At 63.7% G+C, this 57,671-nt stretch carries 50 protein-coding genes and 1 other RNA gene (1 of these 51 running past the window's edge); 18 read left to right on the top strand and 33 right to left on the bottom strand.

Features of this window, described 5'->3' with window-relative positions; all coding sequences use genetic code 11:
* From U0O11_RS00255 to xseB, 5 genes are all read right to left on the bottom strand, one after another.
* On the bottom strand, positions 1-324 hold the 5' portion of the coding sequence (locus U0O11_RS00255; protein WP_324691006.1) for a DUF4172 domain-containing protein. The gene continues 978 nt to the left of window position 1, outside the view; only the first 324 of its 1,302 coding nucleotides appear in the window; it begins with the start codon at positions 322-324; the stop codon falls past the left edge of the window.
* Between the two features lie 690 nt (positions 325-1,014).
* On the bottom strand, positions 1,015-1,644 hold the full coding sequence (locus U0O11_RS00250; protein ID WP_324691004.1) for a glutathione S-transferase family protein: 630 nt from the start codon (positions 1,642-1,644) through the stop codon (positions 1,015-1,017).
* Between the two features lie 239 nt (positions 1,645-1,883).
* Positions 1,884-3,806 (bottom strand): 1-deoxy-D-xylulose-5-phosphate synthase, encoded by a 1,923-nt coding sequence (dxs, locus tag U0O11_RS00245; protein ID WP_324691002.1) that lies wholly within the window; start codon positions 3,804-3,806, stop codon positions 1,884-1,886.
* A 12-nt stretch (positions 3,807-3,818) separates the two neighbouring features.
* Positions 3,819-4,751, bottom strand: coding sequence for a polyprenyl synthetase family protein (locus U0O11_RS00240; protein WP_054556401.1), 933 nt, complete (start codon positions 4,749-4,751; stop codon positions 3,819-3,821).
* Positions 4,751-5,035, bottom strand: coding sequence for an exodeoxyribonuclease VII small subunit (xseB, locus tag U0O11_RS00235; protein ID WP_043331600.1), 285 nt, complete (start codon positions 5,033-5,035; stop codon positions 4,751-4,753). The genes U0O11_RS00240 and xseB overlap by 1 nt, the downstream gene beginning before the upstream one ends.
* Before the next feature lie 321 nt (positions 5,036-5,356).
* Here xseB and serA point away from each other — a divergent pair, with 321 nt between their 5' ends.
* Positions 5,357-6,607 carry a phosphoglycerate dehydrogenase gene (gene serA, locus U0O11_RS00230; RefSeq protein WP_324691000.1) on the top strand — a complete coding sequence of 417 codons (1,251 nt, stop codon included), beginning with the start codon at positions 5,357-5,359 and terminating at the stop codon, positions 6,605-6,607.
* Between the two features lie 288 nt (positions 6,608-6,895).
* Here serA and U0O11_RS00225 read toward each other — a convergent pair whose 3' ends face one another.
* The 11 genes from U0O11_RS00225 to U0O11_RS00175 form a co-directional block, all read right to left on the bottom strand.
* Positions 6,896-7,081 (bottom strand): tautomerase family protein, encoded by a 186-nt coding sequence (locus U0O11_RS00225; RefSeq protein ID WP_043331603.1) that lies wholly within the window; start codon positions 7,079-7,081, stop codon positions 6,896-6,898.
* 296 nt (positions 7,082-7,377) lie between these two features.
* Positions 7,378-8,643 carry a dihydroorotase gene (locus tag U0O11_RS00220; protein WP_284893020.1) on the bottom strand — a complete coding sequence of 422 codons (1,266 nt, stop codon included), beginning with the start codon at positions 8,641-8,643 and terminating at the stop codon, positions 7,378-7,380.
* Positions 8,640-9,692, bottom strand: a complete 1,053-nt coding sequence (locus U0O11_RS00215) for an aspartate carbamoyltransferase catalytic subunit (RefSeq protein ID WP_052384301.1) — start codon at positions 9,690-9,692, stop codon at positions 8,640-8,642. Before U0O11_RS00215 ends, U0O11_RS00220 begins: the two co-directional genes overlap by 4 nt.
* Positions 9,689-10,222 carry a bifunctional pyr operon transcriptional regulator/uracil phosphoribosyltransferase PyrR gene (gene pyrR / locus U0O11_RS00210; RefSeq protein WP_192839044.1) on the bottom strand — a complete coding sequence of 178 codons (534 nt, stop codon included), beginning with the start codon at positions 10,220-10,222 and terminating at the stop codon, positions 9,689-9,691. Before pyrR ends, U0O11_RS00215 begins: the two co-directional genes overlap by 4 nt.
* Positions 10,223-10,320: 98 nt before the next feature.
* Positions 10,321-10,776 carry a Holliday junction resolvase RuvX gene (ruvX, locus tag U0O11_RS00205; RefSeq protein WP_054556397.1) on the bottom strand — a complete coding sequence of 152 codons (456 nt, stop codon included), beginning with the start codon at positions 10,774-10,776 and terminating at the stop codon, positions 10,321-10,323.
* Positions 10,769-11,326: a YqgE/AlgH family protein gene (locus tag U0O11_RS00200; protein WP_043331610.1), complete on the bottom strand. Its 558-nt coding sequence runs from the start codon at positions 11,324-11,326 to the stop codon at positions 10,769-10,771. The genes ruvX and U0O11_RS00200 overlap by 8 nt, the downstream gene beginning before the upstream one ends.
* A 15-nt stretch (positions 11,327-11,341) precedes the next feature.
* Complete coding sequence (locus U0O11_RS00195; RefSeq protein WP_324690995.1) at positions 11,342-12,256, bottom strand: energy transducer TonB; 915 nt, start codon at positions 12,254-12,256, stop codon at positions 11,342-11,344.
* 108 nt (positions 12,257-12,364) lie between these two features.
* Complete coding sequence (gene gshB, locus U0O11_RS00190) at positions 12,365-13,336, bottom strand: glutathione synthase (protein WP_043331619.1); 972 nt, start codon at positions 13,334-13,336, stop codon at positions 12,365-12,367.
* Positions 13,337-13,548: 212 nt separating this feature from the next.
* Entirely contained in the window at positions 13,549-14,295 is a 747-nt protein-coding gene (locus U0O11_RS00185) for a 16S rRNA (uracil(1498)-N(3))-methyltransferase (protein ID WP_084589228.1), read from the bottom strand.
* Positions 14,296-14,460: 165 nt separating this feature from the next.
* Positions 14,461-14,964: a protein-export chaperone SecB gene (gene secB / locus U0O11_RS00180; protein ID WP_043331620.1), complete on the bottom strand. Its 504-nt coding sequence runs from the start codon at positions 14,962-14,964 to the stop codon at positions 14,461-14,463.
* 125 nt (positions 14,965-15,089) lie between these two features.
* Entirely contained in the window at positions 15,090-15,509 is a 420-nt protein-coding gene (locus U0O11_RS00175) for a rhodanese-like domain-containing protein (protein ID WP_043331622.1), read from the bottom strand.
* A 444-nt stretch (positions 15,510-15,953) separates the two neighbouring features.
* Between U0O11_RS00175 and gpmI the strand changes: the two genes are divergently transcribed.
* From gpmI to U0O11_RS00160, 3 genes are all read left to right on the top strand, one after another.
* Positions 15,954-17,516 (top strand): 2,3-bisphosphoglycerate-independent phosphoglycerate mutase, encoded by a 1,563-nt coding sequence (gene gpmI / locus U0O11_RS00170; RefSeq protein WP_043331623.1) that lies wholly within the window; start codon positions 15,954-15,956, stop codon positions 17,514-17,516.
* Between the two features lie 118 nt (positions 17,517-17,634).
* Positions 17,635-18,804, top strand: a complete 1,170-nt coding sequence (locus U0O11_RS00165; RefSeq protein ID WP_324690991.1) for a murein hydrolase activator EnvC family protein — start codon at positions 17,635-17,637, stop codon at positions 18,802-18,804.
* Positions 18,805-19,039: 235 nt separating this feature from the next.
* Positions 19,040-20,425: a S41 family peptidase gene (locus U0O11_RS00160; RefSeq protein ID WP_442872642.1), complete on the top strand. Its 1,386-nt coding sequence runs from the start codon at positions 19,040-19,042 to the stop codon at positions 20,423-20,425.
* A 219-nt stretch (positions 20,426-20,644) separates the two neighbouring features.
* On the opposite strand, the gene U0O11_RS00155 is transcribed toward U0O11_RS00160, so the two are convergent.
* The 4 genes from U0O11_RS00155 to U0O11_RS00140 all read right to left on the bottom strand — a co-directional run bounded on the left by U0O11_RS00155 (position 20,645) and on the right by U0O11_RS00140 (position 25,696).
* Positions 20,645-21,970, bottom strand: coding sequence for a UbiH/UbiF/VisC/COQ6 family ubiquinone biosynthesis hydroxylase (locus U0O11_RS00155; RefSeq protein WP_324690987.1), 1,326 nt, complete (start codon positions 21,968-21,970; stop codon positions 20,645-20,647).
* A gap of 294 nt (positions 21,971-22,264) precedes the next feature.
* Entirely contained in the window at positions 22,265-23,527 is a 1,263-nt protein-coding gene (gene ubiH / locus U0O11_RS00150; RefSeq protein ID WP_324690985.1) for a 2-octaprenyl-6-methoxyphenyl hydroxylase, read from the bottom strand.
* A gap of 4 nt (positions 23,528-23,531) precedes the next feature.
* Positions 23,532-24,875, bottom strand: coding sequence for a Xaa-Pro aminopeptidase (pepP, locus tag U0O11_RS00145; protein WP_248380320.1), 1,344 nt, complete (start codon positions 24,873-24,875; stop codon positions 23,532-23,534).
* A gap of 179 nt (positions 24,876-25,054) precedes the next feature.
* Complete coding sequence (locus tag U0O11_RS00140; RefSeq protein ID WP_324690983.1) at positions 25,055-25,696, bottom strand: UPF0149 family protein; 642 nt, start codon at positions 25,694-25,696, stop codon at positions 25,055-25,057.
* A gap of 260 nt (positions 25,697-25,956) precedes the next feature.
* Here U0O11_RS00140 and U0O11_RS00135 point away from each other — a divergent pair, with 260 nt between their 5' ends.
* From U0O11_RS00135 to U0O11_RS00125, 3 genes are all read left to right on the top strand, one after another.
* Positions 25,957-26,334: a cell division protein ZapA gene (locus U0O11_RS00135; RefSeq protein ID WP_064503224.1), complete on the top strand. Its 378-nt coding sequence runs from the start codon at positions 25,957-25,959 to the stop codon at positions 26,332-26,334.
* 73 nt (positions 26,335-26,407) lie between these two features.
* Positions 26,408-26,590: non-coding RNA, 6S RNA (gene ssrS / locus U0O11_RS00130), on the top strand.
* A gap of 22 nt (positions 26,591-26,612) precedes the next feature.
* Positions 26,613-27,329 carry a 5-formyltetrahydrofolate cyclo-ligase gene (locus U0O11_RS00125; RefSeq protein WP_324690980.1) on the top strand — a complete coding sequence of 239 codons (717 nt, stop codon included), beginning with the start codon at positions 26,613-26,615 and terminating at the stop codon, positions 27,327-27,329.
* 759 nt (positions 27,330-28,088) lie between these two features.
* Here the strand turns inward: U0O11_RS00125 and ilvA are convergent.
* Positions 28,089-29,612: a threonine ammonia-lyase, biosynthetic gene (gene ilvA, locus U0O11_RS00120; protein ID WP_324692535.1), complete on the bottom strand. Its 1,524-nt coding sequence runs from the start codon at positions 29,610-29,612 to the stop codon at positions 28,089-28,091.
* Between the two features lie 237 nt (positions 29,613-29,849).
* Between ilvA and rpiA the strand changes: the two genes are divergently transcribed.
* Complete coding sequence (gene rpiA / locus U0O11_RS00115; protein WP_054556388.1) at positions 29,850-30,521, top strand: ribose-5-phosphate isomerase RpiA; 672 nt, start codon at positions 29,850-29,852, stop codon at positions 30,519-30,521.
* 9 nt (positions 30,522-30,530) lie between these two features.
* Positions 30,531-31,256 (top strand): DUF3157 family protein, encoded by a 726-nt coding sequence (locus U0O11_RS00110; RefSeq protein ID WP_324690979.1) that lies wholly within the window; start codon positions 30,531-30,533, stop codon positions 31,254-31,256.
* A 119-nt stretch (positions 31,257-31,375) separates the two neighbouring features.
* Here the strand turns inward: U0O11_RS00110 and U0O11_RS00105 are convergent, their stop codons facing one another.
* Positions 31,376-32,230 carry an outer membrane protein OmpK gene (locus U0O11_RS00105; protein ID WP_082388693.1) on the bottom strand — a complete coding sequence of 285 codons (855 nt, stop codon included), beginning with the start codon at positions 32,228-32,230 and terminating at the stop codon, positions 31,376-31,378.
* A 349-nt stretch (positions 32,231-32,579) separates the two neighbouring features.
* The gene (locus tag U0O11_RS00100; RefSeq protein WP_043331634.1) at positions 32,580-33,848 is read right to left on the bottom strand and encodes a NupC/NupG family nucleoside CNT transporter; all 1,269 of its coding nucleotides are present in this window, start codon (positions 33,846-33,848) and stop codon (positions 32,580-32,582) included.
* Positions 33,849-34,167: 319 nt separating this feature from the next.
* On the opposite strand from U0O11_RS00100, the gene U0O11_RS00095 reads away from it, so the two are divergent.
* Positions 34,168-34,944, top strand: coding sequence for a DeoR/GlpR family DNA-binding transcription regulator (locus U0O11_RS00095; RefSeq protein WP_054556386.1), 777 nt, complete (start codon positions 34,168-34,170; stop codon positions 34,942-34,944).
* Between the two features lie 135 nt (positions 34,945-35,079).
* Here the strand turns inward: U0O11_RS00095 and waaA are convergent, their stop codons facing one another.
* From waaA to U0O11_RS00080, 3 genes are read right to left on the bottom strand one after another with little or no spacing between them, the layout of a single operon-like run.
* On the bottom strand, positions 35,080-36,402 hold the full coding sequence (waaA, locus tag U0O11_RS00090) for a lipid IV(A) 3-deoxy-D-manno-octulosonic acid transferase (RefSeq protein ID WP_324690978.1): 1,323 nt from the start codon (positions 36,400-36,402) through the stop codon (positions 35,080-35,082).
* A 2-nt stretch (positions 36,403-36,404) separates the two neighbouring features.
* The gene (hldE, locus tag U0O11_RS00085; RefSeq protein ID WP_043331637.1) at positions 36,405-37,835 is read right to left on the bottom strand and encodes a bifunctional D-glycero-beta-D-manno-heptose-7-phosphate kinase/D-glycero-beta-D-manno-heptose 1-phosphate adenylyltransferase HldE; all 1,431 of its coding nucleotides are present in this window, start codon (positions 37,833-37,835) and stop codon (positions 36,405-36,407) included.
* Positions 37,835-38,998, bottom strand: coding sequence for a glycosyltransferase family 9 protein (locus U0O11_RS00080; protein WP_324690977.1), 1,164 nt, complete (start codon positions 38,996-38,998; stop codon positions 37,835-37,837). Before U0O11_RS00080 ends, hldE begins: the two co-directional genes overlap by 1 nt.
* On the opposite strand from U0O11_RS00080, the gene U0O11_RS00075 reads away from it, so the two are divergent.
* From U0O11_RS00075 to U0O11_RS00065, 3 genes are all read left to right on the top strand, one after another.
* The gene (locus U0O11_RS00075; RefSeq protein ID WP_324690975.1) at positions 38,997-39,785 is read left to right on the top strand and encodes a 3-deoxy-D-manno-octulosonic acid kinase; all 789 of its coding nucleotides are present in this window, start codon (positions 38,997-38,999) and stop codon (positions 39,783-39,785) included. The genes U0O11_RS00080 and U0O11_RS00075 overlap by 2 nt on opposite strands.
* 203 nt (positions 39,786-39,988) lie before the next feature.
* Positions 39,989-40,834: a glycosyltransferase family 2 protein gene (locus U0O11_RS00070; protein ID WP_324690974.1), complete on the top strand. Its 846-nt coding sequence runs from the start codon at positions 39,989-39,991 to the stop codon at positions 40,832-40,834.
* A 2-nt stretch (positions 40,835-40,836) separates the two neighbouring features.
* A complete protein-coding gene (locus U0O11_RS00065; protein WP_324690973.1) occupies positions 40,837-41,970 on the top strand; it encodes a glycosyltransferase family 4 protein in 1,134 nt (377 codons plus the stop codon).
* 132 nt (positions 41,971-42,102) lie between these two features.
* Here the strand turns inward: U0O11_RS00065 and U0O11_RS00060 are convergent, their stop codons facing one another.
* From U0O11_RS00060 to rfaD, 3 genes are all read right to left on the bottom strand, one after another.
* Positions 42,103-43,014 (bottom strand): hypothetical protein, encoded by a 912-nt coding sequence (locus U0O11_RS00060; RefSeq protein ID WP_324690972.1) that lies wholly within the window; start codon positions 43,012-43,014, stop codon positions 42,103-42,105.
* A complete protein-coding gene (gene waaF / locus U0O11_RS00055) occupies positions 43,011-44,030 on the bottom strand; it encodes a lipopolysaccharide heptosyltransferase II (RefSeq protein ID WP_043331640.1) in 1,020 nt (339 codons plus the stop codon). The genes U0O11_RS00060 and waaF overlap by 4 nt, the downstream gene beginning before the upstream one ends.
* Before the next feature lie 132 nt (positions 44,031-44,162).
* Positions 44,163-45,119: an ADP-glyceromanno-heptose 6-epimerase gene (gene rfaD, locus U0O11_RS00050; RefSeq protein WP_324690970.1), complete on the bottom strand. Its 957-nt coding sequence runs from the start codon at positions 45,117-45,119 to the stop codon at positions 44,163-44,165.
* Between the two features lie 169 nt (positions 45,120-45,288).
* Here rfaD and glyQ point away from each other — a divergent pair, with 169 nt between their 5' ends.
* The 5 genes from glyQ (at position 45,289) to U0O11_RS00025 (ending at position 51,076) form a co-directional block, all read left to right on the top strand.
* Positions 45,289-46,245 carry a glycine--tRNA ligase subunit alpha gene (glyQ, locus tag U0O11_RS00045; protein WP_107335756.1) on the top strand — a complete coding sequence of 319 codons (957 nt, stop codon included), beginning with the start codon at positions 45,289-45,291 and terminating at the stop codon, positions 46,243-46,245.
* 2 nt (positions 46,246-46,247) lie between these two features.
* A complete protein-coding gene (gene glyS / locus U0O11_RS00040) occupies positions 46,248-48,317 on the top strand; it encodes a glycine--tRNA ligase subunit beta (protein WP_279836552.1) in 2,070 nt (689 codons plus the stop codon).
* Between the two features lie 376 nt (positions 48,318-48,693).
* Complete coding sequence (gmhB, locus tag U0O11_RS00035) at positions 48,694-49,323, top strand: D-glycero-beta-D-manno-heptose 1,7-bisphosphate 7-phosphatase (RefSeq protein WP_324690967.1); 630 nt, start codon at positions 48,694-48,696, stop codon at positions 49,321-49,323.
* Between the two features lie 137 nt (positions 49,324-49,460).
* Entirely contained in the window at positions 49,461-49,973 is a 513-nt protein-coding gene (luxS, locus tag U0O11_RS00030) for an S-ribosylhomocysteine lyase (RefSeq protein WP_043331647.1), read from the top strand.
* 296 nt (positions 49,974-50,269) lie between these two features.
* The gene (locus U0O11_RS00025; RefSeq protein WP_324690966.1) at positions 50,270-51,076 is read left to right on the top strand and encodes an alpha/beta fold hydrolase; all 807 of its coding nucleotides are present in this window, start codon (positions 50,270-50,272) and stop codon (positions 51,074-51,076) included.
* A 159-nt stretch (positions 51,077-51,235) separates the two neighbouring features.
* On the opposite strand, the gene gyrB is transcribed toward U0O11_RS00025, so the two are convergent.
* The 4 genes from gyrB to dnaA all read right to left on the bottom strand — a co-directional run bounded on the left by gyrB (position 51,236) and on the right by dnaA (position 57,671).
* The gene (gene gyrB, locus U0O11_RS00020; protein WP_043331649.1) at positions 51,236-53,653 is read right to left on the bottom strand and encodes a DNA topoisomerase (ATP-hydrolyzing) subunit B; all 2,418 of its coding nucleotides are present in this window, start codon (positions 53,651-53,653) and stop codon (positions 51,236-51,238) included.
* 19 nt (positions 53,654-53,672) lie between these two features.
* Positions 53,673-54,758: a DNA replication/repair protein RecF gene (gene recF / locus U0O11_RS00015; RefSeq protein ID WP_153636738.1), complete on the bottom strand. Its 1,086-nt coding sequence runs from the start codon at positions 54,756-54,758 to the stop codon at positions 53,673-53,675.
* 176 nt (positions 54,759-54,934) lie between these two features.
* The gene (gene dnaN, locus U0O11_RS00010; protein ID WP_043331653.1) at positions 54,935-56,038 is read right to left on the bottom strand and encodes a DNA polymerase III subunit beta; all 1,104 of its coding nucleotides are present in this window, start codon (positions 56,036-56,038) and stop codon (positions 54,935-54,937) included.
* Positions 56,039-56,183: 145 nt separating this feature from the next.
* Positions 56,184-57,671: a chromosomal replication initiator protein DnaA gene (dnaA, locus tag U0O11_RS00005; protein ID WP_043331654.1), complete on the bottom strand. Its 1,488-nt coding sequence runs from the start codon at positions 57,669-57,671 to the stop codon at positions 56,184-56,186.

The raw sequence follows: 57,671 nt of genomic DNA, 5'->3' as shown, positions 1-57,671 counted from the left end.
GACTTCCAGCGTCACATCCACGAAGACGTCGACGCCAGGTGCCGGCCCGCGCGGTGACTCCTGATGGCCGGACTCCAGCCCCAGCGCCTGATACAGCGCATCACGCAACGCCGCCCGCCCGAGCACCACGCCGGACAGCTGGGCACTGGCTTCCATCTCTTCGCTGAGGAGCGTCGCCTCGAGACGCAGGCGTTGTCGGGGATAGAGATTCTGCCCCTGAGCGACCAGCGGCGACATCACCGCCTGGGTCGCCGCCAACTGCCCCATCAAGGGCATGACCTCCAACCGCCCCCGTGGCCAGTCAGGCTGCTGCCAGATCCACATAAGTTGTTATTCCCATTGAGGTTTTCACCAACATCTTATCAAAAAGATCCGCAATAAACCACATATCGAATCAATTAATGATTCGCAAAACAGGAAAGATGCGATCATCGCTTTTGATTTGATCGATATCATGTCATAAAAATCTAATAAACCTCTCAACCCCATGATTTTCATCGGATATGTCGCTACTCACATCGCATGAGTGCTGCCCTCGACCTCATCACGATCAACACTTGACCACCATTACGAAAACAACCAATTACCGAATCATTAATAGATACGCAAAAGATTCAACAACGCATCATTAACCACCGGATGCCTGAAACCCGCCCTCGATCGAGGGCCTGCCTCGCGCTGCCCTGCCTCGAACTGACCTGTCTCGAACTGGCCTGCCTCTAACCGACCTGAGTCAGCCCGCCACCAGCAGCCTGGGACCCGCCCCAGACGATTGACGCCCCAGACGATTGACGCCGCTGAACGAGCAAGGCGACCTCTCAACCTCGTCAGGCGCCCTGCAAGCGTCTCTGAGGCCCAGAAACGCAAAAGGCACCACCCTGATATCAGGATGGCGCCTCGTGGCGTGTGCGCGCTCTCAGCGCGCTCTCATGGCTTTACTACAGGATATGCAGGACAGGTCAGCCCGTCAGCTTGGCCTGTGGCGGCGTTCGATGAGGTTTCCGGCAACAGGGCTCAGTGTTGCTGACGCTCCTCGGCGGCCTGTTGCTCGCGCTGGCGGGCCCGCTCGCAGGCAGGACGCGCCCGCACCTCTTCGCCCCAGTGCTCAAGCACGGCCGGCAGAGGTTGCCCGGCCATCTTCGCCCAGCTGAGGGTCTGGGCGAGAAAGATATCGGCGACACTGAATTCATCGGCCACCAGCCAGCCCTGGCCATCGAAGCGGCGCTGAAGTGCCTTGAGAGCACGCTGGAATTCCCATTGGGCTGTCTGCTTGATGGCATCACAGCGCTGGTCCTCCGGCAGGGCGAAGGTGTGCTTGGCCAATGTCCACAGCGGCTGCTCAAGCTCGGTGGTCAGGAAACTGAGCCATTGATCCATCTGGGCCTGCCCGGCCAGCGATTGTGGCAGCAGGCGCCCTTCTCGCGCCGCCAGGTAGCGACAGATGGCACTGGACTCGAACAGGGCCAGCTCACCATCCACCAGGGCTGGTGCCTTGCCATCGGGATGAATGGCCAGATATTCAGGGCTGTGCCCCTCACCGGCCTTCAGATCCAGACTATGAATCCGGTATTCAAGCCCCAGTTCCTCGAGCGTCCAGGCGACCCGCAGCGAGCGGGAATTCGGATAGCTGTAGAGAGTCAACATGGTCGGGCGCACTCCGTGGCGTTGCGGTGGTGACTGGCGCAGGTGAAGGCTTTCGCGCCAGCCAGGCCCTGGCTGCTTGAGCAGAGGGCTTGATGGTCATCCAGCATGGGCGGGAAGTCGCGGAGTTTCCATGCATCCTTCGCCGTCTCGCCGCAGGCAGTCACGCAACGAAAAACGCCTGTGGACAACTCGAACTCTCGAGTCATCCACAGGCGTTTCGGTATTGCATGCCACCAGGATCAGCTGCCGAGGCGAGCCTCGATACTGGCGCGGATGCCGGCGGCATCCAGACCGCAGTCACGCAGCAGCTCGACCGGCTTGCCATGCTCGACGAAGCCATCCGGCAGCCCCAGCAGCAACATGGGTTGAGCCAGTCCCGCGTTCAGGTAGAGCTCGGCCACGCCGGCTCCCGCGCCACCCGCGATGGCATTCTCTTCGACGGTCACGACCAGGTCGTGCTCCGCGGCGATCTCGAGCAATGCCTCGCGGTCCAGCGGCTTGATGGAGCGCAGATTGAAGTGGGTCGCGTCCAGCGCCTCGGCGACCTCGGCCACCGGCGTGTTCATGCTGCCCACGGCGACGATGGCGACACGCATCTCGGGGCTGCCACTGATACGACGACGGTATTCCCCCTGGCCGATCGCCATTGGCGTCAGGTCGGCATCGGTGGCCACCCCCGGCCCGGTACCGCGCGGATAGCGCACCGCGGCAGGCCCGGGGTGGGCCAGTGCCGCGCTCAGCATGCCACGGCACTCGGCTTCATCGGCCGGCGCCATCAGCACCAGCTCCGGCACGCAGCGCAGGAATGACATGTCCAGGCTGCCGTGATGCGTCGGGCCGTCTTCGCCGACCAGACCGGCACGGTCGATGGCAAAGGTCACGTCCAGTTTCTGCACCGCGACATCGTGGATCAGCTGATCATAGCCACGCTGCAGGAAGGTGGAATAGATCGCCACCACCGGCTTCATGCCCTCACAGGCCATGCCCGCTGCAACTGTCACCGCGTGCTGCTCCGCGATGGCGACATCGTAGTAGCGATCAGGATATTCCTTCGAGAAACGCACCAGATCCGAGCCTTCCCGCATGGCCGGCGTGATGCCGATGACGCGCGCATCCGCGGCGGCGGCGTCACACAGCCAGTTGCCGAAGACGCTGCAGTATTTCTGCGGCTTGGGAGCCGGTGCGTCGGTGACGGCAGGTGCCTGCTCGGCTGCCTGAGGCGCGGCCTTCTCGAGCTTGGTGATGGCGTGATAACCGATCGGGTCACGCTCCGCCGGCAGGAAGCCCTTGCCCTTGCGCGTCACCACATGCAGGAACTGCGGGCCATCCAGATCACGCATGTTGCGCAACGTCTGCACCAGCGCCGGCAGGTCATGGCCGTCGATGGGGCCGATGTAGTTGAAGCCCATCTCCTCGAACAGCGTCGCCGGGCTGATGAAGCCCTTCATGTGCTCTTCGGTACGCTTGGCAAGCTCCAGCGCACCCGGCAAGGGCGACAGCAGTCGCTTGCCGTTGGCGCGCATCTGGGTATACGGCTTGCTGGCCAGAATACGTGCCAGATAGCTTGCCAGGCCGCCGACGTTCTCGGAGATCGACATCTCGTTGTCGTTGAGCACGACCAGCATATTGGCCTTTACGTGCCCGGCATGCGCCAGTGCCTCGAACGCCATGCCAGCCGTCAGGGCGCCATCGCCGATCACCGCACAGGCACGCCGTGACTCACCCGCCGTGCGGGCGCCGAGCGCCATGCCCAGCGCCGCACTGATCGAGGTGCTGGAATGGCCCACCCCGAAGGTGTCGAACTCGCTCTCGGCACGCTTGGGGAAGGCAGACAGGCCGTTGTACTGGCGCATGCTGTACATGGCTTCACGACGGCCGGTCAGAATCTTGTGCGGATAGGCCTGATGACCCACGTCCCACACCAGACGGTCATGGGGCGTTTCCAGCGCATGATGGAGGGCCACGGTCAGCTCGACCACACCGAGCCCGGCACCGAAGTGCCCGCCGGTACAGCCGACGCTGTAAAGCAGGTAGGCGCGCAGTTCGTCAGCCAATTGGCGCAGCTGTGCCGCGCTCATGGCGCGCAGCGCTTGAGGTGTCTCGACCGCATCGAGCAGTGGCGTCGCGGGGCGCGCCTGAGGTATCTCGTCAAACAGCTTCATAGGCGTCAGGAATCAGTGGTCTCGCTCGATCATGTAGCGCGCCAGCACCGCGAGTGGCTCTGCGGCCTCTCCCAACGGTGCCAGGGCATCCAGGGCCTCTTGCAGTAGCTGACCTGCTCGCTCTTGAGCACCTTCGAGTCCAAGCAGCGAGGGATAGGTCGGCTTGTCGCGCGCAGCGTCAGCACCGGCCGTCTTGCCAAGCGTTGCGGTGTCGCCCGTCACGTCCAGGATGTCATCCTGGATCTGGAAGGCCAGGCCGATAGCCGAAGCGTAGCGCTCCAGGGCAGCAAGACGCGAATCCTGCTCGTCGACTGCCACCAATCCGCCCAGACGGACCGCGGCGCGAATCAGCGCGCCGGTCTTGTAGGCATGCATGCGTGACAGCGCCTCTACCTCGCGGAACTGCCCGACCGCCTCGAGATCCAGCGCCTGACCGGCCACCATGCCGCGCCGCCCGGAGGCCTCGGCCAGGGTACGCACCAGGGCAGGTGTCCGTACATGGCCGGTCGTCGCCATCACTTCGAAGGAGAGCGTCAACAGGGCATCGCCCGCGAGAATGGCAGTCGCCTCATCGAAGGCACGATGCACGGTGGGACGGCCGCGACGCAGGTCGTCATCGTCCATGGCCGGCAGGTCATCATGGACCAGCGAATAGGCATGCACCAATTCGAGCGCCGCTGCCGCCGCGTCCAGCGCAGCGCGGTCAGCGGCCTCTTCATCGCAGCCCAGGGCACGACCCACCGCATACAGCAGCACGGGGCGCAGACGCTTGCCGCCACCCAGCACGCTGTAGCGCATGGCGTCCTCGAGACGCTCACTCACCGCCGCACTGCCGGGAGTCAACAACGCCTCAAGCACGGCCTCACTGCGCGCCTGTCCAGAGCGGATCAGCTCGCTGGCCTGCGATGCAGTCGGCGTGACTTGCGTATTCAATCCACCTGACATCACCAGTCCTTCTCCTCGTCCGCTTCACCCGCCATGCTGCCTGCGGCATCGGGCGCCGTAAACGCCGTGGGCGTCAGCGCTCCCTCCGGGCCTTCCACCAATGCCTGCAGGCGCAACTCGGCGCTGTCGAGCCGCTGCTGCGCCTCGCGCGCCAGGCTCACGCCCTCTTCAAAAGCGCCCAGTGACGCTTCCAGCGACATGTCGCCAGCCTCGAGCCGCGTCACCAACCCTTCAAGACGGGCCAGGGTGGCGGCGAAATCCTGTGGCACTTCCTTTTCGGCCATGGGTGCTCTCGCTCATCCGACCGGGCGGGCCCGGTGTCTCTGTGTGGAGCGCCAGTATAACCCGAAGGGCTTCACGACGCTGCCCACCCCCTGCGCTCGGAGGAAGAGTCACATCAAACGGCTGTGCTGTGAATTTTTCATGCCCGGCACGCGGACATTTCATCCGGAGGCCCCGTCGGCTGTGATATTCTTTGCTCCCCTGTTGACAGCACGCCCCACTGTTTCTCTGGCATTTTCTTGAGGTGTGACACGCCAGCAGGTCATGAAAAAGACCAAACGAACAGAAACGCCGGCATGACCGGCGAGAGGGTTGATCCGACAATGGCCAAGACGTCCCTGGACAAGAGCAAGATCAAGATTCTATTGCTCGAGGGTGTCCACCAATCCGCCGTGGATAATTTCCTCAACGCGGGTTACACCAACATCGAACTGCTTCAGACCTCGCTGGCCGAGGAAGAACTGATCGAGAAGATCCGCGATGTGCACTTCATCGGCATTCGTTCCCGCACTCAGCTCAACGAGCGCGTGATCTCCGCTGCCGAGAAGCTCACCGCCATCGGCTGCTTCTGCATCGGCACCAACCAGGTCGACCTGGAAGCCGCACTGAAGCGCGGTATTCCCGTGTTCAACGCGCCCTACTCCAACACTCGCTCGGTCGCCGAGCTGGTACTGGCCGAAGCCATCATGCTGATGCGCGGCGTGCCGGAGAAGAGCGCCAAGGCACATCGTGGCCAGTGGATGAAATCCGCCAAGAACAGCCATGAAGTCCGCGGCAAGACGCTGGGCATCGTGGGCTACGGCAGCATCGGCTCCCAGCTGTCCGTGCTCAGCGAATCCCTGGGCCTGGACGTCATCTACTACGATGCCGTCACCAAGCTCGGCATGGGCAATGCCCGTCAGGTGGCAAGCCTGGAAGAGCTGCTGGCGCGCGCTGACATCGTCACACTGCATGTGCCGGAAATCCCCTCCACCAAGTGGATGATGGGCAAGCAGCAGTTCGCGCTGATGAAGCAGAGCAGCGTCTTCATCAATGCGGCACGCGGCACCACCGTCGTCATCGAAGACCTGGCCGAAGCCCTCTCCAGCGGCAAGCTGCTGGGCGCCGCCATCGACGTCTTCCCGGTAGAGCCGAAAGGTAACGGCGAAGAGTTCGTGTCTCCGCTGCGCGAGTTCGACAATGTCATCCTGACGCCGCACGTCGGTGGCTCCACCATGGAGGCCCAGGAAAACATCGGTGTCGAAGTCGCCGAGAAGCTGGTGACCTACTCCGACAACGGCACCACCATCGGCTCGGTCAACTTCCCGGAAGTCGCCCTGCCGGCGCACCCGGAAAAGCACCGTCTGTTGCATATCCACGACAACGTCCCGGGCGTGCTGTCACGCATCAACCAGGTGCTGTCCGAGGAAGGCATCAACATCTCTGGCCAGTACCTGCAGACCAACAACACGGTCGGCTATGTGGTCATCGATGTCGACAAGGCCTACGGCAAGAAAGCGCTCGAAGCGCTCAAGACCGTCGACCATACCCTGCGTATCCGGACCCTCTACTCGGAAGCTGATTTCGAGAACTGAGTCCGTGCTCTGCTTCATGGCCGTGGAGCAGAGGGCAGGCAAATGAAAACGCCGCAGCCAGAAATGGCTGCGGCGTTTTTGTTCCGGCTTACCAGGCGTGTTGCTCGTCCCGTGCCTTGCGTCCCACTCCCCTCTGTCATGCCTCCGTCATGCCTCAGCCGGTTTTCCATATACTGGCAATGCCGGGCCAAGACCAGGGGCATGTTTCACGTGGAACATCTTGATGCCTCGCAAAACACCCTCTGAATCAGATAGTTGAGAACAAGTGGCCAGTTGAAACTTCTTCTCTTAGCGCTCTGACAATGGCGTGCCAGCGACGGCCCAGTTTTCCGGCTCCACTTCCTGCAGCACCACCCAGACGGACTGCTCACGCACACCCAGCACGCGAGCCGTCTCGCGAGTCAACGCCTCCACCAGCTCCCGCTTCTGTTCCTGTGTCTTGCCCGTCAGAAATTCCGCACGAATCATTGGCATGGTTTTCTCTCCTTGTTGTTCAGATCTTTTTTAGCGTGTGCCTGGCCAGCCTCGACTCGCTATTGCCACAGCCGCCTTATGACGCTGCGGACAATGTTCCACGTGAAACAACTGCCGGCAGCAAAGAGCGCAGCCCAGCGATGTCGCTCTGCGGCATAGGCTGGTAAAGAAATTGGCTGCTTTACGAAAAAGCAGCCAATTCTCTCCATACGTCATCCAAAAAATCGCTTGGCTATCAGTCTGTTGGCGCGATATAGCCAAATATCTCAAGCATCATGTTCCACGTGAAACACTGCTTAGGCGTAACAGGAATCACCCAGCAGCACCTCTTCGACGCGACCGTTCAACAGCATGCCAAGCAGCGGCGTGTTATGGCCGGCACTGACCAGCGTCTCGCTTGAGACACGCCACTCCTGTTCCATATCGATCACCGCCAGATCACAGTACTCGCCCACTTCCAGCATGCCGCCCTTGAGTCCGAAGCGTCTGGCACTGAACGTCAATGTCTCGATCAGGCGAGGCAGGCTGAGCAGCTCGGCCTCCACCAGCGCCAGCCCCAGCGGAAGCATGGTTTCCAGGCTGGTCATGCCGGGCTCGGATACTGCGAAGGGCGCGCTCTTGGCTGCGGCTTCATGGGGCAGATGATCACTGACGATGGCGTCGATGGTGCCATCGACCACACCGGCCCGCAGCGCATCACGGTCTGCCGCGCTGCGCAGTGGCGGCTCCAGATGGAAATTGGCGTTGAAGCCTTCCAGCTGCTCATCGGTCCAGTGCAGTTGCGCCATCGACACATCCGCGCTGATATCCAGCCCTCTGGCCTTGGCATCACGTACCAGCTCGACGGCCCGTGCACTGGAGAGCAGCGACACATGCGCCCGTACGCCGGTCTGCTCGATCAACAGCAGCCACTGGGTCAGAGCGACCGTCTCGGCTGATTCCGGAATGCCGGCCAATCCGAGACGCGAGGCAATGGCGCCCTCATGGGCACAGCCCTGCCCGGCCAAGGCGGCCTCCTGGGCCTGGAACACGACGGTGATATCAAAGGTCCGCGCGTATTCCAGACAGCGGCGCAGTACGCCGAGATCGCGTATCGGCTGGCGCAGGTTGGTCAGCGCCACGCAGCCTGCGGATTTGAGCGCGGCCATATTGGCGAGCAGATCACCTTCCAGCCCCTGCGTCAGTGCCCCCAGCGGCGCAAGACGCACCCCCGCCACATCACGCGCACGGTCCAGCAGCGTACGAATATGCGAGGCGCTGTCGAGCACCGGGCTGGTGTCGGGCCGCGGCAGGATGGTCGCGTAGCCACCCGCCAGTGCGGCGGCCGACTCACTGACCAGGCTGCCCTTGTAGCGCGGGCCCGGGTCACGCAGGTGCGCGCCAAGATCGATGAAGGCCGGCGTGACCAGCTTGCCCGCCAGGTCATCGCGCTGCTCGGCACTGAAACCCGCCGGCGCTTCGCCGATCGCGATCAGGCGACCGCCGTCGAGGTGGAGGTCGTAGTGGCCATCGCGGCCATTGGTCGGGTCGATTACCCGTGCATTGATCAGGCTGCGTTTCATGCGCCAGCTCCTCGTGAACGTTCACCCCTGCGCTCGGCGCGCGCCTTCATCTGCCCTGAGACCGCCATCGACAGCACCGCCATGCGCACCGCGATACCGTTGGTGACCTGATCGAGTATCAGCGAACGCGGGCCATCCGCGACGGCGGATTCGATCTCGACACCCCGGTTGATCGGCCCCGGATGCATCACCACGGCGTCAGGGTGCGCGTGTGCCAGGCTTTCGCGGGTCAGACCATAGCGGCGGTAGTATTCCGACTCCGAGGGCAGCAGCGCGCCATCCATGCGCTCCTTCTGCAGGCGCAGCATGATGACGACATCGACATCCTTCAGCCCTGCTGCCAGTTCAGTGAAGACCTGACAGCCCAGCGTCTCGACCCCGATGGGCAGCAGCGTCTGCGGCGCGACCACCCGCACCTCCGCTGCGCCCAGCGTATTGAGCGCCTGAATCTGCGAGCGAGCGACGCGTGAATGCAGGATGTCACCGACGATCGCGACGCGCAGATTGGCGAACTCGCCCTTGTGGCGGCGGATGGTCAGCATGTCGAGCATCGCCTGGGTCGGGTGCGCATGACGACCGTCGCCGGCATTGATGATCGCCACATGCGGCGTGATCTGGCTGGCGATGAAGTGCGCCGCGCCGGAGTCGCCATGACGCACCACGAAGGCGTCCGCCTGCATGGCCTCGAGATTGACCAGGGTATCCATCAGCGACTCGCCCTTGGCGGCCGACGAGGTCTTGATGTCCAGATTGAGCACATCCGCCGACAGACGCTTGGCAGCCAGCTCGAAGGTGGCACGCGTGCGGGTCGAGTTCTCGAAGAACAGGTTGGCCACCGTACGTCCGCGCAGCAACGGCACCTTCTTGACCTCGGCATCGCCGATGCCACGGAAGTGATCGGCGGTGTCGAGAATCTCGGTCAACACGCTGCGCGGCAGGCCTTCGATATCCAGAAAGTGGCGCAGCCGGCCCTGCTCATCCAGCTGGACCTGTGCCGGCGAGGCAGCCCGCACGTCCGCGCTGGCCTGCGAGAGATCAAACAGGTTCATGCCGTCACCTCGCCGGTATCGACCAGTGTCAGGCGCAGGTTGTCGGGGCCTTCCAGCTTGATGCGCTTGCCGGGCGCCAGCGCCAGGTTGGCTCCCAGGGCGTCCGGCTGCACCGGCAGCTCACGTCCCGGCAGCTCTACCAGGCAGGCCAGCAGCACGCGGCGCGGACGGCCATAGTCGAACAGCTCATTGAGCGCCGCGCGCACGGTACGTCCGCTCATCAGCACGTCGTCCACCAGCAGCAGATCGCGATTCTCGATATCCGGCAGCTGTGACCCCTGGCCGCCATCCGGCAGGCCCTTGTGGCCGAAGTCGTCGCGCCAGAAACCGATATCCAGTGTCGCGAGGGGCTCTTCCAGCCCCAGCCGCTCACGCAGTGCCTGGGCGACCCAGACACCGCCGGTATGAATGCCGACCGGAATCAGACGTTCACGATCGAGTTCACGGCGCTCGAACAGCAATTCGAGCTCCTCGGTCATGGCCTCGAGCAGTGCCTCGACCTCTGGCAGTGCCTCATGTTCTTCGTGCATCTCAGACTCTTGCATGGATATCGCTTCCTATCTTCCCTGCCGGATGGCGGCAAACAGACAAAAAAAACCCGCTTCCGGAAAGGAAGCGGGTGGAGTATTCAGTAACCGACAAGGTCGCCCTCGCCTCGCTGGCTTGCAAACCAGCTCTCGAGAATCAGCTGTGCGGCGAGGCCGTCCACGCCATCATCGCGATAATTGCCGCGGTGGCCGCGCTCGCGCGCCAAGCCCTTGGCCGCCTTGGTGGAGCCGCGCTCATCCCACATTTCCAGCGGCTTTCCGTAGCGGCCATACAGGCGCTTGCCGAACTTGCGGGCTCGGCTGCACATCAGTGTCTCGCTGCCGTCCAGCTCGAGGGGCAGGCCGACCACGAACAGGTCGGGCTGCCATTCCTCGATCAGGCGATTGACGACATTCCAGTCCGGAATGCCGTCCCGCACATGCAGCGGCACCAGAGGCGTCGCGGTGCCGAGCATCTCGGTACCCACCGCGACACCGATGCGGCGCGTGCCGAAGTCGAACGCCAGCGCCGTACGGCTGACTTGCCGCTCAGCCATGCCCGATCTCCCGCGACATCAGATTCATGTCGACGCCCAGCTTGCTGGCAGCCGCTTCGAGACGGGACTCGCTGTCGGCATCGAAGAGGATGCCGCTGTCGCCTTCGACGATCAGCCAGCTGTTTTCCTTCAGCTCGTTGGTGAGCTGGTCCGGCTCCCAGCCAGCGCAACCGAGGCAGACCATGAAGTCATCAGGGCCTTCGTTGCCGGCTATCGCCTTCAGGATGTCCAACGAGGTGGTCAGCGCCAGCTCGTCGGTCACCTGCAGGCTGGAATCCCACTCGCTGGCCTTGCCGCGATGCAGGATGAAGCCGCGGTCCTTGTGGACGGGGCCGCCGTAATAGACCACCTCATCGAGGCGTTCACAGCTGTCGGCAGCGATCTCGAGCTGCTCGAACAGACCGCGCATGGTCAGCTTGATCGGCTTGTTGACGATGACACCGAGGGTGCCCTTGTCATCATGATCACAGAGGTAACTGAGCGAGCCGGAAAAATTGTCATCATCGAGATGCGGCATCGCCAGCAGGAAATAGTCTCGCAGACTTTGCATGGTCCTCCCGAGGCGTCAGGGCGCGCCAGAATCGTTGCCGGGGCCGAATCGCCAGATGCGGGTGATGGTCAGCTGGCTCATCCCCTTGAGACTTTCATCAAAGGGCGCATAAGGAGCCGCGCCGTAGACCGTATCCAGAGCCGCCTGGTCGAGTTCAGCATGTCCCGAGGATTGTAACACTTCCGCGAACTCAAGCTGACCGCTGGGCAGCACGACGGCACGAATCCGCAGCTCGCCGCTCAGATGGGCAGGCGCCGGATAGTGCTGGTTGCCGAATGCTTGCACCGTGCCGGTCCAGTCATTGATATAGCGCGCGCGGGCCGAGGCACGCGCCGCCTTGCGTGAGGCGGTGTCACCCACTACCTCACGCGACTGGCTGGAGGCCTGGATTCGCTGGACGTCCTGCTCGCTGGCCTGCTGCTCGTTGTCCGGCGTATCCGGCAGCAGTTCGGAACGCGTCACCTGCTGTGACGACGCCTGCTGGGTCGCGATCACCTCGGGGATGCGCTCCGGCAGTACCAGCGCCTGCGTGGCCGGAGCCTGGGCTTCCACCACGGCCGGCTCGCTGGCCTCGGACGCACTCTGCTCACCCGGCTGCGGGGGCGCCTGATTGACTGGCCCGGCCTGCACCGCCGCCTCGCGCCCGCTGCCACTGGCCTGCTGGTCCTGCTCGGCCACCACCTGCGAGTCGACGGCAGTGGTGCTGGCCTGACTGACCAGCGTCACATCGAGCATCACCGGCTTGGGCATCGGCGGCACCTCAGGCGGCGTCAGCAGGCCGCTGCCCAGCAACCACCAGCCGATGACGGCATGGACGGCCAGTGCCGCGCCCCATGCCACCACACGGCGATGCACCCGAGTCACCGGCACATAGGTGATCGGGTCGGTGACGCTATGATTGCCTGCCCACCATTCGACGGGTGCTGCCATACCCCACTCCCTGTCCACGGAACCTCATTGGCAGCTTCGGCTTCCCTGCCGTTTACTGCGAATCCATTGCGGGTCAGCCAACTGGTGCCGACCTAACCGCGACGTCGATCAGGCGGGCGTCTGCGCCGCCAGACGCGCTTCGATGGCATCCATCAACAGACCGGCGATATCAGTGCCGCGCTGGGTATCGATCTCGCGCACGCAGGTCGGGCTGGTGACGTTGATCTCGGTGATGTAATCGCCGATCACGTCCAGGCCGACGAACATCAGCCCCAATGATTTCACCACCGGCTTGACCTGCTCGATCAGCCAGTAATCGCGGTCGGTCAGCTCACGCGATTCGCCACGTCCGCCAGCCGCCAGGTTGCCGCGCGTCTCGCCGGCGCTCGGGATGCGCGCCAGGCCGAACGGCACCGGCTCGCCATCCACCAGCAGAATGCGCGTATCGCCGGCACTGATTTCCGGCACATAACGCTGGGCCATGATCTGACGGGTGCCCCGCAGCGTCAGCTGCTCGATCACCGAGCCGAGATTGCGGCCATCTTCGGCGACGTGGAAGATGCCACTGCCACCCATGCCATCCAGCGGCTTGAAGATCACGTTGCCATGCTCGGCGTGGAAGGCGCGCAGCACCTTGTCATTGGCCGACACGGTGGTCGGCGGGATGCACTGCGGGAACTGCTGAGCGAAGAGCTTCTCGTTGCAGGTCTGCAGCGCGGCCGTCGGATTGACCACCAGCACGCCTTCCCGCTCGGCAAAGCCCAGCAGGTGAACGGCATTCAGGAAGTGTTCGTCGACGGGCGGATCCTTGCGCATCAGGATCACGTCAAGCTCGGCCAGCGGAGTCGCGACGACCTCGCCCAGCTGATAGAAGTTGTCCGGGTCGTGGTAGACCTCCAGATCACGCATCCGGCCCATGGCGCGACCATTCTCGAGATAGAGGTCTTCCTGCTCGAGATAGTGCAGCGACCAGCCACGCTGGCTGGCGGCCCACAACATGGCCAGAGTGGTGTCCTTCTTGTAGGCGACGCTGGACATCGGGTCCATCACCACGCCGATCTTGAGCTTGCGAGCAGTCATTGAGGCAACCTTGTGACGACACTGCCAGCCCGGCACGCGGCCGGCAGCGGGGATAACGGAGACTCCCGTCGCGACATGACACCATGGCGCGGGAGCGATGGGACAAGTATGCAGCAGCGCCGTGCTGCTCACCACTGGCGAAACGCCCTTGCCGGCTCACGCTGTGTTGCCGGCAGATCAACAATTCCGCCCGGGTGCCAGATGATGGGAGATCAGCGCGGCAGGTCACCAAATCGCTGCTGCAGCAAGGTCAGCGCCACCACCGGCGCCGTCTCGGTGCGCAGGATACGCGGCCCCAGGCCGAGCACCTCACAACCGGCTGCGGCCGCTTCTGCCACCTCTTCCTGCGTGAAGCCGCCTTCCGGGCCGATCAGCAGGCTGGCGCGGGTCACGCCGCCCTCGGCCTCGGCCACGTTCAGCGCCTCGGCACCGCCCGGCTGCAGAATCAGGCGCAGCGGCTCATCACGCTCGGCCAGCCACTGCGTCATCGCCACCGGGGCATGCACGACCGGCACGACGCTTCTTCCGCATTGCTCGCAGGCGCTGGCCGCCACGCCCTGCCAGTGCGCCAGCTTCTTGTCGGCGCGCTCGCCCTTGAGCTTGACGTCGCCCCGCGCGGTATAGAGTGGCGTGATGGCAGCCACGCCCATTTCACAGGCCTTCTGGATGGCGTAATCCATGCGGTCGCCCTTAGAGATCGCCTGCCCCAGATGCACCGCCAGCGGCGCCTCGCGGTCATTGGGCACCGCCTCGATCACCTGCACGCTGACGCCCTTGCGGGTCACCTCCTCCAGCAGCACGCGCACCTCCTGCCCACGGCCATCGAACAGCTGCGCCTCACTGCCGACCTTGGCGCGCAGCACCAGCCCGAGGTGGCGTGCAGGCCCCTCGGGGAGCGCGAAGGACGCCCCGGCGCTGACATTGAGATCAAGATCGGGGCAGTGCAGACGGATGGCCATGGACGGGGTCTCGCGGACTAAGAAGCAGTGAAAGTGGGCCGCGATGAGTCGATGCAGCATCGCAGGCAAGGCGGCGGTCATTGTCGCCCAAAAACGCAGCGACGGGCCACTGGGGCCCGTCGCTGGTCGTACCTGTCATGTGGCCAATCAAGGCCGGCTCACTGATCAGTGAGCGGTCGCCTCGGCGGCGCCCTGGGCTTCACGCTGCTTGCGCTGCGCGTACATGGCCTCGAAGTTGACCGGAGCCAGCATCAGCGGAGGGAAGCTGCCACGGTTGACCAGGTTGTCGATGGCTTCACGCGCATACGGGAACAGCACGTTCGGGCAGAAGGCGCCCAGGGTGTGGTCCAGCTGCTCGGCAGACAGGCCAGCGATACGGAAGAGGCCAGCCTGCTCGACTTCCGCCAGGAAGGCAGTGGTCTTGTCTTCGCCATTGGTGACCTGAGCGGTGACCTTGATGGAGACTTCGAACAGCTCCTCACCGACCTGCTGGTGCTCGGTATCCAGCTCCAGCGCGACCTTCGGCTGGAACGGCTGGGAGAAGACCGCCGGAGAATTCGGGGCTTCGAAGGACACGTCCTTCACGTAGATGCGCTGCAGGGCAAACTGGAGCTGATCCTGAGCCTGTTCTGCGCCTGCTGCAGCCTGTGCGTTCTGTTCTTCAGCCATGAGACATATCCTTGAGGGTTCGGAGATTTATTCTTGGTTGCGAGCCTGCCTCCAGCAGACCCGCAAACTTGCCCAGCCAGCGGGGCAATGACAGCTGGCAGACACGCGACGCGCGAGTCTGCGACTCAGCGAGTCACGACCGGCAGGCTGTCGGCTTCCCACTGGCCCATGCCGCCCTTGAGCTTGACGGCCTGCTTGAAGCCATCCTTCTCGAGGCGCGCCACCAGCGGTCCCGCCGTCTGGCCGTGCTTGCAGACGATGATCACCGGGCGTTCCTTGTACTTGGCCAGCGGAGTGGTCTCGCTGGTCAGCTGACTGCTGGGAACGTTGACGGCACCGGCGATATGACCGGCCTTGAATTCCTTGCTGTCGCGGATGTCGATGAAGACACCCTCTTCGCGATTGACCAGTCGCGTGGCCTCGCTGACGCTGACGCCGTGGTTGCCACGCATGGTTTCCATGACAATGAGGGCGACCAGCAGGGCGACGAAGGCGCCGACCAGCAAGGGATGATTCTGCGCGAACTGAAGCAGCTGTTCGATCATGAGACGGGCTAACTCCGCTGTGACGTGCATGCCGACGCGTACGCGGCAAAGGAAATAGACCGCTACCTGAGGTAACGGAGCCAGCATTATACATGACAGGCCCAAGCATGAATGCCGCTGCATGGCATCAAAAAGGCGTAGCCGGGCGATGCGCCGGCTGCTGTCAGCTCAGCCGGGACGGGGTGATCCACCGATAGCGCTACCCAATCCCGGCGATACACTTGCGGCACTTGCACTCGGCACCTTACCACCCCTCTAATAGAGGGCAGAACGAGCAGGTAGTTTTATCACTACATGTCGTCTCCGCCGAGGGTTCTGCCCCACGGATGCGCCACAGCATGGCCGCAGGACATGACAGCTGCATGATGTGTCGTCCGTCGAACATCATCCTGTCATCCCGGCCCCTGCTCACCCCAGATCATTCGTCATCACAGCGAGGAAGTCATGGCAGCTCAAGCACAAGGTCCGCGTCCCGTCGCCCTAATCATCCTGGACGGCTACGGTCACAGCGAAGAGGAGAAGGACAACGCCATCCTCGCCGCCGACACGCCGGTGATGGACCGCCTGCGTCGTGAATATCCCAGCGAACTGATTCACACCGATGGTGGCTTCGTCGGCCTGCCGGACGGCCAGATGGGCAACTCCGAAGTCGGCCACATGAACCTCGGTGCCGGTCGCATCGTCTATCAGGACTTCACGCGCATCACCAAGGCGGTGCGTGAGAATGCCCTCAAGGACAATGACATCCTGACCGCGCCCATCGATGCCGCCGTCAAGGCCGGGCGTGCCGTGCACCTGATCGGCCTGCTGTCTCCGGGTGGTGTCCACTCCCACGAAGACCACACCCTGGCCATGGCTGACCTGGCCGCCGAGCGGGGCGCCAAGCGCATCTATATCCACGCCATCACCGATGGCCGTGACACCGCGCCCAAGAGCGCCGAGGCCTCCATCGCGCGTGCCGATGAGCACCTCGCGGGCCTGGGCCTGGAAGACGGCCGTGTCGCCACGCTGGTCGGTCGCTACTTCGCACTGGACCGCGACAACCGCTGGGACCGCGTCGAGCAGGCCTATCGCCTGATCGCCAACGGCGAAGCCGAGCATGAAGCCGCCACCGGCGTCGCCGGGCTGGCTGCCGCCTACGAGCGCGACGAGACCGATGAATTCGTCACCGCCACCCGCATCGGCGATTCCGTCGCCATGCAGGAAGGCGATGCGGCCATCTTCATGAACTTCCGCGCCGACCGTGCCCGCGAGCTGACCCGCGCCTTCGTCGAGCCGGACTTCGCAGGCTTCGAGCGCACGCCGCCCAAGCTGGCCCACGACGGCCTGGTGATGATGACCCAGTACGCCGCCGACATCCCCGCGCCGGCAGCCTTCCCGCCGTCCGAGCTGCACAACACCCTGGGCGAGGTCGTGTCCGACCGTGGTCTGACCCAGCTGCGCATCGCCGAGACCGAGAAGTACGCGCACGTCACCTTCTTCTTCTCCGGTGGCCGCGAAGAGGAATATCCCGGCGAGACGCGCATCCTCGTGCCCTCCCCGCAGGACGTGAAGACCTACGACGAGAAGCCGGAAATGAGCGCCGGCGAAGTCACCGACAAGCTGGTGGAAGCCATCGAGTCCGGCGGCTACGACCTCATCGTCTGCAACTACGCCAACGGCGACATGGTCGGCCACACCGGCAAGTTCGACGCCGCCGTCCAGGCCGTCGAGTTCCTCGACAAGTGCGTGGCACGCGTGGTCGAGGCGCTGGAGAAGGTCGGAGGCGAATGCCTGATCACCGCCGACCACGGCAACGCCGAGCAGATGGTGCACCCGGAAACCGGCAATCCGCAGACCGCGCACACCACCTTCGAGGTGCCGCTGATCTACGTGACGCAGCGCGATGCCAAGCTGGCCGCCGACGGGCGTCTGTGCGATCTCGCCCCGACCCTGCTGACCATGATGGGCCAGTCGGTGCCGGAAGAGATGGATGGCAAGGTGCTGGTCGATTATGCCGAGGCCTGATAGCAGGCTGCATGGCGCACCCTTCGGTGCGTCATGCCTCTCGCCCTGCCCGAGCAAGCCGCTCGGGCAGGGCGACCGCCCCCGAATCTTCAAGCGCCGGAGCCGAGTCTCCGGCGTTGTGCTGTCTGCCTGGCTGATGAGTCTCGCCCCGCTGGCACTCGGCCCGGTGGTGGCGACCACCGCGCAGGCCGCTGACGACACCGCCACCCTGACCCAGAAGAAGCAGGCCTCCCAGGAAGACCTCAAACGCCTCAAGCGCGAGATCCAGGCGATGCAGGGCGAGCTCAAGGCCACGGCAGCGCGGCGCAGTGACACGCGCAACGGGCTGGAGAAGATCGAGCGCCAGCTCAACGCCACGCGCCAGCAGACCGGCAAGCTCGAGGATGAGCGCGATGACATCAAGCAGCAGCTGGTGGCGCTGACGCGCAAGCGTGAAGCCCTCAGTCAGCAGCAGACGGCCCAGAAGGCGGCGGTCGCCGAAGAGATGGCCGCCCTCTATCGCCTCGGTCGTCAGCCTGAGCTGAAATTGCTGCTCAACCAGGATGATCCTGCACGTCTTGAGCGCCTGCAGGTCTATCTGAACCATCTGAGCGAATCACGGCGTGCGGCGCTGGAGCGCCTTGCCGAGCTGAACCAGTCACTGGCCGACACCCGCGCACAACTGCTGGCTCGCCAGACACGCCTGGATGACGTGCAGGCAGGCCTCAAGCGGCAGGCCAGTCAGCTGATCGCGCAACAGAATGAACGCGCCGCCCTGCTGCGCAAGCTGGATGCGCGCTATGCCAGCCATGAGGCGAAGATCGCCGAACTGGACCAGGACCGCGCGCATGCCAACCAGCTGATCCAGACCCTCGAGAAGCGCCTCAAGTCGATCAAGAGTGCGCCGCCACCCAAGACCCGCATCACGCGTGCGATGGGCAAGATGGACTGGCCGGCGCCGGGCAAGGTGATCTCCGCCTATGGGCGTGGCGAGGGCGTCAACCGTGATGGCGTGTTGATTCGCGCGACACAGGGCACCGCCGTCACGGCGCCGCACGCCGGTCGCGTGGTCTTCGCGGACTGGATGCGCGGCTATGGCAACCTGCTGATACTCGATCACGGTGACAACGTGCTGACGCTCTACGCCCACCTGGCAAGCTTCAGCGTAGGCCCGGGCGACAGCCTGTCACGCGGCCAGCAGCTGGGCAGTGTCGGCAGCAGCGGCGGGCGTGATGGCCCGGCGCTCTATTTCGAAGTGCGCCGCAGCGGTCAGCCGACAGACCCGAGTCGCTGGCTCGCGCGCCGCTGAAGTATCTGGCAGCGGCACCTCGCGCATCGTCTGATTGTCAGCCAGCGCTGAATGCCACCGCTAGCCAGCGGGCTAGTCGCCAGGCACTCGCGCGGGATATGCTCGCAGTAGCCTGTGACTGCGAGCATGCTGGGCGGTGTTCCCCCTGCCATGCCTCGACATCCGGCCCCGGCGCTCAGCGCATTTCGGTACCAGTCGAGTCAGTATCCGTCGAGAAGGAAATCGCATGTCTGCAATGTCGCCGTTCCGCCCTGCCCCGCGCCGCCTGCGTCAGCTGGCGGTCAGCGTGCCGCTGAGCCTTGCCCTGCTGGGCGGCGGACTGCCGGCCAGTGCAGAAGATGTCATCTCGCCATCCGACAGCGCTCAGGATGCCCGTCAGGGCACGGACCTGCCGCTGGATGAGCTGCGCACCTTCGCCGAGGTCTTCGAGCGCATCAAGCGCACCTACGTCGATCAGGTCGATGACCGCACGCTGCTCAAGAATGCCATGCGCGGCATGCTCGAAGGGCTGGACCCGCACTCCGCCTATCTGGATCAGGAAGACTGGCAGGACCTGCGCGAGAATACCGATGGCGAGTTTGGCGGCATCGGCATCGAGGTCGGCACCGGCGACGATGGCCAGCTGACCGTCATCGCCCCCATCGACGACACCCCGGCGGCGCGCGCGGGCCTGCAGCCGCGAGACGTCATCCTCAAGATCGACAATACGCCGCTGGACGGCCTGTCGATGTCGGAGTCGGTCAAGTTGATGCGCGGTGAGGCCGGCTCTCGCATTCGGCTGCTGATTCTGTCCGAGGGCGCCGACATGCCGCGCGAAGTGGTGCTGGAACGCGCCATCATCAAGAGCAGCAGCGTCAGTCAGCGCCTGCTGGACCCGGGCTATGGCTATCTGCGCATCAGTCAGTTCCAGAGCGCGACCGGTGACGAAGCCCACACGGCGCTGGCCAGGCTGCGGAAAGACAATGATGGCGAGCCGCTCAAGGGGCTGGTGCTGGATCTGCGCAACAACCCCGGCGGGCTTCTCTCGGCCGCCGTCGAGATCAGCGACCTGTTCCTGTCCAGTGGCCGCATCGTCTACACCGAAGGCCGCCTGCCCGACAGCGAGCTGTCCTTCTCGGCCAAGCCCGATACCCCGGCGGGCGACACCCCGCTGGTGGTGCTGATCAATGGCGGCACGGCCTCGGCCGCGGAAATCGTGTCCGGCGCGCTGCAGGATCAACACCGCGCCATCATCATGGGCACCGACAGCTTCGGCAAGGGCTCGGTCCAGACGGTGATGCCGCTGGGCAATGGCGATGGGCTCAAGCTGACCACCGCGCTCTACTTCACGCCCAGCGGTCGTTCGATCCAGGCCGAGGGCATTCGCCCGGATGTCGAGGTCGTGCGAGGCCGCCTCGAGCGCGATACGCGGCGTGACTTCAGTGTGCGCGAGGCAGACCTCGACGGGCGCCTCGACAATGCCAACGCCGCCAGCGAGTCCGCCAGCAGCAAGGCACCCGACAGCCCAGTAGTGGCGGAAAGCGACTATCAGCTGGGTGAGGCGCTCAATCTGCTCAAGGGCATGAACGTGCTGGGGCGCAGTGCGGCGCTCAAGGCCACCGTGCCCACAAGCGACGAGTAAGCCTCACGCCATGATCGTTTGATCATCAGGCCACAACGACAAGGCCCCGCCATCTGGCGGGGCCTTGTCGTTGCAGGGGCCATGACATGCGCACTTGTATAGAGGCATATAGCGGCATGTGTGGCAGCGATCGGCCATCCTGTGACCACCTGTGCCCAAGCGATGATAGTAGGCGCTCACATACCCGATGGATCAGGAATTACACCAACTTCACTCTTGTTACGGCTTGCAGCTGGCGGGCAACTCACCCCGCTGCCCCATCGCCTGACGCATCAGGATACGCTTCAACTCGCCCTGGCCGTCGACGAAACCAAGCCCGAAGTTGCGCAGCAGACGCACGCCCGGCTGACGGCTGCCGAACAACAGCCGGAAGCCATCCATCATCTTGAGCATCATGGCATTGTCGCTGCGACGCCGGCGGCGATAGCGCGCCAGCCAACGCTCGTCGCCGAGCGCCACCCCGCGGCGATGTCCTGCCAGCAACTCGTCTGCCAACACCGCCACATCCATCAAACCCAGATTGACGCCCTGGCCTGCCAGCGGGTGAATGGCATGCGCAGCATCCCCCACCAGCGCCAGCCCCGGCAGCACATAGTCTTCGGCGTGGCGCTGATGCAGCGGGAAACTGAAGCGCTCACTCGCCCATTCGATGGCGCCCAGCTGACCTTCAAAGGCGTCTTCCAGCTCACTACAGAATGCCGCCGCTGACAGTGCCAGCAGGCGCTCGGCCTCTTCTGGCGTGGTCGACCACACGATGGAGCAATGCCGCTCTGCGGCCGAGGCTCCCTCGGCCGGCTGAGCCAGGGCGTCATTGACGGCCAGCGGCAGGAAGGCCAGCGGCCCGGTCGGCAGGAAGCGCTGACGCGCGACGGCCTGATGCGCGAGTTCGGTGCGCACCGTGGCCACCAGCGCGACCTGGCCGGTGTCGTGTTCCCGCGTGGCGATCCCGGCCAGCTCGCGCAGCCGTGAGCGCGCACCATCCGCCGCGACCACCAGCGCCGCGGTGACTGTCCGTCCATCGGTCAGCGTCAGGCTGGTCGCTTCCGCCGCATCGAGTTGGTAAGCATTCACTACTGATGTAGCGCCCGAGCGTGGGAGTGCCATGCCTGCTACACGCGCCCCGAAGCAGCGCGTGATCGCCGGGCAGGCATCGATGGCCTGCTCCAGCGCGGCGAGCGTGACCCGGTTCTCGACGATATGCCCCAGTACCGGCACACCGCTGTCCTCGGCACTGAACTGGATCTCGCCATTGCCCTCCGCGTCCCACACCTGCATGCCGGTATAGGGCATCAGGCGACTGGCGGCGATCGTCGGCCACACACCCAGACCGCTCAACAGCTGCTGAGAGACCGGCGTCAATGCACTCACCCGTGGCTCGGGGGCGCTATCTGGCTGCCAGCGGGTCGCGGACTCACGCCCCTCGACCAGCATGACTCGCAGCCCCGCCTGCCCCAGCAGCAGCGCCAGGGTGGCACCGACGATACCGGCCCCGACGATGGCGACATCGGCGTCATGTGCGCTACCTGCTGATCGACCGTCCTTCATGCCTGCTCCCTGTCTCGAAGTTCTGTCTCGAAGTTCTGTCTCGAAGTTCTGTCTCGAAGTTCTGTCTCGAAGTTCTGTCTCGAAGTTCTGTCTCGAAGTTCTGTCTCGAAGTTCTGTCTCGAAGTTCTGTCTCGAAGTTCTGTCTCGAAGTTCTGTCTCGTAGCCTGATCTCGAAGACCAATTTCGTGCCCTGATTTCGAAGCCCCGTCGCGTGGCTCGACACCAAGGCGCTGTCAGTGAGGCCCTGTCTGCGAGGCTCTGCCCACGAGCCAAGTCAGCGAGTACCCACCAACCTCAGCGCTCAATGCCCATCGAGCGTCTGGCCAACAGGCGCTTGAGCGGCGAGACCAGATTGAGCCCGATCAGGCCCGCTGCCCGTGCATGCCCCAGCCAGCGACTCTCGACCCCGAACAGGCGGATCAAGCCATCGCTGAACAGCACCACATTGTCGCGATCCGCGCCGCGCCGCTCCTCGAAGTCACTCAGCACGCTGGTGGCCCCCGGCGACTCGCCACGCGTCAGGCCCGCCTCGATGGCCACGACCAGGTCAGTCACGCCGCGCAGCGCCAGATTGAAGCCCTGCCCTGCCACCGGGTGCAGGGCGTGGGCGGCGTTGCCGAGCACCGCAAGACCGGGGCGCGTGCCTTCGCTGGCTCGCACCAACGACAGCGGATAGGCGTGGCGCTGCCCGACGCGGCGAAAGCGGCCGGCGCGTTCACCGAAGGCGCGCTGCAGCGCCTGCAGGAAGTCGCTGTCGGGCAGCGTCATCAGGCTTTCCGTGTCAGCGGGGGAGCGCGTCCAGACCAGCTCCATGCGCTTGCCGGCCAGCGGCAGCAGCGCCATCGGGCCTTCGCTGGTGAAGCGCTCGTAGGCGACTCCCTGGTGAGGCTGGCTCATCTCCACCGTGGCGATCAAGGCATGCTGCTCATAGTCCTGCGCCGCACTGTGGATACCGAGGAGCTCCTTGAGCCCAGAGCGACCGCCATCCGCCAGCACGGTCAGCTCAGCCTCGATCAGACGGCCATCCTCCAGCGTGAGGCGATGACCTTCCGCCGTGACGGCGATTTCTGCCACGCGCGCCGGGCAACACCAGGCCAGCGGCAGCTCGGCCAGCTGGCGATGCAGTACCTGGCCCATCCAGGCATTGGGAATCACGTGGCCGAGCGCGGCTACCTCGAGCTCGGAGGCCCGCATGCGTGTCGCGCCCAGGTGGCCGCGCTCACTGACATGGATGGTGCGAATCGGCGTGGCGTGCTCGCACATTGCCTCCCAGACCCCGAAGGCGGTGAACCGCTGGCGTGAGCCCGCCGCGATGGCGCTGGCACGTGCATCGAAACTGGGCTGGAAGCGCCGGGCGTCTGCTGACGCCGCGGGCAGCTCATTGGCCTCGATCACGGCGACACGCAACGCTGCAGCCTCACGGCCCTTCTCGTCGGCCACACGTTCCATCAGCGGCGCCAGCGCACAGGCCAGGCTGGCGCCCACCAGGCCGCCGCCGATGATCACGATGTCGAAGTGTTCGGCATCACGCCCGCTCATGGCTTCAGGCTCGCTCATGGCGTCAGGCCTCCGCGCGCATCAGCGCCTCGATAGCCTCGACGGACTTGGGCACGCCATGACTCAACACCTCGTGGCCCGCGGCAGTCACTGCGACGTCGTCCTCGATGCGAATGCCGATCCCGCGATACTCAAGGGGAATGTCGCCGTCCTGCGGAATGTAGAGGCCCGGCTCGATGGTCAGCACCATGCCCGGCACCAGCGGACGCGGCTCACCCGCTTCGCGATAGCTGCCAACATCGTGCACATCCAGCCCCAGCCAGTGCGAGGTGGAGTGCAGATAGAAGCGACGGTAGGCATCGCTGCTGATCAATTCCTCGACCTCCCCCTGCAACAGGCCCAGCTCGACCAGCCCCGTGGTCAGGTCATGCACGACCTGTTGGTGAATGCCCACCAACGTTGCACCCGGTACCACGGCGGCTACCGCGCGCTCCTGCGCCTTGAGCACGATCTCGTACAGACGGCGCTGCGGCTCACTGAAGCGGCCATTGACCGGGAAGGTACGCGTGATGTCGCCGGCATAGAGGGCGTACTCGGCGCCGGCATCGATCAGCACCAGCTGACCATCCTCCAGCGGCGCGCGATTCTCGATGTAGTGGAGTACACAGGCATTCACACCCGCCCCGACGATGCTGGTGTAGGCCGGGGCCGGCGCCCCCTGCCACTGGAATTCATGCTCGATCTCGGCCTGCAGATGATACTCGTGCAGGCCGGGACGGCTGATCTGCATCGCACGCACATGCGCGCGCGCGGAAATCTCGGCGGCGTGGCGCATCAGCGCCAGCTCACGCTCATCCTTGATCAGGCGCTGCTCGTGCAGCAGCGGCGCGAGATCCTCGAAGGCGGCCGGCGGTCGTGCTCCGCGACGCACCGCGGCGGCCAGCTCATCGCGCAGCGCTTGAGCCAGCGCCAGGGCTTCATCATCCTCGAACAGCACATAGAGACGCTCGCGGCCATCCAGCAGGCTGGCCATCACTTCATCACGGGCCTCATTGGTGAAGGCCTGATCGAAGCCTGCCGTGGCGACGGCACCCTCGGCGCCGATGCGGATGCCGGTCCAGGCTTCGGCCAGCGGGTCCTTCTCCTGACAGAACAGCACGCTCTCCCCTTCGGCGCGCCCGGGCAGCAACAGCAAGGCGGCCTCGGGTTCCGGCCAGCCGGTCAGATAGTGGAAGTCGCTGTTCTGACGGAAGCTGTATTCACTGTCGCGGTTGCGCTGGGCCAGGCCCGACGAGACCACCAATGCGGCAGCCCCCTGCGGCAGCTGCGCGATCAGGCGCTGGCGGCGTGCACGAAAATCCTCTGCCGTCAGGGCAGCAGGTGCGGGCAGGATGGCTGGGGCAGTCATGGCAATCTCCGTCGAGAACCCGCCGGGCATGGCGCGTTCGAGTGACAAACAGGCGTGATGCTGTAGATGGGGGCACCCGCCCTCTTGTACCAGCCTTGCATCAGACGCGGCGCAAGCGGTGGGTGACCATCGATTCAGTGGCTAGCGACTGAGCAGATACTGGTGCTACAGATACTGACTCAGTGGGAATCGGTACGCGAGCTGACGCCGAGGCTGCCCTCGAGACCGCCTTCCGGCAGCTGGTCATCGCTGGGCTTCTCGACGTCCGGGTTGCCCGGGTGCTGCTCGGTGTAAAGCAGCAAGGCCGCCATGCGCACATGGTCAGCCAGCGCGAACAGATCGGCCTCGTCCTCGGCGTTGTCGTCGTCGAGGTCTTCGGCATTGGCGAGGCCGCTCGAGATGGCTTCGACATCGCTCAGCGCATCCTTGAGCGCCTGACTCCAGCCACTACGGACATCATCATCGGCACCGGCCAGCTCTTCCTGGAAGCCCAGCGTCCATTCGCGCAGGCTCTGACCACGTTCGGCCAGCGAGAACATGTCATCCGGCAGCAGCGGCTCGAAGCTCATCTCGCTGGCGGCCAGACGCTCCTGATTGCGCGTGCGCCAGGTGAGGAAGACTTCACCGGCCTCACGCGTGGCCGGTTGCTCGACCCCCAGCGAGGCGCAGACGCGCGCCAGCCAATCCTCGGCACTGATGTCATCCAGCGCCAGTGCGGCCACCAGCTGACCATCGAGGAAGGAAGGATTGTTGAGGCTGCCGTGAGCCAGGAAGTGGTCTGCGACGAGCGAGAAGTCGAAGGTATCGTTGATGATCGCCATGATGCGGCCCCATTGAGTCAGTGAGAAGTGGTTCTGTAGCGGGAGAATGGCATCTGAAGGATGTGCTGCAGCACAAGGCAGCCGCGCCGCGCGGCGCGTTGACCCTCCAGAAGCGGCTCTCTATAGTGGCTCGAGAATGCCCCCATCTTACCGCACTGGCCCTCCTTCTGGCTTGCCGTCCTGACTGCGACGGTGACGCACTGACAGCAGGACGTCGGCATCAATCTGGATGACGCCGGACAAGGCCCGAGAGGATCTACATGAGCGATTCCGCCACCCCACGCAATACCACCGAGATCAGCCTGCTCGGCCGCAGCTATACCGTCAGCTGTCAGCCCGGCGAGGAAGATGGCCTGACCCGTGCGGCGGCTTATCTGGATCTCGCCATGCAAGGCATCCAGCAGCGCGGCAACACCATCAGCGCCGACAAGGTCGCCCTGATGGCAGCGCTCAATATCTCGCATGAGTTGATCAACAGCCGTGACAGCGAGCGCGCCCTGCAGCGCGACTTCGAGACTCGCCTCACCGCGCTGGACCGTCAACTGGATGCCGCGCTCAGTCAGCTGCCAGCCGACTATGCCGATCAGGCGAAGGCGCGCGCTGCTGAGCGTAAAAACGCTTCAGAATCAAACAACTGATACATTCAGGCAACAGATTGTTCCCGACAGGATTAGCCCTTGGGCAGGCAGGCGGGGTTTGGTAGACTGAATGAGTTCTCTGGGGTGTACGACAGTTGCCGATGTCCCTCGAGCTTATAAGCTATTCCCAGGGAGTCCACTGCGCAGTGCTGTGTGCATGTCCGTGCGTCGGAACGCCTGATGCGCTGCGCGGGACTACCCACCTTGAACCGCTGGGTTCAAGGGCCCCCGGTAACACCGGCACCTTGGAGAACCCTGTCTGACGGAGATTGTCAGGCATGCGCAAGCCCCCCGCGGTCTATGCCGCACCCGCGAGCCCACGCTCGCCACTCCCTTCTGCAGCACTCGATACCACGCTCTGGGCACTGCCCAGCGAGCTCGATCACCCTCAGGCCGACCGCCGTGTGCTTCGCCGTCTGCTGCGCCAACGCCGCCGTCAGCTACCACCTGCCATTCGCCTGCAAGCCGAAGATGCGCTCCTGCGTCAGCTGAAACGGCTGCCGGAACTGTTGCGCGCCCGCCACGTCGCCCTGTATCTGCCCTACGATGGCGAGATCGATGCCACGCGCCTGTGCAATTGGCTGCAGCGACGGGGGGCGAAGGTCTATCTGCCGGTACTGCGTCCGTTCGCGGCCAATTCGCTATGGTTCGTGCGCTACGACGATCAGACACCCCTGGTCAGCAATCGCTTCGGCATCGCCGAACCGGACACCCGTCACGGTGCTTCCAAGGCACGGCGCCTGCCTGCCTGGGCGCTGGATGTCGTCTTGATGCCACTGGTCGGCTTCGATGGGCACGGGGCTCGCATCGGCATGGGCGGCGGCTTCTACGATCGCAGCTTCGCCTTTACCCGCCGTCCCGGCCCACGGCCACTGTTAATCGGTCTCGCCCACCACTGTCAGAAGGTCCCCGCCCTGCCGGTACAGCCCTGGGATGTCCCGCTGGACGCCATCGTCAGTGATCGCGAAGTCGTGCGCCCTGCCCGCCCTGAATGAGCCGCTGGGCTTTATGACGAGATCGATGGCACGACCGCGAGATGTCGAGGGTGAAAGCAGGCAGAAAGGGGCTATCTGTGAGGAGGCGAAGCAGCAACGCAGTGAAGCCAGACGAGGGCAAGCTTAAGGGGGGGCGGGGAGCTGGAAAGCTGGGAGCAGAAACGCTGGAAAGCCTGGCAGGAGGGTCATGGCATGGGTGCGTGGCGCCAGAGAGACTGACGCCAGCAGCACCGCTACCGCCGGTGAGGGCAGCAGCGCAGGATTCAGGAACCCATTACGGTCTGGGCGTAGCCGGTTGCCACTACACCAATCCCGAAGATGAATACCAGGGCCATGACCAGATCGGGCTTACGTTTCATGAGAGCGGGCTTCTTCTTATATCGTCAGTGGCTTTCGCGTGACGGTTGTCGATGACTGTCTTCCTGACAGTGACCAGATGATAGGCATCTGACTTCTGTATGACAATCACCATGCAATCGTTTGAATGGACGCTTTTCCACGCAGCTTTTGATGTCTGGTCACCCCAGCCGACAAGAGCTTCATCCAGAAACACCGTTCTTTTTCGCGCTTGGCATGAAATGTGGAATTTCCTGCGGCATGCCCGCCGGATACGCATGAAAAAGCCCCGACCTTCCACGCGAAGGCCGGGGCTTTTCTATCCACGAACATGACCAATGAAGCATGATGAGCTGCGCCTCAGCTCGCCGCCTTCAACGCCAATGACTCATATAGCCATCATCACCCCGCCGCTTGTCTCACTCAGGACAGAAACAGGCGATAGGCGGGATTGTCGCTCTCTTTCCAGAAGCGATAGCCGATCTCATTGAAATATTCCTCGACCCGCGCGCGGTCGCCATTGGGGATCTGCATGCCGATCAACACCCGGCCATGCGACGCGCCGTGGTTACGGTAGTGGAACAGCGAGATGTTCCAGTCCGCCGGCAGGTGGGTGAGGAAATTCATCAGGGCACCAGGACGCTCCGGGAACTCGAAACGATAGACCTCTTCCTCGAGATCGCTGGTCGTGCGCCCACCGACCAGATGACGCGTGTGCAGCTTGGCCAGTTCGTTGTCGGTCAGGTCTTCCACCGCATAGCCCGCCTCACGCAGCTTCTCGACCACAGCGGCGCGGTCTTCACCGCCCGGCTTGACCTGCACGCCGACGAAGACATGCGCTTCCTCCGGATTGGCATAGCGATAGTTGAACTCGGTGACCATGCGCTTGCCGATCACCTTGCAGAACTGCTTGTAGGCCCCCGGGCGCTCCGGCAGCGTCACGGCCAGAATCGCCTCACGCTGCTCGCCCAGCTCGGTGCGCTCGGCAATGTGCTGCAGGCGATCGAAGTTGGTGTTGGCACCGGAGTTGATGCAGACCAGCGTCTCCCCTTCCGCGCCTGACTGCTGGACATATTTCTTGAGGCCCGCCAGTGACAGTGCGCCACTGGTTTCGGAGACGGCGCGCGTATCCTCGAAGATGTCCTTGACCGCCGCACACATCTCGTCGGTATTGACGGTGATGACCTCATCGACGGTGCGCTGGATGAGCTCGAACGGTGCCGCGCCGATCTGCGCGACCGCCACACCCTCGGCGAACACGCCGACCTGGTCCAGCACCACGCGCTCGCCGGCTTCCATGGCCGCCTTGAGGCAGGCGGCATCTTCCGCCTCGACCCCGATGACGCGGATCTCGGGGCGCAGGTACTTCACGTAGGCCGCGACACCGGCGATCAGACCACCGCCCCCGACCGGCACGAAGATCGCATCGATCTTGCCGGGGTGCTGACGCAGGATTTCCATGCCGACGGTGCCCTGACCGGCAATGACATCCGGGTCGTCATAGGGCGGGATGAAGGTATAGCCGTGCTCGTCCATCAGGGTACGCGCGTGGGCCAGTGCCTCGGGGAAGGCATCGCCCTTGAGAATCACCCGCGCGCCGCGCTCGCGCACGGCCTGCACCTTGATTTCCGGCGTAATGCGCGGCATCACGATCACTGCCTTGACGCCCATCAGCTTGGCCGCCATCGCCAGGCCCTGCGCATGATTGCCGGCCGAGGCCGCAATCACGCCACACGCCTTCTGTTCATCCGTCAGCTGGGCCATCTTGTTGTAGGCGCCGCGAATCTTGAAGGAATAGACAGGCTGCAGGTCTTCACGCTTGATGAAGATGTGATTGCCGAAACGACGCGACAACAAGGGTGCCGGCGAGAGCGGAGTTTCATGGGCGGCTTCGTAGACACGAGCCGACAGGATTTTCTTGACGTAATGTTCGAGCATTATAGGAATGTCCTGATGTGTCACAGCGCGGGCCGCATGAGCGCGACCGAACCCCCATTGTTATCAGACCGCTGGCGAGAGCGTCCAGCGCCATCGCCGGGTTTGCCGTTATAATGTGGCGTTTTCCGGCGTTGCGCTTCACGTCAAGCCGTTTTCCAGTGCCTGCCGGCGGTAAACTGCTGGCCACGCGGGGAAGACCGCGCCAATGCCCACTTTCACCACCGCCCCACCGACCCGAGGTATCACATGACCCAGGATGAGCTGAAGCAGGCCGTGGCCCGCGCCGCCCTTGACGAGATTCGCCCACTGCTGAGCCGCGACACCATCATCGGCGTCGGCACCGGCTCGACGGCCAATCTGTTCATCGATGCGCTGGCGGAAGTGCGTCACGACTTCGCCGGCGCCGTCGCCAGCTCCGAAGCCACTGCCGAGCGCCTCAAGGGCCATGGCATCGACGTCTTCGAACTCAACCATGTCGGCACCGTGCCGGTCTACGTGGACGGTGCCGACGAGATCGACCCGCGCCTGGCGATGATCAAGGGCGGCGGCGCCGCGCTGACCCGCGAGAAGATCGTCGCGGCCTGCGCCGAGCGCTTCGTGTGCATCGCCGATGGCTCCAAGCAGGTGGATATTCTCGGCGGCTTCCCGCTGCCGGTGGAAGTCATTCCGATGGCGCGCTCCTATGTCGCACGTGAGCTGGTCAAGCTGGGCGCAGACCCGGTCTACCGCGATGGCGTGCTGACCGACAACGGCAACCGCATCCTCGATTGCTACAACTTCCTGATCGAGGACCCGATCGCCATGGAAGCGCGCATCAACGCCATCGTCGGTGTCGTCACCAATGGCCTATTCGCGGCACGCGGTGCCGATGTGCTGCTGGTGGGACGCGAAAGTGGCGTCGAACGCATCACTGCTTGAGGAGCTGGCATGACGATGAATCTGCGCCCACGACTGAGCCTGGCGACCGCACTGCTGCTGGCAGCCAGCGCAAGTCCGCTGGCGCTGGCCGATAGCCTGCCGATCAGCCAGCCAGTCACCGTGACGCTCGACAGCGGCGTCAAGATCCTGCTCAAGCCGGACCACAGCTGGGAATATCAGCTGGATGAGGTGCAGGCCGTTTCCCCCCCGGCCACACGACCGTCCGTGGAAACTGGCGCTGGCAGCGCGCTGGTGCCGACCTCGACGGCCGTGCCGGTGACGGCGGCGGTCGCTCCGGCTAGCGACTCGGCCTCACCATCAGCCGGTGCGGCCTCTACCAGTGCCAGCAACGCAGCGCCTGACAGCGCGTCACGCCTCAACAGCAGCGCGCTAGCCAATCCGCAGCTGTTGAGTGAAGGCCACCGCGATGGTCTGGTCGCGCGTCTGTCCTCGGTGAGCGAAGAGGATGACGAGGCGCTTCTGCAGTTCAGCCTCGACAACACGGCCGGCCAGAGTGTCATCGGCGTGCAGGCCAGACTGCGCCTGTATGCCGATGATGGCCATCTGCTCGCGACGCGTGAGGTACCGCTGTGGGTCGGTGAATATCGCCTGCCCCAGACCTACCTGCGCCCCGGCCAGACACGCGATAGCCGCGAGGTACGCGTCTCGCTGCCGGAGGGCGAGTGGTCACGCCAGCTGGTGCGCGTGGAAGTCACCGAGGTGGAGTTCCGCTGATCATCAGATGCCGGATTTCAGGCGTCAGATGCCACAGCAGCCAGACGAAAAACGGGAAGCCCTGAGGGGCTTCCCGTTTCTGTTTTAGCGCCGGTCGCTCAGCGAGAGCGAAGCGGTGATCAGAACTTGTAGTTGATGCTGAAGTAGTTGCCGAAGCCGGTGGTGTCCTGGCGAACGCCGGTGGCAGTGGAGCCATCGGTGAAGAACGCCATGTTGTTGTAGTACTTCAGGCCATAGCCGATCGCATAGCGCTGGGTGTGGTAGTAGATACCGTTGAACCACTCCATGCTGTTGACGCTGCGGCCCGCCTGGCTGCCCACTTCGTCGGCATCGAACTTGTAGTCCAGGTAGCCCTGATAGGCGATGAAGCTGCCATCATCGAAGTTGACGAACGGCTTGAACCAGTTGGTGGAGGCCATGTAGCCGTCCCACTTGCTCTCGTCTTCGCCGCCGTAGTTCTCACGCACGTAACGCGCGTAGAGGTTGAAGCCCATCTTGCCGAACCACGGCACCTGCACATCGCTGCCCAGGCCGACGTAGTGCTCCCACAGACCGCCGAATGCGCCGTTGTCACCGATGTTGGTGACGGTGGCGATGTAGAGCTCATCCACCGGGCCGAACGACAGGTCGTAACCGGTCATGGCATCCAGCGAGAAGCGCGGCGCCAGCTTGGCAAAGAAGTTGTCGCCGTCGTTCAGGTCATCGGAGCTGTCGTCCAGCAGGTCGAAGAAGTCGACATACCCGTAGAGATCGACGATGCCCGAGCGGCCGCCGAACTCCATCTCCAGGTAGGTATCTTCGCTGTTGCGGAACGGCAGGCGGTTGTCTTCACTGCGCATCAGGTTGAAGGTCAGCCACTTGTAATCATTGGCGTGGATATCGCCATTGAAGTCAGTAGCCTGCGCCGGTGCTGCAGCGGTCAGCAGCGTGGTGGCAGCCAGAGTGCTGGCCGCGAGGGTCTTGAGCATGGTCATCGCGTAACGATCCTGTCCTGAATGATGAGACTGTTCGAATTCTTGTGGTCTTGCCCGCTGAGCGGGTCTTGTCGCTATGAAGTCCGACGAAGGCGCGGGAGTGAAACTCGCACGGGGCCCAGTCTGGAAAGGCGGCGATGTTAGCACTTCCTCGCAAAAACGACAGAGCGACATTTCGGGGGTGATCAACGTGCCTTCGACGACAATGTGAACCTTTTCACACTCTCGCCTGGCACCTTGCCACCCTCGGCTTCCCCGAGATGACGCCCCGATGTTTCCTCGCTTGCCGCCCGGCGCATGCCGGCAGGATGGCTCCCGTCGACTGACCGGGCGGAGAGCGAGGAATGCATCAGGCCGCCAGCGCCAGGAAGAAACCGGCAATCGCCGCCGACATCAGATTGGACAGCGTGCCGGCGAGTACCGCCTTGAGCCCCAGGCTTGCGATCTCATGACGGCGTGTCGGTGCCAGACTGCCCAGCCCCCCCAGCAGGATGGCGATCGACGACAGATTGGCGAAGCCGCACAGCGCGAACGACAGCACTGCCATGGTGTAGGGCGTCATCACCGCGCCGGTGGCCGCGACGATGCTGTCACCGCTGAGGTAGGGCGCCAGATTGATGTAGGCGACGAACTCGTTCACCACCAGCTTCTGGCCGATGAAGGAACCCGCCAGGGTCGCCTCGCTCCACGGCACGCCCAGCAGGAAGGCCAGCGGCGCGAACAACCAGCCGAGAATCATGTCGAGACTCAGCGTGTCCATGCCGAACCAGCCACCCACGCCGCCGAGAATGCCGTTGATCAGGCCGATCAGCGCGATGAAGGCCAGCAGCATCGCCCCGACATTGGCCGCCAGCTTGAGGCCGGAAGACGCACCGGAGGCCGCAGCGTCCAGCACATTGGAGGGCGCATCATCATCCTTGAGGGCAGCATCGGCGAGGGCGATCGAGTCATCCGGCTTCTCCGTCTCCGGGAACAGCAGCTTGGCGAACAGCAGCCCGCCGGGCGCGGCCATGAAGGATGCCGCCACCAGATATTCCATCGGAATGCCCAGCGCCGCATAGCCGCCCAGCACCGAACCGGCGACGGAGGCCAGGCCACCACACATCACCGCGAACAGCTCGGAGCGCGTCATGCTGGCCAGATACGGCTTGACCACCAGCGGCGCCTCGGTCTGACCGACGAAGATGTTGGCCGTGGCCGAGAGCGACTCGGTACGCGACGTGCCCAGCACACGCTGCAGGCCGCCGCCCAGCAGGCGAATCACCCATTGCATGATGCCGAGGTAGTAGAGCACCGCGATCAGCGATGAGAAGAAGATGATGATCGGCAGCACCTTGACCGCGAAGATGAAGCCGACACCACTGCCCGGATTGGCCAGGCTGCCAAACAGGAAGTTGATGCCCTGATCGGCATAGTTGACCACCTGACTGACGGCACCGGAGACACCGGCCAGCACTCCCTGGCCGAAGGAGGTGTAGAGCACGAAGGCGCCGATGGCCAGCTGGATGGCAAAGGCACCACCCACGGTACGCAGGCGAATGGCGCGTCGATTCGACGACAGCGCCACGGCAATGAGGATGAGCGAAGCCATCCCGACGAGACTCATGAGGGGATTCATTGGGAAGATCCTGAGGGTTCTTGTGGTTGTTATGGGTGCTGCGTGCAGGGCTGCGACGACCCGTTCTCAACGTCGTGCAGTGTTATCCTGCATTCTCACCATGTTCAAAAAGTCACAGCCTGACCAAATAGTCAATACGTCCGTTTTACCTCACGCCCACTTGTCTTCCAGTGCCAGACTGGCAGTGTCAGGGGCATTTTTGAGGTTCTCCCTGTGTGTCAGTGGTTTATCATCTGCTTCTGACGTGGGACGTGGCGCTTCAGCCCAGTTTTTCGCCAACGCTCCCTCATCGGAACCGGCACCAAAGGACAAAAGCCGCATGAACAATCACAGCGCCGCCCGACTCGACCGCCTGCAGGCCATTCTGCGCGAAGGCAGCCCTCTGCAACTGAGCGACGCCGCACAGCTATGCGCCGTCTCGGAGATGACCATTCGTCGCGACGTGGCGCACAGCAACGGACTGCTGGAAATTCTGGGTGGCCGCCTGTTGCTGGTCGATTCATCCGCCGGCAGCGTCTATCGCCTGGATCGCGAGATCGACGCCAGCGCCCCGATCAAGCAAGCGCTGTGCCAGCAGCTGGCCAGTCATATCGAGGACGGCGACACCCTGTACGTGGATTGCGGCACCACGCTGGTCCATCTGGCGGCCGCCATCGACCGCCAGCAGACGCTGACCCTGGTGACCTGCGCCCTGAATGTGGCCAATGCGGTCGGCCATCTGCCCGGGGTGCGGCTGGTGATGCTGGGGGGCCTTTTTCACCCGGCCACCCAGTCATTCACCGCCACCGACATGCCGGAGGCCATCCGCCGCCTAGGTATCAACAAGGCCTTTCTCTCGGCGGGCGGAGTGCATGCCGAGCGAGGCGTCAGCTGCTTCCATTTCCATGAGGTCGCGGCCAAGCAGGCCGCTCTGGAAAGCGCGATGCAGCGCTTCTTGATCGTCGATGCGCGCAAGTTCGAGATGGTGCGCCCCGCCTTCATCGCCCCGCTGAGTGACTTTGATGTGGTGATCAGCAATGCCAGCCCCGCCGCACGTGATTGTCTGGGGGCGCTGGAGGCAGAAATGGGCGTGACGGCCGAGCTTGTCGACTGCTGAGCTGCAGATTGCCTTGCCGGAAAGAGTCAGGCCACTCGCAGCGCCAGACCACTGACAAACAGAAAACGCCGCACGATTGTGCGGCGTTTTCTGTCTGACCAGACAGTCAATGCACACTTTGCGTGCGCAGGGACGTCACAGCGGCAGGTGGTGCTCGAGCATCGCCATGGTGCCACTCAGCGCGCCGCGATTGCGCTCCACGACCTGGCTGGCCGCCTGGCCTGCCATCTGCTGCGCGGCCTGATCCGAGAACAGCGCATTCACCGCTTCGGCCAATGCCGCGTCATCCGCAACGACCTGGAGCGCGCCTTCTGCGGCCATCACCTCGGCGATCTCGCTGAAGTTGTCCAGCGATGGGCCACTCAGCAGTGGCAGCCCCAATGCGGCGGGCTCGAGCAGGTTGTGCCCGCCGATGGGCACCAGACTGCCGCCGATGAAGGCGATATCACTGGCCGCATACAGCGTCAGCAATTCCCCGAGACTGTCACCGACCAGTACCGATACGGCGTCAGCCACCTCGGTGCCGCTCTCTGACATGGCACTGCGTCGCAGGCTGCGCTCGCCGCGCGTCTGACACCACTGTGCCGCCTGAGCGGCCACTGCTTCGAAGCGTTGTGGATGGCGTGGCACCAACAGCAGCAAGGCCTGAGGGTGCTGGTCACGCACCGCGGCATGCGCCGCGAGTATCTGGCCATCCTCGCCGTCATGCGTCGAGGCGGCGATCCATACCGGCCGCTGCGCGAATGACTGGCGCAGCACCTGGCCATCGGCAATGACCTGTTCAGCAATGTCCAGTTCGAACTTGAGCGAGCCGACGGCCGTGCCGCGCGCTGGCGGCAGGCCAAGCGCCATGAAACGCTCCAGATCCTGCTGCGACTTGGCCGACAGGCCACTGACGTGAGCAAGACTGTCGCGCATCAGGGCGCCGATCCTGCGATAGCGCTGGAAGGCGCGCGGCGACAGGCGGCCATTGATGACGTACAGCGCAATGTCATCTCGCGCGCAGGCGGCCATCAGGTTGGGCCACAGCTCGGTTTCCACCATGATCGCCAGCGCCGGACGCAGCCGACGCACGAAGCGCCGCGCGCTCAGCGGGAAATCCAGCGGCAGGTAATGATGACGGGCCGGGGCAAGCCCTGACGAGCCCTGCGGCGTATGCAGCAGACGTGCGGCCTGTGCAGCGCCGGTGGCTGTCATGGTCGTCAGCACCAGCGGGCGCCGTGGGTAGCGCTGACGCAGCGCCTCGACGAGACTCGCCACCATCACCACCTCGCCCAGCGAGGCGGCGTGCAGCCAGATGGGGCGTTCACTGTCGGGCGTGGTGCTCGGTGTGGAGGGGATGATACCCAGCCGCTCCAGGCGCGGGTGCTGGGCATCGTGCTCGCGCCAGACCCGCTGCCAGATGAGGGGCGACAGCAGGGTCAGCGCGGTGCTGTAGAGGCCGCGGGCAAGGCTCACGCCTAGTCCTCGCGATCGAGAATGGTGGCGATCATCGCGGTGGTGGAGACGCCGTCCTCGAAACCGAGCACGCGGACTTCACCGCCATTGGCGATCACAGCCTCTCCCCCGGCGATCTCTTCGGGACGATAATCGCCGCCCTTGACCAGCACATCCGGCAGCACGGCCTCGATCAGGCGTGCCGGGGTGTCTTCGCTGAAGGGCACCACCCAGGCGACCGCACCGAGGCCCGCCAGCACCTGCATGCGGCGCAGCACCGGGTTGATCGGGCGTGTCGGCCCCTTGAGGCGTGCCACCGAGTCGTCGTCGTTGACGGCCACGATCAGGCGATCGCCGTGGCGTGCCGCTTCCTGCAGGTAGGCCACGTGACCGGCGTGCAGGATGTCGAAGCAGCCATTGGTCATCACCACACGCTCGCCGCGTGCCTGGGCGGCCTTGACTGCCGGGATGAGCGCGGACTCCTGGATCACGCCGAATTCCGCCAGCTTGTCGCCGTGCAGCGCAGTGTAGAGCTCCGCCACCGACAGGGTCGCGGTCCCCGGCTTGGCAACCACCAGACCCGCGGCCAGGTTGGCCAGCATCACGGCTTCCGGGAAGGCGTGACCGGCCGCCAGCGCCAGACCCAGAACGCCGATCACCGTATCGCCGGCACCGGTGACGTCGTAGACCTCACGCGCATGCGTCGGCAGGTGCAGCGGCTGATAGCCCTCGCGGATCAGGGTCATGCCCTTCTCGCTGCGCGTCACCAGCAGAGCTTCCAGCTCGAGCTCGGCACGCAGTGCCTCGCCCTTCTCGGCCAGTTCCTCATCGCTGCGGCACGGCCCGACGATGGTCTCGAATTCGGTCAGGTTGGGGGTGATGATGCTGGCGCCGCGATAGCGCGAGAAATCACTGCCCTTGGGGTCGACCAGCACACGCTTGCCCGCCGCACGCGCAGCGGCGATCAGCGCCTCGACCTGATTCAGCGAGCCCTTGCCGTAGTCGGAGAGAATCATCACGCCACTGGCGCCCAGCTCGGCCTCGACCTGGCTCACCAGCGCGCTGGTATCCACCTCGTGCAGCGGCTCCTCGAAATCGAGGCGCAGCAGCTGCTGATTGCGGCTCATCACGCGCAGCTTGGTGATGGTCGGCACGCTGTCACTGGCCTGGAAGCGCGTGATGACATTGGCGTTTTCCAGCGCGCGGGTAAGGATGGCGGCGTTGTCATCCTCACCGACGACACCCGCGAGGGTTGCATGTGCGCCGAGCGAGGCGATGTTGAGCGCGACGTTGGCGGCACCGCCGGGGCGGTCTTCGCTCTCGCCGACTCGTACCACCGGTACCGGCGCTTCCGGCGAGATGCGTGAGGTGCCACCGTGCCAGTAGCGGTCGAGCATCACATCACCCACGACCAGCAGGCGAGCCTGTTCAAGCGCAGTCAGATCAAGCTTCATCAGGCGTCTCCGCGTGCAGAGGGGGATTGGGAAGAAGAGGTATCCGTAGAGGAGACAGCCGCGACCGGCAGACGTTCGCAGCTCTGGCCACGAATGACGCCATCGGTGTCCGCCAGCAGCTCAGCGAGGCGCGCGATGACATCCTCGGCGCGAATCAGGCTCATGGCGTCCTGATGGCGCACGCGCTGACCCCAGTTGATCTCGTCCATCTGCTTGTGAAGATAGGTCTTCACGGCGTCCGGATAGCGATTGACCACCAGATGCTGCCAGCAGTACGGCGCCGCACGCTCGGGATTGGTGGTGGCGTACAGACCGATCACCGGGGTGTTGAGCGCATTGCCCATGTGCACCGGGCCGGAATCCGGCGCGATCACCGCCACGGCGCGATCGATCATCGCCAGCAGGCCCTTGAGCGAGGTGCCACCGATGGCATCGATGACCGCGCCTTCGCTGACCAGCGCCTTGATGCGCGCGCCCATTTCACGTTCCTGTGGACTGCCACCACCGGTCATCACGCTGCGGATGCCATATTGCTGCCAGGCATGATCGACGACCGCCGCATAGCCTTCCGGCGACCAGTTGCGGAAGTTGCGCAGTCGCGGATTGGCACACGGACTGATGATCAGATACGGCGCCTCACCGGTGACGCGTGCGGCTTCGATGTAGGCCTCGGGCGGCACATCGAGACGCCAGTCGAGACGGCAGTCCTCGACACCCAGCGTACGCGCGAAGTCCATGAACGACTCCAGCACGTGGGCGCGCTCTCGCGGGGCCAGCTGATGGGAGGTAAAGAGGTACTGCCAGTCCTTGGCGCGCGCACGGTCGTAACCGATACGCACCTTGGCCTTGAGGCCCAGCGACAGCGCACTGGCGCGCAGTGCCTGCTGCATGTGCAGCAGCACATCGAAGTGCGTGTCCTTGAGCTGTCGCCAGATGGCGCGCATGCCCGCAAGACCGGTGGACTTGTCATAGACCACGAACTCGACCCCGGTCAGGCCGGACAGTAGACTGTGCTCCCCCTTGCCGACGATCCAGGTAATGCGGGCCTCAGGCCACTGACGCTGCAAGGCGCGTACCGTTGGCACAAGATTGCAGACATCGCCGAGAGCGGAGAGCCGGAGCACGCAGATATGTGCGGGCTGGGCAGGGAGAGGATGCTTCATGCGGATGGCAGTTTTCCGAAATGAGAATGCCCACATTCTATATGATGGCGAAACAGCGCCACAAATGACGCCGGACTGGTTCATGCCATCGTTCTGGCGTGAACACGACGCCGTGACCGGCGAAGCGCCGGGGCGCGGGGCGAGTCTGTTCCTTGATATCTGTCGTTTGCCCGCCGAACTGCAACCCGCCAACACCACCGCGACACCGGCTCGCCGCTGGGCACTGCGCCCCTATCGTCGCGGCGGCCTGATCGCGAAGCTCGCCAGTCAGCGCTACCTCTATACCGGCCTTGAGCGCACCCGCGCCTTCGCCGAACTGCGCCTGACAGAGCGCCTGCATCGCCAGGGGCTGCCGGTGCCAGAGCCCGTCGGTGCCTGCGTGTGGCGGCATGGCCTGACCTACGAGGCCGCCCTGATCACGGTGCTGATTCCCGGCGCACGCGCCTTCGCCGATGACCTGATCGCCCTCGAAGCACAGCGCCTGCCTGCCGGGGCCGAGCTGCCCGAAGCCCTGCTCCGCCTGTTCGACGCGACAGGTCACGCCATTCGCGCCGTGCATGACGCCGGGCTCGAGCATGTCGACCTCAACGCACGCAACCTGCTGATCGATGAAAGCGAACGCGTCTACGTGATCGATCTCGATCGCTGCCAGCTGCATGCCGAGGCTCCCACGGATGCACGCTGGCGCAAAAGCAATCTCTCCCGCCTGGGCCGTTCGTTGGCCCGCTTCACCCCGACACATCATGCGGCGTGCCTGGCCCGCATCTGCAGCGCCTATCAAGCCTGAGCCGACCAAGACTGATCCTTCACGCATGGCGCTTCCCGAATGGCACTTCAGAATACCGCCCGGCAAGGCATCGGCGACCATGCAGTGTACGATAGCGACATGAATCGTCGGCAGACGCATCGCCCAGGCGAGCCTGCCACTGAGTCCCATCGGCGCCTGCCCCACCCCGTCGTGCTGCAGGCGCTCTTCAGACAGAGACCGTCATGAACACGAGCGACGAGGCCTCGGCCGCCCCTTCACCCGATGGCAAGCTGCGCACCGCGGTGCCCATCACCGGCTGTGTCATCACCCTCAATGAAGCCCACAACATCGAGGACTGCCTGCGCTCGCTGGCCCAGGTCTGCGAGGAGCTGATCGTGGTCGATTCCGGCTCCACCGATGCCACCTGCGAGCTGGCGCGCAACATGGGCGCCGTGGTGATCGATCAACCCTACCTGGGCGACGGGCCGCAGAAGAATGTCGGGCCGAGCCATGCCAGCCACCGCTGGGTGCTGTCACTGGACGCCGATGAGCGCCTGACCGACGGTGCCGTCAGCGCCATCCGGGAACTGGCACTCGACAGCACGCCCCATGATGGCTTCGCGCTGCGCCGTCGCAACTTCATCGGCTCGCGCTGGGTGCGGCATGCCGGCTGGTATCCCGATTACTGCCTGCGCCTGTATGACCGCGAGAAACTCGCCTTCCGCGATTCGCGTCAGCACAGCTCGGTGCAGGCCAACCATCCCTGCGAGCTGGACGCCGATCTCGAGCATTTCAGCTTCGCCAATCTCGGTGAACTGTTCGTCAAGGCCAGTGGCCGTTTCTCGAACCGCGCCGCCAAGATCATGTATCAGAAGGGAAAACGCGCCAACGCCTTCACTCCCTTCCTGCATGCCAGCAATGCCTTCATGCGCAAGTTCGTCTTCCAGGCCGGCTTCCGCGATGGCGTCGATGGCTTCTCGGTGGCGCTGTCGGCCAGCGTCAATGCCTACCTGAAATACGCCAAGCTGCTGGAATTCCAGCGTGACGCCAAGGTGCGTGAGGCCGAAGATTTCAACAAGGTATGGTGACCATGACCTCTAGCTGTGAGCCGACTGCCGCGCGAGGTGTGACGCGCCCGCTTCACGTACGCCATGTCAATCTGGCACGCGGCTTTCGCGGCGGGGAGCGCCAGACGCTCAATCTGATCGCGGACCTGGCGCGACGCGCAAGCCCGGGGGAGAACGACGAAGCCGGCGCGCCGATCCGCCAGTCACTGGTGTGCCTGCAGGGCTCGCCCTTGATCAGCGAACTGGCAGCGCTTGAGCTGGCCGTCACGGTGGACGTGATCGAGATCAGCGGGCGCTTCAAGGGCCATCTCGGCCAGCCCCGCGCCGATATCGTGCATGCTCACGAAGCCAAGGCGGTGCACTGGGCATGGCTGCATCAGCGCCTCACCGGCACGCCCTACCTGCTGACACGCCGAGTGCCCCAGCCGGTGAAGGACAAGCCGTTCAATCGCCTGACCTATCGCGCGGCCGCCTGCCGGGTAGCAATTTCGTCGGTGATCGAATCTCACCTGCGGGAGCGCCAATGGGGTGAGACGGCGTTGATTCCCAGCACCCTCGCCCACCTGCCCAGCGACAAGCAAGCCGTGGCCGAGCTCCGCCAGCGCTTCGGCAATACGCCCGCAGGAGATCGTGTTGTCATCGGGCATGTCGGCGCCCTGGTGGACCGCCACAAGGGCCAGCGAGTGCTGATCGAGGCGGCCCGCAGGCTGCGCGACAGTCACCCGCAGCTGCTGTTCGTCTGTCTGGGGGCCGGCGAGGACGAGGCGACCTTCAAGGCGGAAAGTGCCGATCTCGACAATCTGGTCTGGGAAGGCTTCCACACCAATGTCGGCGACTATCTGGAAGCCTTCGATCTGTTCGCCTTCCCGTCACGCAACGAGGGTCTCGGCTCGATTCTGCTCGACGTGATGGATCACGGCGTCCCGATCATCGCAAGCGATGTGGATGGCATCCCCGATATCGTGCATGACGACAGCACCGGCGTGCTGGTGCCCACCGGCGATGCACAGGCACTGGCTGCCGCCATCGTGGCACTCGTCGCTGATGCACCACGTCGGGAGCGGCTGGTCGCGGGGGCGCGTGCGCATCTGGCACGCTTCACTCCCAGCGCCATGGGCGAGGCCTATCTGGGGCTTTACCAGCGGCTGGCACGCTAGACCGCTTTTCATCTCAGGCACTTGGCCCACAAGCACCTATCGCCCGGCTAGAGAATAAAAAAAGCCCTGTTTCATGTGAAACATCACAATGAAACAGGGCTTTTTTCGTTTTCCAAACAGCAGGTCAGCAGCTCAGGCGCGCGAATCACCGTCCTCCAGGCCGCGCAGATCCGGCCAACCTTCATCCACACCCAACACGGGATATGTCCGGGGATCCAGCGGGCCTGGTTCGCTTTCGGGGCGACACTCACGCAGCGCAACCTGCAGCCGCTGCAGGGCCTCATCGCCTTCGGCACCAGCGGTCACTCTGTCCCAGAACTCCCGATGTACCGCCTTGATGACGACGGGCACGCTGGGCACACCGACCTGTTGCGCCATGGCCAGACGATGCAGACCACGGTTGATCTTGAGCAGGCGACCCTCACGCGTCACCGCGACGCCCATCTCGTCCTTGGTGACCCCCTGACGAAAGCCATTGCTGGCCATGTCCTGCAGATAACCGCGATAACAGCGCAGATAGCCGAGAATCTGCTCCTCGCTGTCCATCAACAGTCCATCACGCGGCGACGACCACGGCTTGCCCGCTTCCAGCAAGGCCTTCAAGTGCTGATAGCGCTCCGTCACCGTCAGGTCATCGCCATGCTCGATCAGGTCCCGCATCAGACGCGAGCGTGAACCGAAGCGGAAGGCGCCGCGCCGCAGGTCCCAGTCGCCGTCCCAGATGAAGGCGTTGGAGGATGGCCGGTTGCGCTTGTCACGCCCGAAATTGACGTCGCGCACCAGCTCACGCGGATTGACCCAGACCGTCAACGCCTCCTGCCCCATCACGTCTTCCAGCGCATGACGCGGCAGGCCACGGCGTTCAAGGGACTGGTGGCGTGCACGCTGGCGCTTCCAGCGCATCAACCAGCTACGACTGAACGGCAGTATCAGGTGGTGTTCGCACCAGGCACGCAGCGCCTCGATCCGCTGAGCACGCTGCATGGCCCCGCGCATGCGCGGGTGGATCAGATCATCCGTCGTACGGTTTCTCGGCAGGTTCACCGCGCATCCTCATCCAGCGAGATCGCCGTCAACAGTCGCTCGGGAGCAATATGATTCAGGCAATTGGTATGCCCCAGCGGGCAGACGCGCTTGAAGCAGGGTGAGCACTCCAGCGCCAGCCAGTGGATCTCGCGATTGGCCGTCAGCGGCGGTGTGTAATGCGGCGACGAGGAGCCGTAGATGCCCTGGATACGGGCCCCTACCGCGGCCGCCACATGCATCAGGCCGGAGTCATTGCTGACCACTTCCCGACACTCGGCGATCAGGTCCACCGCATCCGCCAGCCGCGTCTTGCCACACAGGTTGTGAACGCCCGCAAGCCCCTGGGCGATCTCCTCCCCCGCCGCGACATCCTTGGGACCACCGAAGATGCGCACCTCGGCCCCCTGGCGAGTCAATGACTCGGCAAGCGCGCGAAAGTGCGCCAGCGGCCACTGCTTGGCCGGGCCATATTCCGCCCCGGGCATCATGCCGATGATGGGTGCCGGCGGCGCCACCAGCCCCAACTCGCCGCGCAAGCGCAGCTGATTGGCGCTGTCAGTGACCAGAGCGGGCTCCGGGATGCCCGCCGGCGGATTGGCCTCCTCAACGGGCAGGCCCAGCGACGTGAAGCGCTTGACGGTCTGATCGAGCACCGACTTGTCGAGCTTGCGGCACTCGGTGAGCAGACCGTAGCGCTGCTCGCCGGTGAAGCCGACGCGCACCGGAATGCGCGCGAAGAACGGCACCAGCGCTGCCTTCCACGAGCGCGGCAACACGATGGCGCGGTCGAAGCGCCCACGCAGCGAACGCCCGAGCTGCCAGCGCGCCTTGAGGGCGAAGTCACCATGCCCCGCCGGCAACGCCAGTGCCTCCTCGACCTCGGGCATGCGCTCGATGATCGGCTGCGACCAGGCGGGCGCCAGCACACTGATCCGGCAGCCGGGCGAGCGCTGCTTCAGCGTCATGAACAGGCTCTGCGCCATCACCATGTCGCCGACCCAGCTGGGCCCGACCACCAGAATGCGCTCACTCATGCCTTGCTCCTCTTCACGGCCAATCCTCCTTGCGGGTGCGCTTGCCCTGCCCCATCGCCCTTGCGAGGCAGGCGCTCACCCTCAATCCACACACGCTCAGTCCGCACGCGCTCGGTCCACACCTGCTCGGACTCAGCGATTCAGCCATTCGAGATAGGCGCGCGTGCCCTGGGCAACGGTCTTGAATTCGACGTTGCAGCCGGCCTTGCGCAGCTTGCCGATATCGGCACGCGTGAAGCTCTGGTAGCGGCCCTTAAGGTTTTCCGGGAAGTCGATGTACTCGATCTCGCCCTTCTCGTAGTACTCGATGACGGTCTCGGCGATCGCCTTGAACGGCTCGGCGCGACCGGTACCCAGATTGAAGATGCCGGAGGCTTCCGGGTGATCGAGGAACCACAGGTTCACGTCGACCACATCACCGACATAGACGAAGTCACGGCTCTGCATGCCGGCATCGTAGCCATCGTAGGCGCCGAACAGCTTGGGGTTCTCGCCCGCCTTCACCTGGGTGTGATGGTGATAGGCAACGCTGGCCATCTTGCCCTTGTGCTGCTCACGCGGGCCGTAGACATTGAAATAGCGGAAGCCGACGACCTGGGTGGTCAGGCTGTCCCAGCGCTGGCGCACGTGCTGATCGAACAACAGCTTGGAGTAGCCGTAGACGTTGAGCGGACCTTCGAACTCCGGCGTTTCCTTGAAGACCTGGCTGTCGCCGTAGGTCGCCGCGGAGCTCGCGTAGAGGAAGGGAATCCGGTTCGCTTCGCAGAAGTTGAGCAGCACCTTGGAGTACTCGAAGTTGTTCTCGAGCATGAACTGGCCGTCCCACTCGGTGGTGTCCGAGCAGGCGCCTTCATGGAAGATCGCCTCGATCTTCGGCAACTCGGCATACTCGCCCATCAGGCTCGACTGGACGCGAATCAGGAAGTCGTCCTTGTCGAGGTAATCGGCGATGGCCAGGTCCGCCAGATTGACGAACTTGGTGCCGTCACTCAGGTCATCCACCACCAGGATATCGGTACGGCCGCGGTCATTGAGTGCCTTGACGATATTGGCACCGATGAAGCCGGCGCCTCCGGTAACGACGATCATTTGAGCTCCCAGAGCCTCTAGAGGCTTGTAGGCAACGCGCGCGTTCAGTAACGCGACACATCAGAATTTGGAAATGGCACGCACTCGGTTTCGTCTGCGGCCTATAACCCGATAAGCGGGGATTGTATACTCGGCAGTTCTCGAATTCATGGGCCAACGGGCTTCACCAATGACACAGCCAGACGTGAAAACCTTCCAGGGCCTGATTCTGGCCCTGCAGCAATACTGGGCCGAACAGGGTTGCATCATCCTGCAACCATTGGATATGGAGGTTGGCGCGGGGACTTTCCACCCGGCGACCTTCCTGCGCTCCATCGGTCCTGAAACCTGGAACGCTGCCTACGTGCAGCCTTCCCGCCGTCCCACCGACGGCCGCTACGGCGAAAACCCCAATCGCCTGCAGCACTATTATCAGTTCCAGGTGGTGATGAAGCCGTCACCGGCCAACCTGCAGGAGCTCTATCTGGGCTCGCTGGAGCGTCTGGGCATCGACCCGCTGGTCCACGACATCCGTTTCGTCGAGGACAACTGGGAATCTCCGACGCTGGGCGCCTGGGGCCTCGGCTGGGAAATGTGGCTCAACGGCATGGAAGTGACCCAGTTCACCTACTTCCAGCAGGCAGGCGGCATCGAATGCTTCCCGGTCACCGGCGAGCTGACCTACGGCCTCGAGCGCATCGCGATGTACCTGCAGGACGTGGACAGCGTCTACGACCTGATCTGGACCACCGCGCCGGACGGCTCCGTCGTGACCTATGGCGACGTCTTCCTGCAGAACGAGAAGGAGCAGTCGGCCTACAACTTCGAGCACGCTGCCGTGCCGGAGCTGTTCGCTGCCTTCGATCACTGCGAGAGCGAGTGCCAGAAGCTGCTGACCGCCAACCTGCCGCTGCCGGCCTACGAGCAGGTCCTGAAGGCATCACATACCTTCAACCTGCTGGATGCGCGTCACGCCATCTCCGTCACCGAGCGTCAGCGCTACATCCTGCGCGTGCGCACTCTCGCCCGTGATGTGGCCCACGCCTATTACGATTCGCGCAAGGCCGCCGGCTTCCCGCTGGCCCCGCAGGCGCTGCGTGATGAGCTGCTCGCCGCCGATGACACCACTACCGAGGGAGACGCGTAAGCATGGCCTCCGTGAATACCCTGCTGATCGAACTGGGCTGCGAAGAACTGCCGCCGGGCGCCATCGACGCACTCGCTGACAGCCTCGCCAACGGCCTCGCCGATGGCCTGCGCGACGCCGAAGTCGCCTTCGGTCAGGTACGTGCCTACGCCACACCGCGTCGTCTGGCGGTGATGATCGAATCCCTGGCCGAGCGCCAGCCGGACCGCGAGATCGAGAAGCGCGGACCGGCCAAGGCCGCCGCCTTCAAGGATGGCGAACCGACCCGTGCGGTGCAGGGCTTCGCCCGCTCCTGCGGTGTCGAAGTCAGTGACCTGATCGAGCTGGAAACCGACAAGGGCACCTGGCTCGGCTATCGTCACACCCAGCCGGGCGAGCATCTCTCCGCCCTGCTGCCGGCCATGCTGGAGCAGGTCGTGGCTCGCCTGCCGGTGCCGAAGAACATGCGCTGGGGTGCCTCACGCATCGAGTTCTCGCGTCCGGTGCATTGGCTGGTCGCGCTCTACGGCAGCGAAGTGATCGAGGCCAGCGTGCTCGGCCTCGACTCCGGTCGCACCACCTTCGGCCACCGCTTCCATGCACCGCAGGCCATCACGCTGGCGCACGCCGAGGACTACCTCGACGCGCTGGAAGATGCCCGCGTGCTGGCCAACCGTGAGGTGCGCCGTGAGCGTATCCGCGAACAGGTCCAGGCCGAGGCGGAAGTCTATGGTGCCAATGCCGTCATCGAGGAAGCCCTGCTCAACGAGGTCAACGGCCTCGTGGAATGGCCGGTGGCGCTGACGGGCACCTTCGACGAGCGCTTCCTGGAAGTGCCGGCGGAGTGTCTGATCTCCTCCATGAAGGCCAACCAGAAGTACTTCCACCTGCTGGACAACGACGGCAAGCTCAAGCCGGCCTTCATCACCGTCTCCAATATCGAGAGCAAGGACCCGCAACAGGTCATCTCCGGTAACGAGAAGGTGATTCGTCCGCGTCTGGGCGATGCCGCCTTCTTCTACGAGACCGACCTGCGCAGCACGCTGGAATCGCGTCGCGAGAAGCTCGAGAGCGTCGTCTTCCAGCAGAAGCTGGGCAGCATGGCCGAGAAGGCCCGCCGCAGCGAAGCCGTGGCACGCCACATCGCGGAACGCATCGGTGCCGATGTCGACCACGCCGCACGTGCCGCACAGCTGGCCAAGACCGACCTGGTCACCGAGATGGTGCTGGAGTTCCCGGAACTGCAGGGCATCATGGGGCACTACTACGCCCGTCACGATGGCGAAGATGCCACCGTCGCTCTCGCGCTGGAAGAACAGTATCTGCCGCGCTTCGCCGGCGATGCGATCCCCACGACCAAGGCCGGCATGGCGATTGCCCTGGCCGACCGTCTCGACACCCTGACCGGCATCTTCGGCATCGGTCAGCGTCCGACCGGCGCCAAGGACCCGTTCGCACTGCGTCGCGCCACCATCGGGGTGCTCAACATCCTGATCAAGGGTGAGCTGGACCTCGACCTGCGCGAGCTGCTGACCGTCAGCGCCGAGCAGCATCGTGATCTGCCCAAGGCCGAAGGACTGGTCGAGGACGTGCTCGAGTACATGCTCGATCGCTTCCGCGCCTGGGCCAGCGATGAAGGCATGGGTGCCGAACTGTACCTGGCCGTGCGTACCCTGAAGATCAGCAATCCGCTGGACTTCGCGCGTCGTCTGCGTGCCGTGCACGCCTTCGGCGAACGCCCGGAAGCCGCTGCTCTGGCTGCAGCCAACAAGCGCGTCTCCAACATCCTCGCCAAGGCCGAGCACGATGGTCGCACCGAGGTGGATGCGAGCCTGTTGAGCGAGCCGGCCGAGCAGGCACTGGCAGACGCACTGACGGCACGTGGCGCGGAAGTGGCACCGCTGTTCGCCGCGGCGCGCTACCAGGAGGCCCTTGATGCACTGGCCAGCCTGCGCGAACCGGTCGATGCCTTCTTCGATCAGGTGATGGTCAACGCCGACGATGCCGCCGTGCGCGCCAATCGTCTGGCGATGCTGGCCAGTCTGCAAGGCCTGTTCATGGGTGTGGCCGACATCAGTCTGCTGACCCAATAAGAACTGCCGATCCACGCTGTCCCTGACATCGGTAACTCGCAGTCTCTGCAAAAGAACCCCGCCACGGCGGGGTTCTTTTGCATCCGGGGTCCCGAAATGCCGTGTTGCGTGACAGGATTTCACGCAACACGGCAGCGATGTCACAATTTCTGCCTTGATCCCCTACCTAGGTCGCACTAGTATTCCAGTATAGAAACAGTGTTCGAAAAGCGCGGCAGCCTGTCGCACCACGCACTTCGACCACTCGGCGCCATTTGCCCATCCCCACGTGCGAGCGTCATCTTGTGACTCGGCTCACAATTTTCCAGGCAAAGCGGCGACCCCTGACAAGCAGCCCGGCTGACGCCCCTGACTGCCCTGAAGTGAAGAGTTGACCATGCAAAAACTGATCGTGCTCGACCGTGATGGTGTCATCAATGAAGACTCCGATGCCTTCGTCAAGAACGCCGAGGAGTGGATCGAATACCCCACTTCCATCCAGGCCATTGCCCGTCTGACCCGCGCTGGCTATACCGTGGCCGTGGCGACCAATCAGTCCGGCATCGCCCGTGGCCATTTCGGCCACCGCGAACTCGACCAGATGCACACCAAGATGATGCAACTGGTGAAGGAAGCCGGTGGCGATATCGCTCACATTGCCTACTGCCCGCATGGCCCGGACGACGGCTGCGATTGCCGCAAGCCGGAACCCGGTCTGCTCCACCAGATCCGGGGTGCCCTGCAGATTCCCGACTTCGAAGGTGCCTGGATGCTGGGCGACAGCCTGCGTGACCTCATCGCGGGCCAGAAGGCCGGATGTCGCGCCGCACTGGTGATGACCGGCAAGGGCCAGAAGACGCTGGCAGATGGCGAGGGCCTCAAGGATGTGCTGGTAGTGGCCAACCTGGCCGACTTCACCAACCGCCTGCTCGATGGTGAGCTCAATCACCCCATGTCGGATGGTGAGCCGGGAAAGTCCCAGCGCCGCTGCGTGAGCTGTGAAGCCGCTGCCGAAAGCTATCTGTGAGGCGCGCCTGCCCGGCGATAACCCTGCGCACGGCGCGCTTGCCTCTCTAATCAGTAGCGGCGATATGCTACCCTTCAGACATGAATCCGGGTGGGCGACTGCCTGCCTGTCTCACTTCCTCATGCTGGAGGCTTCACATGCCACTGCTGGATAGCTTCACTGTCGATCACACCATCATGAAGGCGCCTGCCGTGCGCGTGGCCAAGAAGATGGGCACCCCGAAAGGCGACAACATCACCGTCTTCGACCTGCGCTTCTGCGTGCCGAATGAAGAGATTCTCTCCGAGAAAGGCATTCACACCCTCGAGCACCTGTTCGCCGGCTTCATGCGCGAGCACCTCAACGGTGATGACGTCGAGATCATCGATATCTCACCGATGGGTTGCCGTACCGGCTTCTACATGAGCCTGATCGGTGAACCGGAAGAAGCTCGCGTTGCCGCTGCCTGGTCTGCTGCCATGCAGGACGTGCTCAACGTGGCGCGTCAGGAAGAGATCCCGGAGCTCAACGTCTATCAGTGCGGCACCGCACAGATGCACTCTCTGGAAGAAGCCAAGCAGATCGCCAGCAACATCCTGTCCCGCGATATCGGCGTCAACCGCAATGACGAGCTGAAGCTGGATGAAGGCTTCCTCAATCAGGCGCACTGAGCCTTGAGGCAGCAAGCCTTGAGACATCGAGCCTTGAGGCACGGGGCTTGATCAGCCTGTCGAGTGCGCCGAGTACTTGAACGAAAAAGCCCGCTATCTGACCGGTTCAGATAGCGGGCTTTTTTCATGACGTGACATCCGAGCGAGTGTAGCCAATGCCAGATTCCAGCAGCCATGCCTTTGATTTCACAACCTTCCTGGCAGACAAGGAAGCGTGGTCAGCGCCGAATGAACTCGTCCCCTACCGCTGCCGCGATGACAGCAGCCTGGGCTGTCGCCATTATCCCGCAGCGGACATGTCACAGTGCCGATCACACCTCATCCTGCTGCATGGCTCCAGTGCTGACAGCCGTTATCTCGCATCGCTGGCAACGCGCCTGGCTGAGGCTGGTCATCATGTGCATACGCCGGACTTGCGCGGCCACGGCCCAGCCCCGCAGCGACGTGGCGACATCGACCACCTGCTCCAGCTCGAGGAGGATCTCGAGGACCTGATCCTGTCGCTAGAGCTACCAGCCGATGCCAGAGTCATTGTCGCTGGCCACTCTGCCGGAGGCGGCCTGACACTGCGCTTCTCGGCCGCTGTCTGTCAGCGCCAGCGTGCCGATATTCCGCTGCACGGCGTGATATTGCTGGCACCGTACCTGCATCATCTCGCGCCCAACATGCGCCGTGATTCACGCTGGGCACAGCCACGCATCGCGCGAATGCTGGCCTGCGCGCTGCTGAATCGGCTCGGCATCCATCGCTTGGATCATATTGAGGTCCTTGGCTTCAATATCCCGCCAGCGTACCGCGATGCACATACCACCGACGCCTACTCGTGGCGCTTGATGACGGGCCTCAATCCTCGCGACTATCAAAGTGACCTCAAGGCGCTCGCCCATCATCAGCTGCCAGTGCTGGCGCTGATCGGCGAGCACGACGAGGCGTTTCATGCCGAGCGCCTTGCCCAATGTCTGCAACCCCACCACCCCGCGGCGCAGGTAGAAGTCCTCCAGACAATTGATCACCTGGGGCTTGCGACGTCCTCCATCACGGCAGAGCGAATCACCGCCTGGCTGGCCGAGCAACGCACCGATCAGGACGACACGCCCGGCTGAGACGACACTCTCAGCCGTGACCGAGCCGAGCCCCTCGCTGTTGTCCTTGCTCTAGACTGCGGCAAAACGCACATGCAAAAACGGCCCCTGATCTTCGATCAGGGGCCGTTTTTCTGGCTCGGCTTGGCAAGACATCCGCCAAGCGCTAGCTCAACGCCATCAGACGTCGAGGTTGGCCACCAGCGCGAAGCGCTCGATGAAGTCACGGCGCGGCTCGACTTCGTCACCCATCAGGGTGTTGAACATCTGATCGGCACCGATCGCATCCTCGACGGTCACACGCAGCATGCGACGGGACTCCGGATCCATGGTGGTTTCCCACAGCTGATCCGGGTTCATCTCGCCCAGCCCCTTGTAGCGCTGGATGCTGAAGCCACGTGCCGCTTCCTTCATCAGCCAGTCGAGGGCTTCGTAGAAGGTGACGACTTCCTTCTTGCGCTCACCGCGCGAGACGTAGCTGCCAACTTCCAGCAGGCCTTCCAGCATGTTGCCCAGCTCACTCATCTCGCGGTAGTCGGCGGACTTGAAGAAGTCGACATCCCACAGGTAATCACTGCTGACACCATGTGCCGTCAGCGTCACCGCCGGCAGATAGAGATTGCGCTCGCCGTCGTGGCTGAGAGTGAAGCTGTAGTGCGGGCCGCCCTCATAGGCAATCAGGTCATCCATTTCCTTCTGGAGACCGTCGATCCAGCCTTGCACCTGAGACTGGTCCGCGAGAGCGGCCTCATCCAGATGCGGAGCGTGCACGATCTTGCGCAGCACGGCAGACGGATAGACACGCGCCAGACGATCGATGCGCTTCATCACGCCACGATACTGGTTGACCAGTGCTTCCAGCTGAGCGCCGGCGATGCCCGGGGCATCAGCGTTGACGTGCAGCTTGCCGCCGTCCAGCGCCGTAGCGGTCAGATAGTCCTGCAGCGCCTGCTCGTCCTTCAGATACTGCTCATGCTTGCCGCGCTTGATCTTGTAGAGCGGCGGCTGGGCAATGAAGATATGACCGCGCTCGATCAGCTCCGGCATCTGACGGAAGAAGAAGGTCAGCAGCAACGTACGGATGTGCGAACCATCGACGTCGGCATCCGTCATGATGATGACGGAGTGATAGCGCAGCTTGTCGGGGTTGAACTCTTCACGACCGATACCGCAACCCAGCGCGGTGATCAGCGTGCCAACCTCGGCAGACGACAGCATCTTGTCGAAGCGCGCCTTCTCGACGTTGAGGATCTTGCCCTTCAGCGGCAGGATCGCCTGGGTACGACGATCACGCCCCTGCTTGGCGGAGCCACCAGCGGAATCACCCTCGACCAGGTACAGTTCGGAGAGACTCGGGTCCTTCTCCTGACAGTCAGCCAGCTTGCCCGGCAGGCCTGCGATATCCAGGGCGCCCTTGCGACGTGTCATATCACGCGCCTTGCGCGCAGCTTCACGCGCCCGCGCCGCATCCAGCATCTTGTTGACGATGCCCTTGGCTTCGTTGGGCTTCTCGATCAGATACTCGGAGAACAGACGGCCCATTTCCTGCTCGACGGCTGTCTTGACCTCGGAAGAGACCAGCTTGTCCTTGGTCTGCGAGGAGAACTTCGGGTCCGGCACCTTGACCGAGATGATCGCGGTCAGACCTTCACGGGCATCATCCCCGGTCGTACCGACCTTGGATTTCTTGAGCAGACCTTCCGCCTCAATATAGCTATTGAGCGTACGCGTCAGTGCCGCACGGAAGCCGGCCAGGTGAGTCCCGCCATCGCGCTGAGGAATATTGTTGGTGTAGCAGAAGATATTCTCGGCGAAGCCTTCATTCCACTGCATCGCCACTTCGACGGCAATGCCATCCTCGCGCTCCATCTCGAAATGGAACACCGGATTCAAGGGCGCCTTGTTGGTGTTGATATGGTCAACAAACGCCTTGAGGCCACCTTCGTAATGGAACAGCTCTTCCTTGCCGCTGCGCTCGTCAATCAGACGGATGGCGACACCGGAGTTCAGGAAGGACAGCTCGCGCAGACGCTTGGCCAGAATTTCGTAGTGGAATTCGATATTGGCAAAGGTCAGCGGGGAAGGCTTGAAGCGCACCAGGGTACCGGTCTTCTCGGTCTGGCCCACGATGCCCAGCGGCGACTGCGGCTCGCCATGGCGATAGATCTGCTCGTGGACATTGCCCTGACGCCAGATGGTCAGCTTGAGCTCTTCGGATAGCGCGTTGACGACCGAGACCCCCACACCGTGCAGACCGCCGGAGACCTTGTAGGAGTTGTCATCGAACTTACCGCCTGCGTGCAGCACGGTCATGATGACTTCCGCTGCGCTGACGCCTTCCTCTTCATGGATCTCGGTCGGCACACCACGACCGTTGTCGCTGACGGAAACTGACTCGTCGGCATGAATAACGACCCGGACTTCGCTACAGTGACCGGCCAGCGCCTCGTCGATGGAGTTATCCACCAGCTCGAACACCATATGATGCAGCCCCGTGCCGTCATCGGTATCACCGATATACATGCCGGGGCGCTTGCGTACGGCATCCAGGCCCTTGAGGACCTTGATGCTTGATGAGTCGTAAGCCTGTTCGCTCATTGGCTTCTCCGTCGTGAAATCATTCCGTGTGCAGTCGCCCGTGTTCCACGTGAAACATCCTGACATCAGTGTTCGGCAACCATACCCGATCCAATGTTTCGGGTTCGACGCAGGTCACGAAGACCTGGCACTCGAGGCCTGCCAACAGCTGGCAGAACAGACGGCGATGCTCGCCATCCAGTTCCGCCGGCAGATCGTCGATCAGGTAGACACAGGTACGTCCGTTCATTTCTTCGAGCAAGCGACCCTGAGCCAGCTTGAGAGCGCTGACCACCAGCTTCTGCTGGCCGCGAGACAACACCTCGACTGCAGGGCGTCGCCCCAGGCGAATACGCAAGTCGGCGCGTTGTGGGCCAGTCTGGGTAAAGCCCATATGGCTATCACTGTCGCGCCCTGCTGCCAGCACGTCGCCCAGAGGGCGCTTGGCATCCCAACCGCGCTGATAGCGCAGAGTCAGCTCGGGTAAATCAATCAGCTCGGCAAGCGTGGCTTGAAACAGAGGCGCCAGCGCCTGCATATATTCCATGCGCAGGGCATCAAGACGCTCGCTCCAGTGAGCAAACTCTCGATCCCAGACGTTAAGTGCCTGAACGTCCATCTTACCATGCCTGAGCAGTGCGTTCCGATGTTTGAGCGCCCGACGCACGCGGCGCCAGACGTCGAAGAAGTCGTGTTTCACGTGAAACACACCCCAATCGAGGAACTCACGTCGGGCAGAGGGTGAACCCTCCAGCAACCGGAAGGCATCAGGGTTGATCAGCTGCAACGGCAAGGCCTGAGCCAGCTGGGCAACTCGCTCGACCTTCTCGCCATCCAGCCGCATCTCCAGCCCATCTGCAGCCTGATCACGCCTTACCCCCAGGGGGCGCGGCGGATCGCCTGCCAGGCGGCCAAACAGCGTCATTCCCGCCGTGTCATGCGCAATGGCATGCTTGAGCTTATGCGTGCGGAAAGAGCGCGCCAGCCCCAGCACATGGATACCTTCCAGCAGACTCGACTTGCCACTGCCATTGGCACCACTGACCAGATTCACCCCTTTTCCCGGCGCCATATCGACTGTCGCCAGGTTGCGCAGATTCTGGAATTGGAGTCGTTCAAGCGCCATGACGGCCTCATTCGATAGAGAAAAAGAGCCATGGCCGCCTTCGGGGCTCAAATACGACAACACCCGCCATTCAGGAGTGAAAATGGCGGGTGTTGTCGAGGCTCATTCTGCGATTGCGTGCGTCAATTGCGTCACAATTACGATTCAAGATACTGATTTAAATAGCAATTACGATATTACAGGCGCATCGGCATCACTACGTAACGCGCATCGCCGCCACCCGGCTCTTCCAGCAGCGCTGAGCTGTTGGCATCGGACAGCGTCAGCTGTACGCGATCGGCATCCAGCACTCCCAGCACATCGATCAGGTAACCGACGTTGAAGCCGATCTCGAGGCCAGCCCCTTGATAATCAAGGGCAATATTCTCTTCGGCCTCTTCCTGCTCGGGGTTGTTGGCCAGCACACGCAGGTTGCCGGCCTCCAAATACAGGCGCACGCCACGGTACTTCTCGTTGGAGAGGATCGCGGTACGCGACAGTACCTGACGCAGCTCGGCACGCTCGGCCACGATGACCTTGTCACCGCCACGCGGGACAACGCGCTCGTAATCCGGGAACTTGCCGTCCACCAGCTTGGAGGTGAAGGTGAAGTCGCCGGTCTGGGCACGCACGTGCGTCCCGCTGACCGTCAATGTCATCAGCTCGTTGCTGCCGTCGAGCAGGCGCGTCAGCTCAAGGATACCCTTGCGCGGGATGATCAGCTTCTGCGCTTCCGGCACGCTGATGTCAGCGGCCTGCTCGCAGACGGCCAGGCGGTGACCATCGGTCGCCACGGTACGCACCAGGTTGCTGGTCAGTTCCAGCAGCATGCCGTTGAGGTAATACCGGACATCCTGTTGCGCCATCGCGAAGGAGGTCGCGTCGATTAGATGCTTGAGGGTGCCGCGCGGCAGGCTGACGGTGATATCGCCCTGGCCATCATCGATGTTCGGGAACTCGGCCACCGGCAAGGTCGACAGTGTGAAGCGTGAACGGCCGCTGCGCAGAATGGCACGCCCTTCTTCCAGCGCGAGAATGATCTCGCTGCCTTCGGGCAGTGACTTGCAGATATCCATCAGCTTGCGCGCCGGCACCGTCGCGGAACCCGGCTCATCGACACGGCTGGGCTCGACGCGCCCGATCAGCTCGACCTCAAGGTCTGTCCCGGTCAGCGACAGCTGCTGATCGGATACTTCAAGCAGCACATTGGACAGCACCGGCAGTGTCTGGCGACGCTCGACGACACCCGCCACCAGGGACAGCGGGCGCAGCAGGGCTTCACGCGAAATGGCAAATTTCATGGAGACTCCACTCTCTGGAAACGGGGCAATGCTCGCTGACAGGCAGCGCGCACGCAAAAGAAATTCGGGGCCGCGACAGGCAAGCCCGGAGCACAGCAGGCCGATAGCGTGATTGTCGCCAACCCGACCTGCCGCTGCAATTCGATCAGCTGGTCAACAGACGCAGCAGATTCTTGTAGTCCTCGCGGATATCGGCGTTCTCTTCACGCAGCGAGGCCACCTTGCGACAGGCATGCAGCACCGTGGTGTGGTCTCGCCCACCGAAGGCATCGCCGATTTCCGGCAGGCTGTGGTTGGTCAGCTCCTTGGCGAGCGCCATCGCGACCTGACGCGGACGGGCGACGGAGCGCGAGCGACGCTTGGAGTGAAGATCGGAAATCTTGATCTTGTAATACTCGGCCACGGTACGCTGGATGTTGTCCACACCCACCTGCTTGTCCTGCAGTGCCAGCAGGTCCTTCAGGGATTCACGGATGAAGTCCTGATTGATCGCGCGGCCCATGAAGTGGGAATCGGCGATGACCTTCTTCAAGGCACCTTCCAGCTCGCGCACGTTGGAGCGGATCTTCTGCGCGATGAAGAAGGCGGCATCGTGAGGCAGATCGACCTTGGCCTGATCGGCCTTCTTCATCAGGATCGCGACGCGCGTCTCGAGCTCCGGCGGCTCGATGGCGACGGTCAGCCCCCAGCCGAAGCGTGACTTGAGACGCTCCTCGACCCCATTGATCTCCTTCGGATAGCGGTCAGAGGTCAGGATCATCTGCTGACCACCCTCGAGCAACGCATTGAAGGTGTGGAAGAACTCCTCCTGGGAGCGCTCCTTGCCAGCGAAGAACTGGATGTCATCGATCAGCAGCGCATCCACCGAACGGTAGAAACGCTTGAAGTCATTGATGGCATTGAGCTGCAGCGCCTTGACCATGTCCGCCACGAAGCGCTCGGAATGCAGGTAGACCACCTTGGCATTCTCGCCGCCCTGCTTGGCCAGATGATTGCCCACCGCGTGCATCAGGTGGGTCTTGCCCAGACCCACGCCGCCATACAGGAACAGCGGGTTGTAGGCGCCGCCGGGATTCTCGGAGACCTGACGCGAGGCCGCGCGGGCCAGCTGGTTGGACTTGCCTTCGACAAAGGTTTCGAAGGTGAAGTTCGGATTCAGGCCACTGGAATGCTTGAGGCTACCTTCTACCTGCACCTGGCGCGTGTTGCGACGCGGTGCCTGTTCCCGGGCGCCATCGCCGGCCATCTCACGCTCTTCCGCGAAATTGCCCCGCGGCGGCGTATGCACGGAAGGGGCACGCGGGCTCGGCATCTGGCCCGGCGCTTGCGCCTGGGCAGATACCGGCGACGCAGCCGCGCCTTCCGGACGCGGGTTCGAGACGGTCCGGCGGCTACCGACGCTCAGCTCGACCTTGGGCGGCTTGCCCGGTGCCAGCTCACGCAGCAGCTCGTGAATTCGTTTGAGGTACTTGTCATTGACCCAATCACGCACGAAGCGGTTGGGGGCGAGCAGGCACAGCTCTCCGCTGTCGCCTTCCTCAGCCTGCAGGGGACGAACCCAGGTATTGAACTGCTGTGAATTCAGCTCGTCTTGCAGGGCGTCAAGACATTGTTGCCAAAGTGCGAGCGACAC

The organism is Cobetia sp. D5, assembly GCF_035666195.1.
In the GTDB taxonomy this organism is placed as follows: domain Bacteria; phylum Pseudomonadota; class Gammaproteobacteria; order Pseudomonadales; family Halomonadaceae; genus Cobetia; species Cobetia amphilecti.
The sequence above is the reverse complement of the archived record's forward strand: the minus strand, read 5'-3'. Positions and strand labels throughout refer to the sequence as shown.

Coding starts and splice junctions, on each gene's coding strand:
- gpmI (WP_043331623.1), top strand. CDS start 15,954: ATGGCAGCTCAAGCACAAGGTCCGCGTCCCGTCGCCCTAATCATCCTG.
- glyS (WP_279836552.1), top strand. CDS start 46,248: ATGGCCTCCGTGAATACCCTGCTGATCGAACTGGGCTGCGAAGAACTG.
- U0O11_RS00225 (WP_043331603.1), bottom strand. CDS start 7,081: ATGCCAATGATTCGTGCGGAATTTCTGACGGGCAAGACACAGGAACAG.
- gmhB (WP_324690967.1), top strand. CDS start 48,694: ATGCAAAAACTGATCGTGCTCGACCGTGATGGTGTCATCAATGAAGAC.
- U0O11_RS00070 (WP_324690974.1), top strand. CDS start 39,989: ATGAACACGAGCGACGAGGCCTCGGCCGCCCCTTCACCCGATGGCAAG.
- gshB (WP_043331619.1), bottom strand. CDS start 13,336: ATGACTGCTCGCAAGCTCAAGATCGGCGTGGTGATGGACCCGATGTCC.
- U0O11_RS00105 (WP_082388693.1), bottom strand. CDS start 32,230: ATGACCATGCTCAAGACCCTCGCGGCCAGCACTCTGGCTGCCACCACG.
- hldE (WP_043331637.1), bottom strand. CDS start 37,835: ATGAAGCTTGATCTGACTGCGCTTGAACAGGCTCGCCTGCTGGTCGTG.
- serA (WP_324691000.1), top strand. CDS start 5,357: ATGGCCAAGACGTCCCTGGACAAGAGCAAGATCAAGATTCTATTGCTC.
- U0O11_RS00240 (WP_054556401.1), bottom strand. CDS start 4,751: ATGTCAGGTGGATTGAATACGCAAGTCACGCCGACTGCATCGCAGGCC.
- U0O11_RS00155 (WP_324690987.1), bottom strand. CDS start 21,970: ATGAAGGACGGTCGATCAGCAGGTAGCGCACATGACGCCGATGTCGCC.
- U0O11_RS00175 (WP_043331622.1), bottom strand. CDS start 15,509: ATGATCGAACAGCTGCTTCAGTTCGCGCAGAATCATCCCTTGCTGGTC.
- secB (WP_043331620.1), bottom strand. CDS start 14,964: ATGGCTGAAGAACAGAACGCACAGGCTGCAGCAGGCGCAGAACAGGCT.
- U0O11_RS00110 (WP_324690979.1), top strand. CDS start 30,531: ATGACGATGAATCTGCGCCCACGACTGAGCCTGGCGACCGCACTGCTG.
- U0O11_RS00095 (WP_054556386.1), top strand. CDS start 34,168: ATGAACAATCACAGCGCCGCCCGACTCGACCGCCTGCAGGCCATTCTG.
- U0O11_RS00250 (WP_324691004.1), bottom strand. CDS start 1,644: ATGTTGACTCTCTACAGCTATCCGAATTCCCGCTCGCTGCGGGTCGCC.
- waaF (WP_043331640.1), bottom strand. CDS start 44,030: ATGAGTGAGCGCATTCTGGTGGTCGGGCCCAGCTGGGTCGGCGACATG.
- U0O11_RS00160 (WP_442872642.1), top strand. CDS start 19,040: ATGTCGCCGTTCCGCCCTGCCCCGCGCCGCCTGCGTCAGCTGGCGGTC.
- U0O11_RS00220 (WP_284893020.1), bottom strand. CDS start 8,643: ATGAAACGCAGCCTGATCAATGCACGGGTAATCGACCCGACCAATGGC.
- recF (WP_153636738.1), bottom strand. CDS start 54,758: ATGGCGCTTGAACGACTCCAATTCCAGAATCTGCGCAACCTGGCGACA.
- U0O11_RS00080 (WP_324690977.1), bottom strand. CDS start 38,998: ATGAAGCATCCTCTCCCTGCCCAGCCCGCACATATCTGCGTGCTCCGG.
- ruvX (WP_054556397.1), bottom strand. CDS start 10,776: ATGGCTGAGCGGCAAGTCAGCCGTACGGCGCTGGCGTTCGACTTCGGC.
- ubiH (WP_324690985.1), bottom strand. CDS start 23,527: ATGAGCGAGCCTGAAGCCATGAGCGGGCGTGATGCCGAACACTTCGAC.
- pepP (WP_248380320.1), bottom strand. CDS start 24,875: ATGACTGCCCCAGCCATCCTGCCCGCACCTGCTGCCCTGACGGCAGAG.
- gyrB (WP_043331649.1), bottom strand. CDS start 53,653: ATGAGCGAACAGGCTTACGACTCATCAAGCATCAAGGTCCTCAAGGGC.
- glyQ (WP_107335756.1), top strand. CDS start 45,289: ATGACACAGCCAGACGTGAAAACCTTCCAGGGCCTGATTCTGGCCCTG.
- U0O11_RS00185 (WP_084589228.1), bottom strand. CDS start 14,295: ATGGCCATCCGTCTGCACTGCCCCGATCTTGATCTCAATGTCAGCGCC.
- U0O11_RS00100 (WP_043331634.1), bottom strand. CDS start 33,848: ATGAATCCCCTCATGAGTCTCGTCGGGATGGCTTCGCTCATCCTCATT.
- rpiA (WP_054556388.1), top strand. CDS start 29,850: ATGACCCAGGATGAGCTGAAGCAGGCCGTGGCCCGCGCCGCCCTTGAC.
- rfaD (WP_324690970.1), bottom strand. CDS start 45,119: ATGATCGTCGTTACCGGAGGCGCCGGCTTCATCGGTGCCAATATCGTC.
- U0O11_RS00065 (WP_324690973.1), top strand. CDS start 40,837: ATGACCTCTAGCTGTGAGCCGACTGCCGCGCGAGGTGTGACGCGCCCG.
- dxs (WP_324691002.1), bottom strand. CDS start 3,806: ATGAAGCTGTTTGACGAGATACCTCAGGCGCGCCCCGCGACGCCACTG.
- U0O11_RS00195 (WP_324690995.1), bottom strand. CDS start 12,256: ATGGCAGCACCCGTCGAATGGTGGGCAGGCAATCATAGCGTCACCGAC.
- xseB (WP_043331600.1), bottom strand. CDS start 5,035: ATGGCCGAAAAGGAAGTGCCACAGGATTTCGCCGCCACCCTGGCCCGT.
- luxS (WP_043331647.1), top strand. CDS start 49,461: ATGCCACTGCTGGATAGCTTCACTGTCGATCACACCATCATGAAGGCG.
- U0O11_RS00215 (WP_052384301.1), bottom strand. CDS start 9,692: ATGAACCTGTTTGATCTCTCGCAGGCCAGCGCGGACGTGCGGGCTGCC.
- dnaN (WP_043331653.1), bottom strand. CDS start 56,038: ATGAAATTTGCCATTTCGCGTGAAGCCCTGCTGCGCCCGCTGTCCCTG.
- pyrR (WP_192839044.1), bottom strand. CDS start 10,222: ATGCACGAAGAACATGAGGCACTGCCAGAGGTCGAGGCACTGCTCGAG.
- U0O11_RS00025 (WP_324690966.1), top strand. CDS start 50,270: ATGTCACAGTGCCGATCACACCTCATCCTGCTGCATGGCTCCAGTGCT.
- U0O11_RS00200 (WP_043331610.1), bottom strand. CDS start 11,326: ATGCAAAGTCTGCGAGACTATTTCCTGCTGGCGATGCCGCATCTCGAT.
- U0O11_RS00125 (WP_324690980.1), top strand. CDS start 26,613: ATGCGCAAGCCCCCCGCGGTCTATGCCGCACCCGCGAGCCCACGCTCG.
- U0O11_RS00140 (WP_324690983.1), bottom strand. CDS start 25,696: ATGGCGATCATCAACGATACCTTCGACTTCTCGCTCGTCGCAGACCAC.
- U0O11_RS00075 (WP_324690975.1), top strand. CDS start 38,997: ATGCGGATGGCAGTTTTCCGAAATGAGAATGCCCACATTCTATATGAT.
- U0O11_RS00135 (WP_064503224.1), top strand. CDS start 25,957: ATGAGCGATTCCGCCACCCCACGCAATACCACCGAGATCAGCCTGCTC.